Below are 57671 nucleotides of genomic sequence, written 5' to 3'. Positions count from 1 at the left end.
ATTTGATAAAGGGACAGATAAAAAAATACTTATTACAGGCTTTGATCCATTCTTTCTTGATAGAAACATTAATCAAAGTAATCCTTCTGGGGTTGCCGCGTTGGCGTTAGACGATTTGGTGATCAGTCGTGACGGTAAAAGTGCGGAAATTGAAACTTTAATTGTCCCTGTACGTTTTGCCGATTTTGATCAAGGTATGATTGAAACCTTACTTGCTCCTTATTATCGTCAAGTTGATATGATCATCACTATCAGTATGGGACGTGATAACTTTGATTTAGAACGCTTCCCAGGTTTACGCAGAAGTGCTAAAGTGCCAGATAATTTAAATGTATATACGGGTGCCACTGCCCAACAACCTTTGCTTCCTATTTTTAAAGGCAATAATTTGCCGTTGGATGAATTCGTTGAATTTAGCTTACCGGTAAAAGCTATGCAAAAAGCAACAGGCAAATTCAAAATTAATGATAATAGAAAAGTCACAACTTTACGCCAAACCACCTTACAGCAACCAATAATGGCAATGTCATTAAATGATTTAAAAGGATCGGTGTCCGTTCAAGGTAGTGGCGGTGGCTATTTATCTAATGAAGTTTCTTACCGTAGTATTGTTTTACGAAATAAACTCAACCCGGTCTTGCCGGTTGGTCATATTCATACGCCTAGGATCAAAGCTTACCAACCTAAAATGTCTGCTGATATTGTTAAACAAATTAAACAAATGTTAAATCATGCGATAAGCGCCATATAGTCCAAAGAGGAAGTAAGTAGCTTAATGTGATAACAACTCTTGTTGTTATCACACTGATAAAATTATGGTGTAATAATTGCATTTGTCTTCGATTAATAAACCTCGTTATAAAATTGACAGATGAGTGAAAAATATGACCTTAAAAAAACAGTGTTTAATAGTAAAATCTCTACAAGTATTAACGCTTTCTACCTTGATGGCTTTACCGAGCCAAGCGATAGAAACAAATTTTTCATTACATCAGGGCAGTGAATCTAACACTCAAGGTATTTCATTAACGATTTCTGACAGTATTAGTAGAGGCAGTAATTTTTATTGGAATGTCGGATACAGTTATTTAGACGACGTTAAAGTTGAGTGGAACCAAAGTGATTTGTTTTTCAAAGTAGACACTGTTGATGCCATCATTAGTTATCGCTACAAACCTAGATCGTACAACCAAACGATGAAAAATTTTACTTTTGAATATCAACTTGGTGCCACTATGGCACTCACTGAAAATAAATTTATTTGGCCTGAGCTAAATGAAGAAAAATACTTTAGTGAAACAAATGATATCAATGCCATGCTTGGTTTTAATGTTCATTATGATATGAGTAAAAACACCTCTGTAAATGTTGGTTTTAGATATCATCCAAGTTTTAGTGAGTTTGAAGATATCACCAGCCTCTATTTTGGTTTTACCTATAAATTTGGTAATCAATTTGGTTATTAATTTAGCCTGAAAGTTCTAAACTATAATGAAGAAAGTTATTTCAACTATATCGTCAGTGATGCAACTGTAGGAAAGTTTATGCCGTCTAAATCCAAAATTGCTGCTTTTATCTTAATCAACGCTATTTGTTTTCATAGCCATTCTGCTTTTGCTGTTGCTTGTCCTGTTCCTGCACCTGTAAACGATGCCGATGGTGATGGTTATGACGATAGTTTTGATATCTTTCCCAACGATATTACCGAATGGTATGACACTGATTTAGACGGTATCGGCAATAATGCTGATACTGATGATGATGGTGATGGTATAGCCGATAACATTGATGATAACAATGACGGTGATCCTGTTGTCGATTTTCATGATCCTTTTCCTGAGGATGCCACGCGTTGGTTAGATTTTGATGGCGATTGCCTTGATGACAATGAAGACACCGACGATGACAATGACGGAACGTTAGATATCTTTGATGCTTTTCCGCTGAATGCTTCTGAATTTGAAGATACTGACAGTGACGGGATTGGTGATATTGCTGATAATGATGACGATGATGATGGTGTTATCGATATTTATGATGATTTACCAAAAGATCCTCTTGAACAAGTTGATACTGACAGTGATGGAATTGGTAATAATGCCGATCCTGATGATGATAACGACGGCGTTTTAGATGCAAATGATGCATTTCCACTCGATAATTTAGAAAGCGTTGATCTTGACGGCGATGGTTTAGGCGATAACGCAGATAGTGATAATGACGGTGATGGTTTTGCCGATGCCATAGATGTATTTCGGGATAACCCCGATGAATGGTTAGACAGTGACAGTGATGGTGTCGGGAATAATGCTGATTTTGATGATGATAACGATACCGTTTTAGATGCTGATGATGCTTTTCCGTTAGACCCTAATGAGTCTATTGATACAGACGGCGATAGTATTGGTAATAATGCCGACAATGATGATGATAATGACGGTATTGCAGATGGCAACGATGCCTTCCCGTTAGATGCGAATGAATATCTAGATACCGATGCTGATGGTATTGGCAATAATGCCGACACCGACGATGACGGGGATGGATACCTTGATGGTGATGATGCTTTTCCTTTAAGAGCATCTGAATATATTGATACCGACGGTGATGGTCGTGGTAATAACGAAGATGAAGATGATGACGGTGATGGCATTTTAGATGTTAATGATCCTGAGCCATTGGATATGTTAAGAACTACCGATACTGACGGTGATGGTATCGCTAATATAGACGATTTAGATGATGACGGCGATGGTGTTAATGATGCCAATGATCTATTTCCGCTTGATCCCAATGAAACCGATGATTTTGATCGCGATGGTTTAGGAAATAACGCCGACGCAGACGATGATAATGACGGAATTATCGATTCAAATGATGATTTTGTTTTTGATAGTAGCGAGTGGTTAGATACCGATAACGATGGTTTAGGTAATAATGCTGACAATGATGATGACAACGATGGTTATATCGATTCAGATGATATCTTTCCATTAAATAATCTCGAATGGTACGACTTTGATGGTGATGGTGTTGGAGATAATGCCGATGCCGACGATGATAATGATGGTGTGTTAGATTCATCTGATGTGTTTCCCTTTGATAACAGTGAATGGGTTGACACTGATGGCGATGGCCAAGGAAACAATATTGATATCGATGATGATAATGACAGTTACCTAGATAGTGAAGATTTATTCCCGCTAAATAATCTTGAATGGCATGATAATGATATCGATGGGATTGGTAATAATGCCGATAGTGATGACGATAATGATGGCGTTTTAGATGACGAAGATGCGTTTCCGTTTGATGCCACTGAATATTTAGATACTGATGGTGATGGTATCGGCAACGTCAATGATATCGATGATGATAACGATGGCTATCTAGACTTTATTGATGAATTACCATTAAATCCAAACGAAGCCTTTGATGCTGATGATGATGGTTTAGGTGACAATGCCGATCCCGATGATGATAACGATGGCATGAGTGATGAATTTGAAATTTTATACGGACTAAACCCTCGAAATGCAACAGATGCGACGTTAGACTCTGATGGTGATGGTGTGTTAAATCATGAGGAACAGATCAATCATACTAACCCATTAGTTGATGATTATCCGCCAGAATTGACGACACCTGTGGCCATAAATATTAATGCTGAGCATACCTATACGCAATTGACTTTAGATAAATTATTATCTCTTACGCAAATTACGGCTTATGACGGAAAAGACGGCCCTAATTGCTGTGAAATTCTGCCTCTTGGTTTTGAAAACGGTGTAGCCAACTTTCAATCGGGTGAAAACTTGATCACTTGGCGTACTGAAGATCTCGCTGGCAATATAGCTACTGTTGAGCAAGCGGTGAATTTTGCTCCTTTAGTGAGTTTTGCTAAGCAGCAATTTTCTGCCGAAGGGAGTTTGGTAAAAATTCAAGTCGAACTATCCGGTGAATCGCCAAAATATCCATTAGAAATCCCTTTTAGTATTAGTGGTGATGTTGATAGCTTTGATTATCAAGTTGATGAACAAAAAGTCGTGATTGAATCTGGTGTCAGTGGTTATGTTGAGCTTTACCTGAGACAAGATAATCAACAAGAAGGGCAAGAAGAATTAATCGTGACTTTTAGTGCAAGTGTTAATAGTGCTAACAATAAGCAACATACTATTTTCATTTCTGAAGATAATATCGCCCCTCTTTCTACCATTAGTGTTTTCCAACAAGGAGAACAAGTTTCTTCTATTGTTAAAGATTTAGGTGAGGCGCACATACTACTTTCCATTGATGATGCCAATACTACCGATAAACATATTGTGAGTTGGGATATCCCCGATTTTGTCAATGCTGAAATAAGTGCTAATCAATTAAGTGTTTATATTGACCCAGAAGCGGTTGTTTTACCTGAAGATGCTCACCAATTAATCTCGTTTTCTGTCACTATTACCGACAGTGGAACTGGTGAACTTAGTCAACAACAGTTTATTGATTTAGCTTTATTTGAACAAAGAGCAAGATTAGATTCTACTGACATGGATTTAGATGGCATCCCTGATAACATTGAAGGATTTACCGACCATGACGGTGATGGCATTCCAGCTTTTATGGATAATTCTACTATTGCTTACATGCAACCTTTACATGTTAATGCTGCTCAAACTAAAATTATCGAAACCGAGCCAGGCTTGCGTTTAGGGCTTGGAAAATTTGCCAAGTTACAGTTTTCGGATGGGGTACAACTATCAGCCTTAGAAGTTGAAAATACTCAACTGATCTCAGCTGATGACTTGACGCATATCGGTGGCTATTTTGATTTTATCATTGATAAAATCGTGCCTTTTGGTCGTTCAGTATCAGTAACGATTCCTTTAACTGAAGAAATTCCTAGCAATGCCGTGTACCGTAAATATTCGATTGAAAATGGTTGGCAAAACTTTGTTGAGAATAGTGATAACTCTATTTCATCAAGCCCGTTAGTCAATGGCGTGTGTCCTTTTGCTGATAACACTAGTTATCAATCAGGGTTAAATGAAGGTGATGTCTGTATTCGTTTAACCATTGAAGACGGTGGTGTTAATGATGCCGATGGTGTCGCTAACGGTGTTATTGACGATCCAGGTGTCGTTGCTTTAATTCCAAATAGTGAAGTTGCTAAAACTGTTGATCCCGAGAAATCAAGTAGTGGCGGGGTAGTTTATGTGTTGGTGCTTTTATTATTAACTGCGTTCGTGCATAGAGCTAAACACTTGCTTTGCAGTATCAACCGAATTTAATCAAAGAAATATTAACTAACACTTTGTCATAAAAGCTTTCATTGATAAAATGCCGGCTTATATGATCAAAGTGTAGGTTTTATTAAATAATGTTTGAATTGAAGTACAATACGCCATTTGAGTGGACAGAAGCAGTCATGGCAGATTTTGATGAATTTTTAAAAGATCATGCCGCTGCTGAAAAGAAGGCGTCAGGTATGGCAATTACTATGTTGTCGCATTATCCAGATCGTAAAACGCTAGTGAGAGCCATGGCAGATTTAGCGATTGAAGAGTTAATCCATTTCAAGCAAGTACTCAAACTTATGCAAGCGAAAGACATTCAACTGGCTAACGATTCAAAAGACCAGTACATCAAAGAAATTAGATCACTGTTTCGTCATGGCAAAGAAGTGTTTTTCATGGACCGTTTGCTTGTTGCTGGCGTGATAGAAGCGCGAGGGCATGAACGTTTCTCATTGGTAGCCCAAGCTTTACCAGCTGGAAAAGAAAAAGACTTTTATGTGGCGATAGCAAAATCAGAAGAAAAACATAAAAACCTTTTTGTGGAATTAGCTTATGAATATTTTGATAAAACAGAAGTTGATCTTCGTTTGGAAGAAATTTTAGTAGCAGAAGGGGAAATTTGCGCAAAATTACCGTTTCGTGCCGCCTTACATTAATCGTTAAAGGTGTTAAAAATTATCGATTCTGTATTTGGCTTAATACTTCACGTTATAGGATATTAAATGCCATATATTGATGATAAAAATCAATTAAACCATATTTTTTAAAGCAACTTAGATGAATAACTTTGCTAAGTACTTAACAAAATACGCTGAGGATGAAGTGAGCTTACTTGCCACGTTTCCTCAGCACAAAAATTTCTCTCATACGCTGATTATCCCAGCTTATAAAGAAAGCCCAAGTTTTATTGATTCATTTATACGCTCATCTTTAGTTGATCAAAACGTTTTGCTTATTATCGTGATCAACCAACCTGAATATGAAACCGACTCATACCCGCAGTCTGCGCTTGCTCAACATGGCTTAAGTACAGGGAAAGTTACTTGGCAGAGCGACAATTTAACGTTAGTCGACATGGATAATAGTAATTCGGCTATCTTAGTTATTGATCGCTTTACGCAGCCTATAACTAATAAACAAGGCGTTGGATTGGCTAGAAAAATTGGTGCTGATGTTGCCTGTGCTTTGATTGAACAAAAAGTTATTAAGTCAACGTGGTTACATTCTAGTGATGCAGATGCTCAATTGCCTGACAATTATTTTACAAGCTTAATGGATAATCAAAGCCACACCAGTGTCGCGGCTTGTTATAATTTTATCCATAGCTGTGACGATAAAGTCATTGAATCTGCTAATGCTATTTATGAGCAGGCGTTACGCTATTATGTAGCTGGATTAAGTTACGCAAAATCTTCATATAATTATTTTACCATTGGCAGTGTGTTAGTGTTCCGAGCGCAAGCGTATGTTACTGTTCGCGGTTTCCCTAAACGCAGTGCAGGTGAAGATTTTTATTTACTAAATAAGATTGCAAAGCTTGGCGACATACTTTGGTTAAAAAACTCTGTTCTTAGACTAGAAGCTAGAATGTCGGATCGTGTGCCTTTTGGCACTGGGCCTGCTGTTAAGCAAATTGTCGAATTATCGGAAAAAGGTCAAAGTTATCACTATTATCATCCTGTCGTTTTTGAGCGTTTAAAAAGTCTTTTGCATCACTTCTCTAGCTTGCATCAAAATCTTGATAATTTATCAGTTTGGTATAAAACAGGGAGCAATGATATTGAGTTTGCTTTAAAAACCATTGGTTTTGACGCGTTTGTCGATAAACAAAAGGGGATAAACGAAAAACAATTTAATAAACAATTGTTAGTGTGGTTTGATGCTTTTAAAACTTTAAAATTTATCCACGCTTTAAAAGATAATTATTATCCTAACATTCCGATAGAAGAAGCGATAAGCCAAGCTAATTTCGTCATCTAGGCTTTTATTTTTTGCTGGGCTAACGTTATCAAAGCTTAAAATATTAAAACTACTTATGTAAATAAAAAAGCGGAACAAGTTTAATCCTGTTCCGCTTTTATTTTACTTATATATTGTCGAAGACTTAAGGTTTAGTAGGTCCTGCAGCGCTTCTATTTACGACATGTGAAACCATCGCCATACGACCTGAAATAAGTGCCGCTTTGCGATCTTCATTACTATAAAATTCACGTGGAATTTCATTTACGGTATTAATAGTTACAGGTTTAGCCATAGCCGAAGAAGCGCGATGTTGAGTTCTCACTTTCTTGGTTATTTTCTTTAACTTAGCCGGTACTTTTGCAGTCGCTTCTTTACTTTTTACTTTCGTTTCAACTTTTTCAGCTTTTACTGCTTCGTCAGTGTTAACCTCAACTTTTTCGGTCTTGGCAATTTCAACAGGTTCAACGGTAGTTGTTTCAACATTGACTGGCGCTAGTTTTTCTGAATCCGATTTTGCATCTTCAGTATCTGCCTTTGCTTCTACAACTGTTGTTTCGTTAGTTTCAACAATAGCTTCTTTTTCTGAAATTGATTCTTCATTGACTTCAGTTACAGCCTTTTCTTCTTTAGTTTGCTCTTTGCTTTGTGCAACAGCAGCTTCAAAAGGCTTAGCTTCAGATGAAGTCGTTTCTGCTTGCTCTGTTAACAATTCGCCTTGAACACTTGATTTGCCATTTGTTTGATCGGCATTTGTTTCATCGGCTTTGTTGACAGAAGTGGTTTGCTCTGGCTTAGCTTCAGCTTTTTCAATTGCTGGCTCAAACGGTAGATCTTGCTGAATTTCAGTTGAGTTAGTCGCTTGAACAGCTGTTGATTCGTTTTCAGGGTAACGTGTTTCAATTGGATCAACGTTATTATCAAAGCTATTAGTCTCTGTTGCTTCTTTAACATCATTGTTTTGACGACGACGTTGACCATGTGAGCGTAGATGACGAGGAGAACGTCTATTTCTAGGACGTTGTTCATCACGAGCCGGCTTGTCAGTTTTTGCTACGTTTGTAGCATCTTGTTGCTCGTTTGCTTGAACTGCTACGTCTTTTTCAACATCTTTCGCTTTTGGCGCATTACTTTCGTTAGCTTTTACCGGCGCTTTATCTTCAGTTACGCGTACTTTTTTACGATTATTGCGACGTTGACGACGTTCCGCTACTTTCTCTTCTTTAGGCTTTTGATTACGTGCTGCTTGAGGTTTACGATTAGGCTTGTTTTGACCTTCACTCGTTTCTTGTTGCTCTTTCGCTGTACGTTTGTCATTGCGTTTATCGTTTTTATTGTCGTGTCGATTATTGCGACGTTGACTATTACGGTTCCGCTGCGGACGACGTTCTTGATTACGGCCTTTATTCTGACTGTTAGACTTATCCGCTTTTGGTTTTTCTTCTTTAACTTCTTCGGTAAATAATGATTTTAACCATTTAGTGACACCCGCAAATAGACCTTCAGATTGCACCGCTTCTTTTTTAACTTCAACTTTTGGCGTTGAAGGTGCTTGTTTTGGTGCAGACATGCCTTGTAGAAGTGGTTCATCTTTTTTAACTGCCGTGTGATCAAACTTCGGCATTACGGCTTCTTCAGCGGTGGCTTCTTGTATTTTAACAAGATAACTTGCTTCTTCTACCGATTCATCTTTACGAACACGCACCACTTCATATTGTGGTGTATCCATGTTCGGATTAGGAATGATTAAGACACGAACCCCATGATGTTTTTCAACATGAAAAACAGAACGACGTTTTTCATTTAATAAGTAAGTAGCTACAGGTACAGGTACTTGTGCTTGAACTTGTTGGGTGTTGTCTTTAATTGCTTCTTCTTCCATTAAACGAAGTACGGATAACGCAAGAGACTCTACACCACGGACATGGCCCGTACCGTTACAACGAGGACAAACACCTTGGCTTGTTTCACCAATAGAAGGGCGAAGTCGTTGACGAGACATTTCTAAAAGTCCGAATCGTGAGATCCGACCTAATTGGATACGAGCACGATCAGGTTTAACAGCATCGCGCATACGGTTTTCAACTTCACGTTGATGACGCACTGGTGTCATATCGATAAAGTCGATGACCACTAAACCACCTAAGTCACGCAAACGTAATTGGCGGGCAATTTCATCAGCTGCTTCTAAGTTGGTATTAAACGCGGTTTCTTCGATATCACTCCCTTTTGTTGCGCGGGCAGAGTTAATATCTATTGAAGTCATGGCTTCAGTAGGATCAATGACAATTGAACCACCAGAAGGTAAACGTACTTCACGTTGAAATGCTGATTCTATTTGCGACTCGATCTGATAATGCGTGAATAATGGTACGTCATTATCATAAAGTTTTATTTTACTTAAAAAGTCAGGACGCATTACTTCGATACGTTGTTTAACACTTTCATACGTTTTTGGACGATCGATAAGTACTTCACCTATATCACGGCGTAAATAATCACGAATAGCACGAACAATTACATTACTTTCTTGGTGAATTAAAAAAGGAGCAGGGCGACTCTGAGAAGCCGTTTCAATACGCTGCCAGTAATCTAATAAAAGATTTAGATCCCATTCTAATTCATCATAATCTTTACCAACACCTGCGGTGCGAACAATTAAGCCCATGCCTTTGGGGAGTGATAATTTGTTTAACGATGCTTTTAAATCCGTTCGCTCATCGCCTTCAATGCGACGAGATATGCCACCTGCTCGAGGGTTGTTTGGCATCAATACTAAATAGCTACCGGCTAGACTGATAAAGGTGGTTAAGGCTGCGCCTTTTTGACCGCGTTCTTCTTTATCAATTTGAACAATAACTTCTTGGCCTTCTTTTAACACGTCTTTAATGTTAGGGCGGCCTTGAAATGTATAACCTTTGGGGAAGTATTCACGGGCGATTTCTTTCATAGGTAAGAAACCGTGACGCTCAGCACCGTAATCAACAAAAGCCGCTTCTAATGACGGCTCGATACGAGTGATTTTTGCTTTATAGATATTGGCTTTTTTTTGTTCGTGACCTGGACTTTCGATATCTAGATCATAAAGTTGTTGACCATCAACAAGCGCTACACGCAATTCTTCTGATTGTGTAGCATTGATTAACATACGTTTCATAGTTTTTGTGACTCATTTATGTCACAACACACTATTTGCTTAGTGCACAAAGCAATCTGTCGCTAAGGTAACAGCGATTTGTCAACCTCTCGGGTGTCATCTTTATTACGCCATATTACGCAATAAGCTGTTAAAAATTTCTGATTGTCACTCTTACAACAAGGTTTACCTTATTGTTACTGTATTCTTTATGTGCTCAGCAAGCGTGCTGTGCTCTTTTGATAACCGTTTACTTAGTGATAATCCGCTTAAGACTTTTCTTAAGTGTCGCTATCATTTGAAAAAGGTAAAAGTTATCAATTCTTATTTAAAAAGTGCTTTATTCTCGCTGGACTAAATTGTTTATGCGTTCTAATTGACATGATATTTAAGTCATTTTCGCAATTGGCCGTTCTGTTAATAAGTCATTTTTGTCGTAATGCCTATTAATGTGGCCGCAATTTGCCTCTTACGTTTCGCTAAAAGCTTCCATTACTGTGTTGCAAGGTTAATTATAATGCAACTTTACTATTATCCCATTCTTTTTATGAAAAACGCAATAAAATCGTAAGTTTATTTAGCTGAAACCATAAAAAAGTGTGATAAACTCCCGCCTATGACTGAAAGTAATAAACCCCAAGTCAGATTTATCACTGTTGACAGTGAAGATGCTGGCCAAAGAATCGACAATTTTCTCTTAAAAACGCTTAAAGGTGTGCCGAAAAGCATGATCTATAAACTTTTGCGTAAAGGGGAGATCCGTGTCAATAAAAAACGTTGTAAACCGGAATACAAGTTGGTGAATGAAGATATTCTTCGTATTGCGCCTATTCGGGTTTCTGAAAATACTAACACTGTTTCTACGCAGTTGAATGTGGTTGCTAACTTAGAAAAACAAATATTATTTGAAGATGACAGATTAATAGTTATCAATAAACCTTCGGGTATGGCTGTTCACGGTGGTAGTGGCCTTAGTTTTGGTTTAATTGAAGCTTTAAGGGCATTAAGACCAGAAGCGAGAATGTTAGAATTGGTACATCGCCTCGATCGAGATACTTCTGGTTGTTTAGTTGTGGCAAAAAAACGTTCAGCGTTACGAAATCTTCATGAGCAATTAAGGAATAAAAAGGTTCAGAAGTTCTATCATGCGTTAGTGAAAGGCCGTTGGTCGGCTAAATTAACTAAAGTGACTGAATCTTTAAAGAAAAACGATTTAAAATCAGGTGAGCGGGTGGTTATTGTTGATAACATCAATGGTAAAGAATCTGAAACGCGCTATAAAGTATTACAACATTTTCAAGGTGCTACTTTAGTGAGAGCGTTTCCGGTCACCGGTCGTACCCATCAAATTCGTGTTCACTGCCAATGTAAAGGACATCCGATAGCGAGTGACGCTAAATATGGTCATCCTGCTTTTGATGCGGATATGAAAGCAAAAGGCTTAAAACGTTTGTTTCTTCATGCCGCAAGTATTGAGTTTACTCATCCATTGACTGAGCAACGCTTAAAAATTGAAGCCCCACTGGAACCTTCGTTAGAAAAATTATTAAAACAATTAAAGCAAGAGCAATAGGTTTTAAGTTCGATGCATCACTATAAAGTTATTATATTTGATTGGGACGGTACGGTAATGGACTCCGTTGAACGTATTGTTTCTTCCATGCTTTCCGCAGCAAAAGACGTGGCGTTAACTGTCCCAACGGTAGATCAAATTAAACAAATTATCGGTTTAAGCATACCTGAAGCCACGAAAAAATTGTTTCCACAAAGTACTCCAGAACAAGCTGAAGCTTTGCGGTTAAGTTATAAAAAGCATTATGTTGAAATAGATGAAACGCCTACACCGTTATTTTCCCATGCAGAGCAGTTATTTACAGACTTATTAGCTCAAGGTAAATATCTTGCTGTTGCGACAGGTAAAGGGAGAGATGGTTTAGAAAGAGTTTTTGAACTATCTAATACAAAGCATTATTTTCATACTTCTAGGTGTGCAAAAGAGTGTAAGTCAAAGCCCGATCCGGATATGCTCAATCAAATTTTAACCGAATTAAACATTGATGCTAGTGAAGCTGTAATGATCGGTGATACTACACATGATATGTTGATGGCGAAAAATGCCAATGTCGATCGAATTGGCGTAACCTTTGGTGTTCATGATCATCAGGCGTTAAGTGAATATCAACCTAAGGCAATTGTTGACTCTTTATTAGCACTATCAAATTTGCTAGTTAAATCATAAATTAACTGATTTTTGATGAAGAAAAGGCACGCGATGACGTGCCTTTTTTGTCATTGCTAATCTATCTGATTTTATATCGCATTGGTTACATCAACGGATAATTTTAGCATTTGGCCCGGCTGTAGATATTTTTTGCGATTTAATTGGTTCCAACGTTCAATATCTTTAATTGAGACTTTAAATTTGTCTGCAATTCTTGCAAAAGAGTCACCACGTCGAACTTTATAGGTAATGTTTCGCATGATTGCTTGTTCATTAGGAGATACTTGTGTATTTGATAAAGTATTACTCGTTACTTTCGCCTTTTTCCAAATAACAAGTTTTTGGCCAAGCCTTAAAGTATCTCTTGGTGCCATACCATTCCATTTTGCTAATTCACGGTAATTTACGCCATAGCTTCGACTAATATCCCAAAAGTTATCACCTGAAACAACAGTATGAATGATTTTTTCACTGCCTCGTGGGGTATTTTGTTTTTTCGCAAGTCGTTGATCTTGACTTAATATGTAAGCATTTAATGATTTTGCTGCAACAGGAATTAATAAATGTTTACCAGCACGAATATTATTGCCCCGAAGGTTATTTACTTGTTTAATCACTCCAATATCGGTATTAAATTTTTGCGCGATTTTTCCTAAACTATCACCATTTTTAATACGATAACGTTGCCAAGCTAAGCGATCTTTTTTGCTAAGCGTTTTTAAACCCGCTTTAAATTTTTCTACTTTATGATTAGGGATGACTAAATAATGTGGACCTTTTGGATCGGTAGCCCATCGATTATAACCAGGATTTAAATGTTGTAATTCTTTCAACGACAGTTCAGCAAGTTCAGCTGCTTTCGCTAAGTCAATTTGTGAGCCAATATTAACGGGTGTGATCACACTTTTATTTTCGATTTCAAAAAGTTTAATGTTGAAATCAGCTGGCCGCTTTACTAAATCTGCTAACGCTAGCAACTTTGGTACGTATGCCCTTGTTTCTTTTGGTAAATCGAGTGACCAAAAATCAGTTGGCATATTACGGCGAGCATTATTTTTCACGGCTCGTCTCACTCGTCCTTCCCCAGAATTATAGGCGGCGAGTGCTAATAACCAATCACCGTCAAAAAACTTATGTAAGTATTGCAGGTACTTGATAGCCCCTTTGGTTGATGCAATAACATCACGTCGACCGTCATACCACCAGTTTTGCTTCATGCCAAAACGAGTACCTGTACCTGGAACAAATTGCCACATTCCTGAAGCTCGTCCGTGTGAATATGCAAAGGGATCAAATGCACTTTCTACGATAGGTAACAATGCCATTTCAAGGGGCATATTGGCTGCTTCAAGTTCTTCAACTATAAAGTGCATGTAAGGTTTTGCACGTTTTGCTACTCGATCTAAATAATTTTGGTTTTTAGCGTACCAATTTCTTTGCACAACAACACGACGGTTTTGTTCAACAGGGAAAGTGAGTTGCTCTCTAATGCGCTGCCAAATATCGTCACTGGTATTGATATCGTCGGCTAAAGAAATCTCTACATCATTGACGGGGTGTATAACATCTGCTGTTTCATCGGCAAGTAAGGCATGACTGATATCTACAGGAGTTGCGATATTATCGAAAATTTCAATAGAGTTAGCAGAACGGTTAGTCGTTTGTTGTTCATCATTGTAAGTTGTTGATTGGCAACCCACTAAAATAAATGCGGCGGAAAGTGTAAAAGATATATATTTCATAAAAATTTAGTTATTTTTTCTTGATGTTTAGTGTCACTTATTTGGCGATGAGGATCAACAAGGTAAAGCAATTATATATAACGATTAAGGTGTTAAATACTTTACCATTATTTAAAAGTTATCTTTCCAACCACGTAAGTTAGTAAATGTTTCTAGTGTTGAGTGCATTGTCCTCTCAAAATATTCTTCAACGCTTTCTCGTATTTTTTCATCATGACAGCGTAAAAAAGGGTTAATTTGTTTTTCGCGTAAAATAGATGAGGGTAAGGTTATTTTGTCTTCGGCTCTAATTGATTTTACTTGGTTATAATAATGAATTAATTCGATATTTGTTGGATCTACCGTTAAAGCAAAAGTCAGATTGGCTAACGTGTATTCGTGAGTGCAATAAACGCGAGTTCGTTCGGGGAGTTCTGATAAACGATTTAATGACGTGTGCATTTGTTGTGGTGTGCCTTCAAAAATTCGTCCACAACCACCAGAGAATAGGGTGTCACCACAAAATAAAATATCATCTGCATAATACGCAATATGGCCTAAGGTGTGACCAGGCAAATCAATCACGTTAAAGATTAAATCAATATTTGGCAATTCAACGGTATCTCCTTGTTGCAATTTTTGCGTCGCAAATGGGATATTTTCTTGTAATGGGGTATAAATTGCTAACGGCCACTGTTTATTTTGGCAATATTGATGAAGTTCTTCAATGCCGCCTATATGATCTGCATGATGATGGGTAATTAAAATTGCGGTGAGTGTTTTGTTATGTTTTTCTATATATTCGATACAAACTTTGGCATCACCGGGATCAACTAACACCAAATGTTCACTACTCTTTGAAGTAATAGTCCAAATATAATTATCTTTGAATGCTTTTATTGGTGAAATAATATGTTTAGCTTTAGGTAATTGATTATTCATAACAGCCCCCTTACAACTTTATGGTTATTATACTGTCAGTACTTTAATTGTAACGATTTTATTTACCGTTAATAATTGTGCTCATTATTCAATAGTTTTATAGTTAACTGATACTTATTGATTGAATAAAACATGAAACCAGCGCTAGCTTTTAGACAACCTCATTCACCGGCATCTTGGTCTGAATTACCGAACGGTGATTTAATTTTAGCTGAAATTAATCAGCTTTTAGCGCCATGGTGGCCGAAATTTTTTGGTTATCACTTATTAAAATTAGGCGCCTTGAGTAGCTTCGTTGATAGTCAAACGTGTCCTATCAAACACCATGTTGCTTTATTAGAACATCAAAAAACCGTTAACGATAATAATGTTGCCGTTTTTGCAGAGATAGATGATCTGCCATTTTTAGAACATAGTGTGGATGTTTGTTTATTAAGCCATGCGTTAGAATTTTCCTTAGATCCTCATCATGTTATTCGAGAAGCTAACCGTGCTTTAATACCCAACGGTTATTTGGTCATTTCCGGATATAATCCATTTAGTTTAGCGGGACTTAATAGTTTTATTCCCTTTAGACGGCAACATTCTCCGTGGAGCGAACGTTTTTTTTCGGCTATGCGAGTTAAAGATTGGTTACATTTAATGGGTTATGAAATTTTAATGGATGAAAAATGTTTACATTCAACCTTAGCTAATAATATTAGCCAAGGGTTTATTTCAAGGCATTGGCGAAAATTCGCTCAACGATTTTTTCCCAATTTTGGCTCTGTTTATGTGATCGTTGCAAAAAAACGAGTGTTACCATTAACGCCTATTAAACCTAAATGGAAATTACGTACCCAACTCAATCCGGTGAATGTTTCAACATTAAATTCGTCCCGGCAGCAAAAAAAGTGTAAATAAGATGCTTTTATTGATGCAAATTAGCTAACATTGTCACCATGAAATTTTTATAAAGTGCCTACCAATGACAAGAAACGAATTTGAACGTTATTTAAATAACTTATTAAAGCCAGAACAAATCAAAGACTTTTGCCCAAACGGTTTACAAGTACAGGGTAGTGAAACCATTAATAAAGTTATTACCGGTGTCACGGCCACGCAAGCGTTGATTGATCGCGCCATTGAAGAGAATGCCGATGCAATTGTTGTCCATCATGGCTACTTTTGGAAAAATGAGTCGTATGTGATCCGGGGTATGAAGCATCAAAGAATCAAAGCATTATTAACACATGATATTAATCTTTTTGCCTACCATCTGCCGTTAGATATTCATCCTGTACTAGGGAATAACGCACAACTTGCAAAATTATTAGCAATAAACACCACTGGCCCTCTTGAACTTGGCAATCCACTAAGTGTTGCAGTGCAGGGGGAATTTTCACAAGCGATTTCAGCCTTAAATTTAACCGAGCGTATTAATATGCAATTAGGCAGAGAGTGTTTGCATATTGCTCCGCCATCGAATAAACCCATAAAAACTATTGCTTGGTGCAGTGGTGGTGGCCAAAACTATATCGAACTTGCCGCTGAGCAAGGAATAGATGCCTTTTTATCCGGAGAAGTCTCTGAACAAACCACGCATGTAGCGCGCGAAATGGATATCCATTTCTTTGCTGCAGGCCATCATGCCACTGAACGATATGGTGCAAAGGCTTTAGGAGATTACTTACAAAAAGAATTATCGCTAGACGTGCAGTTTATTGATATTGATAATCCTGTATAAATGTGACGTTAACTAAGTTGATGATTAAACTTCATGCTTGTTTTCTATGAAATAAAAAATTTAATCATCAGATTTTAACCATTGCACAAATAGTCCGACACTTTCATACCATGCATTTGTTGACTGGGTTAAATTATGGCTTTTCGGTAAATAGTAAGACCAATTTTTTTCACTATCGATATTTTTAACCCATTGACTGGCGGGTGCAGGTGTTACTGCAACGCCATGTTGTTTAAAATAATTCAAGGCTCGCAGCATATGATCAGCATTTGTCACTAAGACAACATGTTTTCCTTTCACCCTTGGCGCGATTAATTCAGCTTCTTCCTCAGTATCTTTTGGAAAGCTTTCAACAATAATTTTTCTCTCTGGTACCCCAAGTAACATGGCCGCTTGCTTAACATTTACTGCATTTGATTTATTATTGTCAAAAGCAGCGCCTGAGGTTATTAATTGAGCTTCAGGGTGCAATTTTAAAATTCGTAATGCTTCGACTAAACGTTGCAATGAACAAGGAAATAATTGCGAGGTAGCGGGGAGCTCAGGATTAGTGGTGTTACCACAGCCCAAAATAACAATGTAATCGACAGGTTTATCACTGTATTGATAACTTTTAAAATTGTTTTCTATAGGGTGCATCACCCGATCAGAAACATAGCCCGTAGATAATAATATCAATAAGCAGCTGGCGCTTAATAAACATTTAAAACTCAGTGACGGTTTTTTATAAAACAAAATCAAAGCTAGTATTAATAATAATGATATTAGGCTTAAGGGCATGATCAAAAAACTTATGATCTTTTTCAGTAAAAACAAATCCATTTTTATTCAGTAAATAAATTGCAAAAAATAATGGTATCAAGCTTTTTGTATAAATTCAGTAGGTCAATTAATTTTCAAGATATTTTTTATCGATTTTTTTATCTTACGAATATAAATTAGGCAATTAAGTTATTGATTAATCGTATCAGATGGGGTTTAATTGCACCGCTGTTAAATTAGACTAAATACTCAAATATTGAATAGCTTTGAAAAGTATTCACTCAATTAAAGGTATTTAAATTTGATTTAACACTCCAGAAGAGGAGCAATAGCTAGGTAGATAACACGAGGAAACCACATTCCTATGACTGTTATTGAGGGAGACTATTGCCGAGGGTATACAGAAACGTGGGGTCTGTTGCTCGGTCACTAAGGTTGAATCCTTAGGATTGTCACCTCTGTTTGGCAATATTGCCAAGTAGAATAGGGTGGAGAGCTTCTGGCTGAAAAGTTAAGCTTTGTACTTTTAATACATCTCTTCATTCAGTCATGCTCTTCCTTGATGTAAATTTAGCTAAATTGATTTAGCAAAATAGGGAGACCTTATCATGTCAGTCATTTCTAACAATGATGATAATCTGATCACCGTATCAAAGTTTGGTGGCACTAGTGTTGCTGATCATCAAGCCATGCTTCGTTGTGCGCATATTATAAAAAATGATCCGACAAACCGTGTTGTGGTTGTTTCAGCTAGCTCAGGCGTCACTAACTATCTTGTACGATTGAGTCAAGCCAATGTTTCAGTAGATGAGCAAAAGCAATTAATTGATAATATAAAAGAAATTCAATTTAAAATTCTTCAAGAACTAAAAGATAGTAAAGCGTTAGAAACGAAAATATTAACGCTTATTGATGAACTAACCGCGTACGCTCAAGCTCAATCGCTTAACCATAGTGCACGCATTGCAGACGCCATTTTATCTTTTGGTGAGCAAATGAGTTCAGTAATTTTTGCGCAAGTTTTACAATCTATTGGTGTTAATGGACATGCGTTTGATGTTCGCCAAATGATGAAAACTAATAGTTTATATGGTCAAGCGGTTGTTGATATCGAACAATTGGCAGACTGTGCTGAAAAAATTCTAAAGAAAAAATTAACGGATCAGGTGATCGTCACGCAAGGTTTTATCGGACAAAACGAAGCAGGTTATACAACCACGCTAGGTCGTGGTGGCTCAGATTATAGTGCTGCGTTAATCGCTGAAGCCCTCAATTCTTCAAGTTTAGCGATTTGGACTGATGTGGTTGGAATCTTTACAACAGACCCGCGAATTACCGATCAAGCACGTGCGATCAAAGAAATTAGTTTTGGTGAAGCTGCTGAAATGGCTACTTTTGGGGCGAAAATTTTACATCCTGCCACTTTAATTCCGGCCATGCGTAAAAATATCCCTGTGTTTGTTGGCTCCAGTAAAGAGCCAGAAAAAGGTGGAACTCGTATTCAGAAAACGGTGGAATCAAAACCCACTTATCGTTCTATATCATTGCGTAAAGAACAAACTTTGGTGACGGTAAAAAGCCCTGCAATGCTCCATGCTAGTGGTTTTCTTGCCAAAGTTTTTGCGGTACTTGCTAAGCATGAATTAAGTGTCGACTTGATCACAACCTCAGAAATTAGTGTCGCGATGACATTTGATAACCCAACGGGCTCAACACAAGCGTTATTAAATTCTACTGTTGTTGACGAATTAGAACAACTTTGTGAAGTGTCTGTTGAAAATGGATTGTCGTTAGTTGCTGTTGTCGGTAATAGTATTCATAAAACAAACGGGGTTGGTACGAGTATTTTTGATGCGTTATCGGGCATTAATGTTCGAATGATTTGCCAAGGTGCCAGTGAACATAATTTATGTTTCTTGGTGAATGAAGCGCAAGCGAATGAAACTGTGGAAAAACTGCATAACACTTTGTTTGCGTAATTAGTTTACGCGGGTTAGGTTAATTTAGTTAGTTTCAGATAAAAAGGTGTTGATATTACAACACCTTTTTATTTTTTATGGCAATTTAAATTTCATACGCTAGTGGATCTTCAACGTTGTTATCGCGAAATGCTTCTAGCCTTTCTTGGCAAGCACCACATTTACCACAAGCTTTTTCACGGCCATTGTAGCATGTCCATGTTTGGCTATAATCTAATGCCATTTTTATTCCATCCGTTAAAATATCAGATTTTGTAACGGTTAAATACGGACTGAAAATTTCCACAGCCTCATAATTAGCAATTTGACAAACATCATTCATTTTCTCGACGAATTCAGGACGACAATCTGGATAGATTGCATGATCACCAGAATGCGCTCCGTAATAAACTTGTGCTGCACCAACAGAGACAGCATAACCAACGGCTAATGAAAGTAAAATCATGTTTCGATTAGGAACAACCGTTGATTTCATCGTTTCAGCTTCGTAATGACCTTCTGGAATATCAATTTTATCGGTTAAAGAAGAACCAGCTAATAACTGATTAATCGTCGTAATATCAATGACTTTATGTGGAATGTTTAACTTTTCACACACGTCACTCGCACATTGCAATTCTTTAACGTGTCGTTGTCCATAATCAAACGATAATGCATACACCTCTTTACCGTCTTTTATCGCACGATTAAGCACGGTGAATGAATCCATGCCCCCAGAATAAATAACAATGACTTTTTTATTAATATTACGATTGATTTTGCTGCTCATGTTTGGACTCTCTGGGGTATAATAGAAAACTTGCGCATTTTACTTGAAATTTCTTCGGCAATAAAGAACGCTATTATGACGACAAAATACAAAATAAACGAATTATTTGAAACAATTCAAGGTGAGGGGGCTTTTACTGGTCAACCCTCTATTTTCTTACGTTTACAAGGTTGTCCTGTTGGCTGCTCTTGGTGTGATACCAAACATACTTGGGAAATTAATTTATCAGATGAAGTAGATCAACAAGTGATGATCAATAAAACGGCGGAGTCTGATAATTGGGCGGCATTAACAAGCGAAGATATCTTGGCAATTTTTAATCGTCAAGGTTTTCAAGCAAAACATATTGTCATTACCGGCGGTGAGCCATGTATGGTGGATTTAACACCACTGTGCACTGTCTTTGAAGCGCAAGGTTACAGTTGCCAAATTGAAACCTCAGGTACCTTTGAAATACAAACCACAGAAAATTGTTGGGTGACGGTGTCGCCAAAAGTCAATATGAAAGGCGGTTATAAAATATTGACTTCGGCGATGCAAAGAGCCAATGAGATCAAACACCCTGTCGCTACCGAGCAGCATGTTGATGATTTAAAGGCATTATTAGTTGAACATGCGGTGACCGCAAAGCCAATATATTTACAACCTATTAGTCAAAAAGAACGAGCAACACAATTAGCCATTAAAACTTGCATTGAAAATAATTGGCGGTTATCTATTCAAATACATAAATACATTGGTATTGAGTAAATTTTTTAACGATCACAATAATGGTTATTGAATCGAATTAATGGTTTAAGTTTTCACTAATGGTAAAGTGATCGTTATCGTGACACCTTTTGGGTTGTGATGATTATTAGCCTTTATTTCACCTTGATGAAACTGACAAATCAACCTTGCGATATAAAGTCCTAAACCTAAGTGTGGTCTTTTATTTTCTTCACTTAATCCATCAAGATCTTGATGGTTGTCCCTGATTGATATCATCGAGTCAAATAACCTTTCTGTCATTTCTTCAGGCAAGTAACGGCCATTATTACTAATATGTAAAATTAAAACATTCGATTTATCTTCTACCGCTAAGGTTATTTTTTTATCTTCACTAAATTCAACGGCATTACCAATTACTTTATCAAGTAGCTGAGCAATGTGCTCTGGAGAGCCCACCATCATAACGTTTTGATCGGGGAAGTTAGCTAGAAATTGATAGTTTTCATAAATTTGACGATAACCTTGTAAACAGCCGTTTAAAACCTGATAAAAATTAAACTTAGTTTTGTCGGTATTTTTTAACATTTGTTCTAATCGGGTTGCTTCACTCATATTGGTTAAAATTAAATTGAGTCGATTTAGTCCTTGTTGTGCTCGCTCAATATAAGCATTTGAATGAGAAGATTGTTGTTTTTGCAAGGTTAAATTTTCTAATGATGTTCTAACCACAGCAATCGGTGTTCTTAACTCATGAGAAAGCCGAGAAGACATGTTCTCCAGATAATGGTTATATTGACTTAATCGACTTACCGCGGTGGCAAAACTTCGTGATAGATCACCAATTTCATCGTTATTCGTTGATGCGATCATCACTTCATTAATTCTGCCGTGTTCATCAATGGCTTGCTCAGCTTGATTACGTAGGGCTCTGATCCTATTCGAGATCCTAGTTGCGAAAAAAAAGAATGCCATAATACCAAAAAGTATGATGGCTAATATGCTGGTAAATAATTTTTCCAGTGCTTGGTTTCTGACCGTGCGAATACCATTATTGGTTTCTTCAACAATAACAGCACCATGGACTTTATTACCAAAATAAATTGGATACGCTGCGGTTAAAATAACGGCTTTATTATCGCTGGAAAGTCGCCATTGAGACTGCGGAATACCTTGTAAGGCGGATTCAATATGTTTACCTGTCAGGTTTTGGGCATCATAAAGTTGATCAATAAATGCTTTCGGTGGTTGGGTTAATAATCGGTTAAATAATGGTTTCAATAAAGATTGTAACTCGGTACGCCAATCTTCTTGATTTTGATTAATTTTATTTTTTTGCCAAAGGCCATTGGCCTGTTGAATATCGCCTGCTTTGGCGAGTACGCGATGATGTTGGTCGACAACCCATACACTTGAATTGGTGTAACTCATGCCTTTAACAATACGTTCTATTTCTGGAGAGGGCACGAGTATTGTGCCTAACGAATCTTTATTGGCTGTATTCGCGCTGGCTATAATACTGTTTGTTTGTCCAAACCTCTCATCAACATCGTGAATAGCAAAGGCTAAATTATCACTAATATTTTTTAACGGGATCCGAAACTCAATATTATAACCTTGGGTCGTTTCAAGCCATTTTCCTTGGATAAACAGAGCCGGGGTTGGAGGAGTAAGATCGTCATTTTGTATTTGAAAGATATCTAACCATCCAGCTTGCTTATTTGCGACAAGATAGCGTTGAAATTTACCTTCAGGAGTTGTGAAAGCCAGCTCTAAACGGTCATTCAGATTAATACTGCGGGCGTTTTTATCACGGTAAATGACTTTATCATCGACAACGCTGACGAAAAAATACAAATACTTATCATATTTGCCAACGGCTGCTGTGTAATTATTTGAGAGCTTTTCAAGCGGTAAAGTTGCTTTGGAATCGCTATTGGTCACTTGGTTATTAACACCGTAATAATGCGATTTAGCGAGATAGTTTGGCCAATCTTGGTGACTGCCATCTAAATTTATTGGATGGTTCAGTTGATAACCATATAAATCTTTCCCTTTTTCGACACTTGGTAAAAAGCTCGCTTGGTTATTAAACAGATTGGGGCGCTCATGCAATGCCGTGGCAAGGGCGCGTGCAGTGCCAATAATGGTTTGCTCTTGACCAAACCTTAAATATTTTTCCATCTCCCACACATATTGATAGCCAAACCAAGGAATAACGACTAAAAAGGATGAAAGTAATAATAACTTACTGCGTAAACCAAACCTAAACTTCATACTTGAGAAGTTACCTTGTTATTGACACTTGTTGTGTTTCCTTGCTCCCATCGATAACCCATGCCATAAACCGTTTCAATACAGTCAAAATCTTTGTCACGAAGATTAAATTTTTTCCTGATCCGTTTAATATGTGAGGTGATTGTACTGTCATCAACATAAATTTTAGAATCTTGCATCAGTTGTTGGCGGTTTTTAACATGACCAGGAGTTTTGGCTAAGGCATAAACCATCCAAAATTCTGTTATTGTTAAATCAATTAGCTTATCTTGCCATTTTACCGTCATTCTTTGACTATCGATGGTTAAATCATTGACGGTGAGTAAATGATCTTGTTCAGTGGGTTTATTTAAAGCGTCTTCACGTCTAAATAACGCTGAAATTCTTGCGGTTAAATGAGGTAAGCTAATATCTTTGGTTAAGTAGTCATCTGCGCCAATGCGCAAACCCGACACAGTATCGACATCATTGTCACGGGCGGTTAAAAAAATAATCGGTAAAGTCACCGATAAATTTCTTAACCATTGGCATAAAGTGAAGCCGCCATCATATTCTTGTTCTAGGCCAATATCTAAAATAACTAAATGAGGTAACTTAATACTAAAGGCTTGTGTCGCTGAAGCTCTATTGGCATAAGTTTGAACTTGATAACCTTGTGCTCTAAGTACATCAGCATAGTTTTCTCTAATCGCGGCTTCATCTTCGACGATAGCAATTCTTTTTGACATTTATATATCTTTACCTAAATCGACTTGACTCAAGTTATTTGAGACGTATCTGTTTTATTGACAACGTCACTATATAAAAATTTATCAATAAATTCCTGAATTTCGTCACATTGCCATATTGTTGCCACATTTGTTTATTGCATTGCCATTATTGTGACCTTTTAATGGCATTTTTACTTGGTTTAATAAAGTCATCACAAAGAAGCGAAGACAACGCTTAAATTTTAACTTTAACTAACTATCAATAATGGTGGCATTATGAAAAATTCAACTTTAAATCAAGTGACGATAAAAAAAACTTGCTTAGCATGCTTTGTAGCAACCTCATTAATTTCAACACCCTTAATGGCAAATGATGATGTAAAAACGAGTGAATTGACTAAAGCAGAGCAACATAAACAAAACGAAAATATTGGCTTTGGAAGTGGTCTTGTATTAGGGGCTGTAGTAGCAGGGCCAGTAGGGGCTTTTGTTTCAGGGATCCTAGGTGTGTTTACAGCAAAACATATCAATGTCAGTAATGATAAAGATGAGTTAGTAGTGCAACTTTCAAAAGAACAGAATAACCATCAACTTGCCCTAGCAAATTATCAGCGAAAAATGGAGCAAATTGAACAAGAATACCAAAATGAATTACTCGCATTACAAAACAGTCAACACAATACAACACAATTACAAGCTGAAAACTTATTAATGAGTTTACAATTTTCAACTGGGTCAAGTGATATTCAACCGCATTATCAAGGTCAAATTGATTCGTTAGCGAGTTTACTCAAGCAAGCGCCTGAATTGATGATTGATTTATCAGGTTATACCGATTTACAAGGTAACGAAGCGCTTAACCATGCCTTATCAATTGCTCGAGTCAATGCGGTTAAACATGCTTTAATAGATAAAGGAATAACAGCTGAACGCATCAACTTATTTGCTTATGGAGAAGAGTCTCCGGTTGTCGCTAATAATCAGCAAGAAGTTAGTTTTTATGATCGACGCGTTGTTATCAAACTTAAAACTAGTCATGATTCAACAGGAGAGTCTTTAAAGCAACAACAAATGGTGGGAAATTATTAACGCTAATTCGAAGAATCATGGTACTAGATAGCGGTAAAGTCACAAAGAAAACCAAGACGTTATTTTAATAGCCTATTACGTCAATATAGAGCGACTATTTTTCAATAGTGGCTCTTTTTCTATGGTAAATAAATTATCTTGTATTCGACAAATTCTTTTTCATTTTGACAGTCATAACATGATTATTAACGTGTATAAAACAGCCATTAACGCTAAAAATCATTTCTGAAAATTGAATGGACGTGCTGTCGGGAAATTTTACATAAGTAAAAGCATAATAATTCCACCTTCTGTAACTTTATGATTCTTAGTGAATTACTGGGATGGCATCTTTTATGCTTTCTAATATTTTTAACGTACTTTTAGCCATACATAAATACCTTTCATTTTTGATGAGAAGGGATTAAAAGGAAAACTCAAATGAAATACAAATTTCTGAAAGGCTTAGTTACTAGCTTTGCATTGGCCATTAGTTGTACATCAAATGCAGCATTAATCTATGGTTCAGATCCCATAAGTGCAGGTACACCATTAACCGTGTTTGATACTAATACAGGCACAACTACCGTTTTAGGTTCGAGTCTTTGGAATTTAGGCTTAGCCTTTGATAATAGTAACTCACTTTTTGGGATAAATGGTACTTCTGTCTATTCAGTTGACATTAATAATGGCTCAACCTCACTTATCGGCAGTGGACTTTGGCAAGGGAGTTCAGAGTCAGCAACCTTTGATTTAAATAACAACTTGTTAAGCGCTACCAGTACTGGTTTATATAGTATCAATACCTCTAATGCGGCGACAACTTATTTAGGAGCATTTGTAGGGCATAGCTCATACGATGGAATATCAGTTGCAACAACCAATGTAGAAACTATTTTAGGAACCTTTCTTGCAGGTTCTATCTTTGCTGTTGACTCTGGTCAATTGTATGTTATTGATCCTAATACACTAGTTTCTACTTTTTTAATGTCTGCACCAGCAAGTGAAACGATCGCTTTTGATGCCAATGGGAATTTATATGCTAATGACTATACTAATGGTTATTATCTTTTAGATCTCGTCAATCAAAATCATACATTTCTAGGGGGAAGTGGACATTTTGGCTCTGCTGTATATGGCGCATACTCTCCTCAAACAGACGTTCCTGAACCTTCAACACTAGCTATTTTTGCTTTGGGCTTAATAGGGTTGGCTTTCCGTAAATTTAACCAAAAAGGTTAAATATTTACGTGGTAATGTAAAACACTGATCAATTAGATCAGTGTTTTTATTTTTAAAGACAAACAACACCATATCTAACGTTGATGTTGAGCCGTTTTGGGCTGTTATTTTAAATTGTCTCCATCAGAATCAATCAACATTAGTCTGTTAAAGTTCTTTCATCACTTTTGTTAATTAATTTTCTTGATAAATATAAAAATAAAAATAAATATTTTTACTGAAAAAATAAGCCGCTTTGCTATTTCAGCAAAACGGCCCTAGTAGATAAAACAAGCAATGTGTTACCTTGTTTGCGTATTAAACTTATTATTTAATACATTGATAAAATGGTCTTTAACATAAGCGTTAATTTGCAAGTGGTGAAACATATCCATCCGGTTTTAAGGCTAAAACATCACAGTTTAAATTATCAATTAAATGTTCAGCAGTATTCCCGATCAGGGCAGCGGATAATCCTGTTCGGCCAATAGTACCTAAGATCACTAATTCTGCATCTAATTCGTCTGCCAGCCTGACAATGATATCTTCTGGTAAACCTTCTTCCACATGGGTGTGCTCTTTACTGATTGCAAACTGTTGAGCATGCTCATCCATCGCTTCTATATGATGACTTAACATGGATTCGTTGTATTCGTTTGCATTAAATTCAGGGATCTCAATTGCGATATTAACGGGAGTGCCAGGGAAAGAGTTGACCAAATGAACATTTGCCTTGATCAATTTTGATAGATTGATCGCTTCTTCTGTGATTTTTACATTTAAAGATTGATGCTCTGCTTCAGCACTGCCTACATTGAGTGCCGCGACAATATTGCCATTCATTGGCCATAAATGATCTTTCACTAATAAAACAGGACAGGGACATTTTCTTAATATATGCCAATCAGTTGGCGTGAATATGACTGATTTTAATTTATCGTGCTGATGTGTTCCTTTAATGACTATGTCATAGCCATTATTTAATACTTCTTCAATAATGGGTTCAAAAGGTCTATTGTGCCAAATTACTTTAGTATCTATTGCAATATTATCGTGCGGTAAAACGTTAATTAACTCATTCAACCATTGAATACGATCATTAATTAATGAGTTGCGCATAGCTTCACGCTCATCGTTTGACAGCATGGTAGTCATCTCATAAGAAAAATCATATATCGAAAGGAAAGCTGTGATGGTGGCCTGAGTTTGTTTGGCTAATTCAATTGCTCTTTTTAAGGCTTTTTGATCTTCAGTGGTTGGATCTATGATTGCTAATATTTGATGATACTTTTCCATATTCGCTCCAGAATAACTCATGTTAATGATTTACTATCAGTATAGTTATATTCTTATATAACACATAGTTGAAGATTGTTTTAAATCAATAAATTGGTCGTTTTGAAGGAAAAGTTAAGCAAGCAAATACTTTGCAGATGTTTGAGATATATTTACGCAAGGCAAAAGTATGTGGGAGAGTGATGTGCTGCTATAGCGCAGCACAATCTTCAAGCTTATCGCTGTCTAAAATTGTAATAAGCTTGCCATCAACTTTAATTAAGTCATTTTTATTGAATCGATTTAATAACCGACTAATTGTTTCAACCGTTAAGCCGATATAATTGCCAATATCACTGCGAGTCATCGTCAACCTGAACTCAGTGGCTGATAATCCCCTAGCGTGATAACGGGCGCTTAAGGCACATAAAAATGTAGCAAGACGCTGCTCAGCATTCTTACGGTTCAATAAAGTTAACATTTCTTGATCATTTTTAATTTCAGAGCTCATCATACGAAGGATTTGCTTTTTAAGCTTTGGCATATGATTAGATAAATTATCTAAGGTATTATAGGGGATTTCACAAACCATTGAAGTTTCTAATGCTTTTGCAAAACTCGGATGTTCAGACTCTGCTATGGCATCAAACCCTAATAAATCTCCTGCTAAATGGAAGCCGGTAATTTGTTCTTCACCACTTTCGTTTACCGTAAACGTTTTGAAAGTGCCAGAGCGTATAGCGTATAAGGACTGCATAGTTTGACCATCTTGAAAAAGCTGCTCACCTTTATGGATAGGGCGTTTCCGGTCAATGATTTCATCAAGGGTTTCTAACTCTTTTTCATCAAGAGAATACGGTAGACAAAGTTCACTGATGCTACAATTTTGGCAATGAATATGTTGTTGTGATGCGCTTTGATTCTTGTACATATTTTCCTTAACATCTAAGTTAATTATCCACTTCGAGTATGGTATTAGAACATTTGTGTATATGCAAATTTTAGCGTCAAGATACCATAACTTATTAGTAATAACGCCATAGTTTTTCTAAAATAATTATTTTGCATTAATAGCTTTATAAAAGTAAAACCAAATGAAACCGTCAATAACGCAGGTAAAGTACCAAGCCCAAAAAACATCATGATCAAACCTCCTTTTATTGCGTTGCCGCTGGCTAAAGACCAGGTTAATGTTGAATAAACTAAACCACATGGTAACCAACCCCATAAGGTACCTAAAAGGAAAGATTTCTTTACACTCTTTATCGGAATTATCTTTTTACTTAAAGGCGATAAGTGTTGCCAAAGGTGTTTACCAATTACTTCAACTTTTGATATCCATAATAACCATTGACCAATGTATAATCCGAGCAAGATTAAAAAAATACCGGCAATAATTTTTAAAGTGACAATAGGAAATCCTAAGTGTTTAATTGCGAGTGAGCCGGTTAAACCTGCGATAGCACCTATCAAAGAATAAGAAAATATTCGCCCTACGTTATAGCTTAATATAAAGGGGGTTTTGTTTATTTGTTGCGGTAGTGCAGACGTAAGCATGGTGGTAATGCCTCCACACATCGCAATACAATGTCCACCACCTAATAAACCGATGACGAAGGCTGATAGAAAATCTAATTCCATACAAAGACAATATCTTTTACTGACAATCTTGGCAGGAGGTTAACATTATTCATCACAGGTAAAAAACAATTTATCACTTTTCAAAGGTTCCTAAAGAATGTTTAACGACATAAAATAAACAATCATTTTTGGCGATAAACTCGTTTGTTGTAGCTTTAAATATTCTCAAATGAGTTGCACAGACTAATTGATTGTCTCGTAAAGTGAAAAATTCGTCGATAACGTTTTCTTGATCTTCATTTAATAATTGTAAATTTTTTAACCCTTTTGAATCTAACCAACCTAGCATTTGACCTTGATGAGCGCCACCATAATTAAATTGCTCAATATTATCTAATAACGTCACACCAGATTCACCTTCATAGTGATGGCTATAGGTTAGTTCTACATTGTTTTTTAACGTTAACCGTAAAGGTTTACAGATTATCTCAACGGATTTTTTTTGTGGGAAATTAACGTTAGGCGGACATTCAGCGATGTTTTGTATTCCTTCAAAAGCGACTTCATGCGCTTGTTCGTCATTACTGCCTCCACACTCAATTGTTATGGTTGGACAACTAAAAGCTTGTTCAGTTAATGCGCCTATTTGTAAGCCTGATAAAATTACCGCATCGCAAAAAAATGAAGTTAACGCGATTTCTTTCATTGATAATATCGGCGATACAGCAAATGCAGGACTTGAACCCGAACAGTTATGTAAGTCAACGACGAATTCAGGGGTTACTTCTCTAATGGCTTCTTCAATGAGTCGAGCTCGAGCATAGTAACCATCATTTCGTGAAATACCAAAACAGCGATTTAGATCATTTCCATGCGCTAAAAAACGATGACTTAGTAACGGGCTGGCATTCGCGGCCTCTACTGAACAAATAATAAACCTAATATTCGTTTGCGGTTTCGGTAATTCCCCTAAGGAAGTCAACCAACGGTGAATGGCAATTAATCCTGATGGTTCATTGCCATGCAATAAAGTGACAATAACACGACATTTATCAACATGTTTACCGGCTACATCAATCACGGTTGGTACATCTAATGATAATAAAAACTGTTTAAAGTCGGCTTTAAGCGTAATTGGGTCTGGGTTATTTAAATATTCAATGTCATAAAAATCTATATTCATATGTTTTTTATTATCACTAAGTAATATCATTAACGGATTGTTTTTATTGATTAAAAGTTAATATTGTAGTTATCAACGGACACTTTGACGTGTAAAAACAATTCATTATTATGTAGAAATAACAGGCACTATTTAAGTTTCTATCATCTGCTTTGTTAACGAGCAGATAGCATGTCATACTCAAAGGTAGAACTTGTTGATTAAGGTCAATAAATTTTTATTAAACCATTTTAGTAAAAGGATATTCATGCAAGAACTCGTCATTCAAGCGTTATCACAGATTGAACGATTTGTGATCGGTAAACCTGAACAAGTCAAATTAGCACTAGCCTGTTTACTAGCAAAAGGGCATTTATTGATTGAAGATTTACCCGGTATGGGAAAAACGACTTTAGCCCATGTATTAGCGTCTTCAGTAGGGTTAAATTATCAACGAGTTCAATTTACCAGCGATTTGTTGCCTGCTGATGTTATAGGCGTGTCAATTTTCGATACAGAAAAACATACGTTTACCTTGCACAAAGGGCCTATTTTTAACCAAGTCGTTTTAGCCGATGAAATCAATCGAGCCAGCCCTAAGACACAAAGTGCGTTATTAGAAGCGATGGAAGAAAATAGTGTTAGTCTTGATGGCTGCACGCATTCTTTACCCAGACCTTTTTTTGTCATTGCAACACAAAACCCATTATTTCATGCAGGAACTTATCCCTTGCCAGAATCTCAACTAGATCGTTTTATGATGAGAATTTCATTAGGCTTCCCAGATAAAAAGGCGGAACAACAAATATTAAAATCTGCCAATATTTCGTTAAATTATGAGGAAATACATTCGATTATTTCCCTAGAAAAATTACAAACAATACAAAAACAAATCAGTAATCTTTATGTTTCAGATCCGGTTATCGATTATGTTATTGCGTTATTTGAACATTCTCGCAGTGGCCAATTAGCCGTAAATCCGTTATCACCTAGAGCAGGCAAAGCGCTGATCGCTGCAGCGAAGGCTTGGGCATTTATTGATAATCGAGATCATGTCCTTCCTGACGATATTAAATCAGTGTTTAGTGCCGTCTGTGAACATAGAATGGTTGGGCGTCAAATGACCAGTCACGAATCATTCTCAACACAAATACTGAGTACAGTTGATAGCGCATCATTTTTCAGTGATTAAAACGTTTAACTCATCATGGATGCTCATAAGCTATGTTACGTAAGTTAAGTCGATTAATTGACCAATTTCTCACTAAAAAGTTTGATACTTGGTTGAATCAACGTATGCCAAGTCAGCCTAATCATAAGCTTGCACAAAGAAATATCTTTATTTTGCCTAGCCGATTTGGTCTTGCCTTCATCTTTTTTATCGTTTTGCTTTTTATTTTAGGAACCAATTATCAAAATAACCTCATCATCCTTTTGAGTTATTTATTTACGAGTTTATTTATCACAACCATGTTTTATAGTTTTTTTAATATGGCGGGTTTACAAGTGGACGGTAATGGTATTTATTTTGGGTTTGTTGATGAAGAAATTATCATTCCTATTAATATTTCAGCTCAGCAATATAAACAATCTTTTACTTTCTCCTTTTCAGAACAAAAACCTATCTCAGTGGCTTCAATCAAAGATAAAAAAACCGTAACCATCCCTGTAAAATATAAAACTCGAGGGGAAAAACACCTTGGTCGTTTAATTATTGTTAGTGAATATCCTTTAGGTCTATTCAAATGTTGGACAAAATTAAAGTTTGATATTAGCGTGATCTGCTTTCCCAAAGTGCTTGAGTGCCAATCCTATTCTAACAACCATGTCAGCGCTCCGCTTGAAGATAATTTAGCGGTTGAAAGTAGTGTATTAACAAAAGGTGACGACTTTTATGATTTAAAGCGTTATCAACGCGGGGAGCCTTTAAGTCAAGTTGCTTGGAAACAAGTGGCTAAAAGGAATATTTGGCATACCAAGCAACATAGTGATCCTCATAGTCATGCTTTGATTTTAGATTTTAATGACATGCCAAGTTCAACAGTAGAAAATAAACTCAGTAATCTGTGCTATTTAGTGCTTCAATATCATCAAAGTGGGGTTGAATTTGGTTTATCGTTACCCGGTCAAAGTCAAGAAGCATTTATTGAAGCGGGTAGTGGACAAGCGCATGTTAATCAATGTTTAAAAGCGCTGGCAATCTATCATGCTTAATATATTTTACGACTTTAAAATGGTAAATAGTATGTTTGATCAAAAGGATACTTAGCATGTTTTCTTTTCGAAGCAATAAAAAAGCTAAAGCTAGCAACCATGCTGAAATTACTTTATCTAATGCCCTGAAGTTGCAATTGATCTTTATTCAACTACTTAATTTATCGGCATTAATGACCGAGCTGGCTTTATGGTTTATTTCATTAAGTTTATTATGTTTGCTCTGGCAACTTGCTATATCTTTGCAATATATGGCAAAACCTGCAAATTGGGTAAAAATTTTAGTCTCAATTGTTGGCTGTCTTTTATTAGTTATCTCTGCTAAACATTTAGGGCTTTTATTAGGAATGGTCCATTTATTGTGTTTGGCTTATTTACTTAAACCATTTGAACTACGCTACCGAAAGGATTTTTATCAGCTCGTTGTCCAAGGCCTTTTTATACTAGCGACGGCGTTTATATTTACACAATCAATTTACTTTACCGTGGTGATATTTTGTTTACTAATATTAAACCTAGCATGGTTATTGAATTATTTTTCTAAAGATAATCATTTAACTACTCACATCAAGCAAACAGCAAAATTGTTATTGCAAAGTTTACCTCTTGCCATCGTATTATTTATATTTATGCCAAAGCTCTCTCCTTTATGGCATGTTCCGCTGGCCAATTCTGCCAAAACCGGCTTAAGTGACGAAGTCACCATAGGTGATATTTCTCGTTTAGCTTTATCAAATGAATTAGCATTTCGAGTAGAATTTACCGAGACCACGCCAAGTTATCGACAAATGTATTGGCGGGCCATTGTCTTAGATCAATTTGACGGTACGACGTGGCGAAGGAGTAAAAAAAGTAAACAAGATCTGATTGAACCTGAACAGTCGGTTCAAAATATCGATATAAGTACACCTCAATTATCCTATCAAGTGATAGCTGAGCCTAGTTTTCAACGTTGGTTGTATGCGTTAGATGTAGCAAAATTAGAAGACGTTAAACAGAACAAAGTCGTCTTCCAATTGAAAGATCGTACGATTTTAAGTCGGGAAAAAATTGCCCAGCCTTTATCATACTCAGTGACGAGTTTGATTGGTAATCCGCCAGCATTATTATCGACCAAAGAAATTCACAATAAATATTTAGCGATTAATCCAAATACGAATCCATTACTCGTTGAGTTTGGCAAGCAGCTTAAAAGTAAATACGCTGATAACAAACAGCTGATAGAACAGGTGTTAACGACATTTCGACAAGAAAATTATCGCTATACACTTAACCCGCCGATATTAACTAATAATAGTTTGGATGAGTTTTATTTCGATACAAAAGCAGGTTTTTGTGAACATTATGCCAGTAGTTTTACCTTTCTGATGCGAGCCGCCGGCATTCCATCAAGAATGGTATTGGGGTATTTAGGCGGCCAATATAATAGCCAAGGTAATTATTTTAGTGTTTTACAAAGGGATGCGCATGCGTGGAGTGAGGTTTGGTTAGAAAACGAAGGTTGGGTTAGGGTAGATCCTACGGCTTCGGTTGAGCCAAGTCGTGTAGAACAAGGGTTTTCACAGCAACTTCTTTTAGAAAAACAATCATTATCAAATAATTTTGACGTTTATAACTACTTTTCAGGTTTTTGGTTGAGTCAATTATTACTACAATTTGAAGCGCTTGATTACCTATGGACTAAACTGGTTATAAACTTTACGCAAGAAAAACAAAGTCAGTTGTTCACTAGTTGGTTTGGAGAAAATTTTGATCTTGCTACTGTCTTGGTTATATCAGCTACATTATTCATGGTTGCTATAACTTTTTGGCTCAGGCAGTGGTGGGGTAGAATCAACACACGGGCACCACGTTGGATTTACTATTATCAACAAATTCACAAAAAATTAACTCAAATTGGATTAAAGAAAGGTCATGAACAAATAGAAAATAACTTTGTTAAACAAATTGCTGATTTTGACGTTCATCTTGCAAAAGATTATCAACAACTTATGTCAAGCTTTCAGTCAATTGCATATCAAAGAAATTCTCCTGAGAAACAAGCAAGATTAATCACACAAATGAAAACACAATTTCAGCGATTCAATAAACGCATTCACTCATCCATGATTAAAAATAAAAAAAATAGTTAAAAGGTTAAACTCAATATTTTTAATAAATGGTGTTATTAATTATGTCCAAAATGTCATTGTAAATAGAAAACATCGACCATTGTGCTAAACAACCTGTTTCTACTTCAGATTTTAATTTTCAATCAATTTTATAGATTGAATTGTTGGTAATTTATTGTTTTTATAACAAATAAATATTAATAGGATATTCTTCTTTAAAATAAATACCTTATAAATAACCTCACTTACTTTTCACAAAACCATCACATTTGTGGTCTTGCTTAGATATCTGATCGCAGCTAGATTTATAGTTAATGGAATTAATGAAGGTTGAGTTTATGTTTTCTCATTCTGATAGTCGTTTACAATATGACATGGTGAAAATCGTCTCTGTTCTTTCTTATCTGACCGTCATCGGATGGTTAATCGCGTTATGTTTATATGGCGATCATAAATCCTCTTTTGCGCGTTTTCACCTTCGACAATCGCTTGGTTTAATTCTTACAGGCGCTATGTTGGCTTTTATCCCATTAATTGGTTGGTTGCTTTGTCTTGGTGTCATAATGGCCTGGTTTTTAGGTTTATTTCATGCGATTAACGGTCAGCGCAGGTATCTACCTATTGTGGGCAAGTTTTATCAAACTCATTTTGATTTTATTCAATAAATCCAACTACTTTCTTAACGACTACTGTTATTTGAAAGTTTGAGTTTAACGCCAATTCTACTAGTGATCTGTGCCTCAATATGATTAAATTCATTTAATACTTATTTGATAATTAGGTTGTCTGTTGATCTACCTTTATCCCGCCAATAAAATGGAAAATTTATTAGCGCTTGTTGAAAAAATTCAACAAATTTCTCCTTTACCTGTTTTCTCCAAAGAAGTCTTTATTGTCCAAAATGCGGGCATGCAACACTGGCTGAATATGTCTTTAGCTAATAAACGAGGGATCAGCTTTAATATTGATTACGCGTTACCAGCGCAATTCTTGTGGGGATTGGTGAGAGCCCTTGTCGATAAAGGCGATGGGGTTGAACAGTCACCATTTTCTCGAGAAGCTATGTCATGGCGTATCTATGTACTTTTAGGCGAAAATATTGTACTTGAAGATGAAGAATTTTCAGCCGTAACGGGTTATTGGTTAAAGCATGATCAAGCTTCGTCACATCATTTAAATAAAAATTTTACTAAGCAAGAAAATTTAAAGCGTTATCAATTAGCCTGTCAACTCGCCGATTTATTTGAGCAATACCTTGTGTTTCGACCTGATTGGATTGATGCTTGGCAAGCAGGTAAATTTTCTCAATCAGTTTTGGCCGAATTAAATGAATCTTGCTTTAAAGATAATTTTCACACATTAGAAAAATGGCAAGCTAAATTATGGCAATTTTTGGTCGCAGAGCAAGATTACAACCCACTTAACTTACTAGAAAAAGCTCAAGATAACTTAGCAAATCATGCTCATTTAATTCCAAAGCGTATTTGTTTATTTGGCATTAACGCCATGGCTCCTATGTGGTTATCTTTTATTAATGCTTTAAGCGATGTGACAGAGGTTCATTTTTTTCATTTGAATCCTTGTGTCGATTATTGGGGGGATATTTTAAGTGAAAAGCAAGCCATAAAAAATAGTGAGCGATGGACCGCTGACCATCAATTAAATAATGACTCAGTTGGTAATCCATTATTAGCGAACCTAGGTCAACAAGGCCGTGAATTTCTTGTGCTATTACAACAATATTCTACAGTAAATATTGATGCGTTTGAAAAAACAGCTCAACAACGAAATTCAACACCACCATCGGTACTTGCCCATATTCAAGACGATATTTTAACACTTTTTGATAGACGGTCATCTCCTACTCATTTACAAGATGATTCTATAGTCATCACCAGTGCCCATAGTGCCTTACGTGAAGTGCAAGGGTTACATGATTGGTTATTACATCAATTTAATGAGGACGATGAGTTAACCCCAAAAGACGTATTAGTTATGTGTCCGCAAGTAGAAACATACGCGCCATATGTCAATGCCGTGTTTGCTAGGGGATGGCAAGAATTAGACAATGATATTCCACCATTGCCATGTTCTATTTCAGATCGAACGGCAAAAGATTCTGAGCCACTGGTAGCTGCCTTTTCAGAGCTGTTAACGTTACCTGACAGTCGTTTTCAAGTAAGTCAAATACTTGCTTGGTTAAGACTACCGGCTATGCAAACTAAGTTTGGTATACAAGTTGAAGAAATTGAAAAATATAGTTTATGGATTGAACATGCTTGTATCCATTGGGGATTAAACGTTGCACATAAGCAGAGTATTTTAGGTGTTGAATCTATCGGGGAGCAATTTACTTGGCAATATGGTTTACGGCGTTTATTAACTGGTTTTGCTTTTTCAGATCAAGACACCATCTATGAAAATCAATTGGTTTTAGCAGACGTTGAAGGAAGTGATGCAATAGCATTGGGTAAATTAATGCTCATTATTGAACAATTACAATACTTTACACATACGTTAAATACTCCTAGAACCCCACAAGATTGGCATCAATTTTTACTCACTTTCATTGAACAGATTTTTGAAACCAACCAAGACGATAACTTTAATACTATTTTTTCCGCAATTGAATTATTTGTTGAATATTGTCAACACGCTAATTTTGATCAAAAAATTGAATTAACGATTTTACGAGAATTTTTAGATGCTCATTTTAGCCAACCAGAGCCAGGCCGACAGTTTATGGTTGGGCAGGTGACGTTCTGCTCAATGTTACCCATGAGAAGTATCCCTTTTAAAGTTGTAGCTATTTTAGGGCTAAATGATGGTGAATACCCTCGTCAAAGACCACCATTGGGCTTTGACCTTATGTCACTCTCTTCAAGCCGAGTTGGTGACCGTTCCCGACGGGGCGATGATCGTTATTTATTTCTTGAAGCTATTATATCGGCAAGACAAGCGTTATATCTTAGTTATCAAGGTCGTAGCATTAAAAATAACAACCCGAAACAACCTTCGCTCGTGCTAAAAGAATTAATGGATTATCTTGAACATGCTTTCGGCTGGTCATTATTAACCGATAATACAGACAATCTCCGTCAATTAGCCATGCAGCCTTATAGTGAAAAAAACTATCTCGGTAAATACGCAGGATTTGATGAAAAGTGGTTAACGTTATCACCCCTGCGACAGTTAAATAAGCAAGCGACATCAGATAGTTTGCTGATAAAAGATGTGTCTGATAAAGAAGACAGTTTGGCTGTTAATGGATTGAACCTAACGGTTAGCGTTCATGAGCTTACACGGTTTTTTATTCATCCTTCTCGATTTTTTGCTCAAAGTAAGTTATCGCTTTATCTCGATAACCAAACAGAAACACTGCAAGATACAGAGCCTTTTGATAGTGATCATTTATCCCGATACCTGTTTAAAGAGAAAATATTAAATGGTTTAATCAGTCCTACGACTGAAGATTCCCACTTACAAGACATAGCGTTAAGTGAAGATGGGCAAACTAGCATCAACTTTTTAGAAAATATTAAGCAGGAGGCGAGTTTATCGGGTAAGTTTCCACAATTACCACATCAAGATGTTCAGCTAGAAAAGTTAATTGGTGATAGCATTTATTTTGTTGATTATGTTAAAGCGCATTGTTTAGCTGATATCACCACAATGAATCTTACTTTGACTCTACCTATTCTTGTTAATAATGAACAGGGCACTCAAGAAAAGATTGTTGAGATTGAGACAAAAATACAGATATGTGACGATAAACTTGTGCAGTTTCGTAGTAGTTCACCAAAAATTAAAGACTTTTTAGGTTTATATTTTAATTTATTGATTGTTGAGGTGTGGCTGGAAAATAATGATATTGACCAAGCGCTTGATGAAGAAACACAGGTATTAAACCGTATACTCAGAAATATAAAATCTAGTCATGGTTTTTATTTTAAAAGCAACGATAAAAAAACTCTCCAATATTATTACCCGGTAATTGATAACCCTCGACAACAACTCAGTCAATTATTATTGATTTTTATTCAAGGTCAGTCACAAGCCCTGTTACTAAATAGTGATATAGCGCATATCTTTTATAAAACAAACGATTTTAACCAGCAACAATTTGAACAATTTTGGAATGACGATTACAACAAACAAGCATTTGGTCAAGACCCATATATTGAATTTTTCTGGCCCCAATGCCCAGATTTTTCTGAAATCCAAGCACAATTAATGATGGTATATGACGTAATAATAAATCAATTGCAGCAGGTGAAATAATGAGCACATTAACGAAAGTACCTGAGACAAAAAATCTCGTCGCCCATGAAATTCCTTTAACTGGCATCCACTTAATTGAAGCAAGTGCGGGTACTGGCAAAACTCATAATATCACGCGAATATATTTGCGATTGCTCCTTGAAAAAAAATTGACCGTCAAGCAAATTCTCGTTATGACTTTTTCAAAAGACGCAACTGAAGAGCTTCGTGGTCGTATTGACCAATTAATTCGTTCTACTTTACAACATTGGCAATCACTCTGTTTAAAAGAAGAGTTCTTTATAAACATTGCTGAAAAAGTTTCTTTTCAAGAAGCAACACACATATTAAAAGAAGCGTTATTGTTTTTAGATGAAGCATCAATTTTTACCATTCATGGATTTTGTAAACGGGTATTGACCGAGCATGCATTTGCGAGCCAAATTTCATTTAATGCCACCATGGAAGTGGAACAACAAACCGTTGTACTTCAAGCGGTACAAGACTGGTATCGTCAGTTAGGCAGTGAAGATGAAACAGCTTTTAATCAAGTCATTGCTTTTTGGCCCGTTCCAGAAAGTTTGGTTCGTCACTTTTCAAAAGCCATCAATAAAAACTGTGAACTTGAGCTAATTGATAGTGAATGGTTAATAGATGAATTTTCTTTAAAAGTTAAAGATGCTTTAACTGATTTGCAAACACACAAAGCATATCTTTTTCAATATCTTGTTGATGATAAAAAACCAGAAGTTCAAACTATACGTACTGATGAATATCACCAGTTAATCACCTGGTTAGAAAATGTGATAGCCGATCATCAAAACATTGAACAGGCCATGCCTGTGGCTTTCTTTGACGGTCGTCGATTTTCTCGTTCAAAAGTAAAAGCGCAACTTGTTGAAATATTTTCTCGCGTTAACCTTGTAAAGGAACAAAGTAAAACGCTGTTAGATGATATCGCTAGATTAAAAGCATTATCTATTGTACGAGAAGGTATTTATCGTATTAGGCAGTCGGTCAAAGAGCAGAAACAACATCTTAATGTGCTCAGTTTTGATGATTTGATCACTTCATTAGCACAAAGGTTGAAACAGAGTAGTCACATTAACAATGAACTCGCAGATACTTTACTAAAACAATATCCATTTGCCCTTGTCGATGAATTTCAAGATACCGATCCTGAACAATTGTCTATTTTAAAATCATTATATTATCACCGACAAACTGACAATTTGACCAGTGGATTAATGATGATCGGGGATCCAAAACAAGCAATTTATGGATTTAGAGGGGGCGATGTATTTGCTTATATGTCAGCACGACAAGATTGTGATTATCAATGGATTATGGATACCAATTGGCGATCAAGTTGTCAAATGATCACGGGTTACAATCGATTATTTTATGGCGATGAGTTATCGACTAAAGGTCAAGACGTTTTTGGTTTTAATATTCCTTATCATCCGGTAAAGCCTTCTCCTAGGGCTTTAAAACAAGCAAAAGCAAATGAAGCCAATTTCACTATCTCTGACTCTAATGCAAATGCAGCCTTGCAACTAGTACATTTTGAAAAGCCTGATCAAAAACGTCCAACAACACAGGTGTTTAGAGCTGAAATGGCAAAATGGTGCGCGAATGAAATTATTCATTTATTAACTGATGAAAAACAATCAGTTGTAGCAAAAGATATCGCCTTATTAGTGCGTGATGCAGCTGAAGCAAAAGATATTAAATTGGCATTATTTAATGCGGGTTTACCGTCAGTTTATTTAAGTAATCGGACTAATTTATTTCATAGCGTACAAACAAAACAGCTATTACAAATTTTAAAGGGGGTGTTATTTTTAGAGAATGAACGTTACTTTGCGGCGGCTTTGACTTGTCCATTATTACCCTTTAGCCCTTACGAATTTTATCAATTACAACAAGATGATCTTGCTTGGCAAGAGATGAAAGTGACTTTTAGTCAATTACGTGAAGAATGGCTCAAGAAGAGCTTTATCACTATGGCATTAAAAATGATGCACGATTTGATGGATTTTTCTGGTGAAGATAGTGAACGTAGCATAACGAATTTATTACATCTTTTTGAGATAATTCAAAGTGCCAGCCAACGGCATAAACAACCACAAGAATTACTGTATTGGTTTGAACAACAAAGTATTGCAGAATTTCCAGAAGGTGAGAGTGAATTACGATTAGAAAGTGAAGAGAACCTCATTCGTATCATGACTCAACATAGTTCTAAAGGGTTAGAATACCCTATAGTGTTTATTCCATTTGCAACTCGACACAACAACCCATTAACCTTTGGGAAACAAGCGGTACAATTGATTGAATCCCATGACGAAAATGGCAACTTATCTGTCAGTTTGTCTGGCTCTGCCCAAGCTAAAAAATCGATGGCAGATGAAGCTTATGCAGAAAGCATTCGTTTATTATACGTGGCGATCACTCGCGCAGAGAAACGTTGTTATGTATTGTCTACACCATTTGAAAATAGTCATCTTTCGCCATTAGGTTTATGTTGTAAATGGCAAAAAGAAACCAATATTCCACAAGCATTAAAAACATTATCACAAGAGCCTTCGCAAAGTATTGGTTTGACTTTGGTCGATACTGATATTGAAACTTTGGTTTATCAAGCAAAACAAAGTTCTGATACATTAGGTCAAGTCAGTCAGTTCAAAGGACGAATCGAACGAAATTGGTGGTTAAGTTCATTTACCGGGTTAAGTCGTAACATCCGAGATATAGGAGTTTCACTCCCCGACAGAGACAATGATGGTTTAACAACTGATCAGCCGTTAGAGAGCTCACCTTATCAAGATTTACTTAGATTTACTTTAGCTAAAGGCGCTCAAACGGGTAATTTATTGCATGATATCTTTGAACATTTATCTTTTTCACACCCTGATTGGTCTAAAAGTATCAAATGGCCAATGGTTAAATATGGCGATTTACCATCCGGTTTTTCCACAGACGATCTGACTTTTTGGTTACAACAAACCTTACATTCGCCGTTAAGTGAAAGTTTAACTTTATCTGATATTTCTAATGATCATTGTTTAAAAGAGGTTGAGTTTTATTTTCCATTAAAACAATCATCAACAAGACAATTAGCGCAAATTTTAAAGAATCATCGCCAAACTTCACCGTATGGTGTCTTAGAAAACACCTTGATAAATTTGCCAAACTTTACTCAGCTAAAAGGCATGATGCATGGTTTTATCGATTTGATTTTTGAGCACCAAGGCAAATATTATCTAGGTGATTACAAATCAAATTACTTAGGGGATAACTACCTAGATTATCAAAGTGAAGCTCTACAAAATGATATTGTCAAACATCATTATGATTTACAGTATTTAATCTATTCGCTCGCCTTACATCGTTATTTACGTGTCACCCTGACAGATTACCAGCCGAAACGTGATTTTGGTGGTGTTTATTATTTGTATTTACGAGGCATGACTAATGAAGAACAACATAAAAACTGCGGAGTTTATTACCGTCAAATCTCAGCGCAGGAATTAGAAAGTTTAGATAACTTATTTGCCGGCGTTCAATCAACGCATGAGCCATTAGTCAATAAACGTGATTTGTCTTTAGAAAAAAACGAGCAACTCCATGAAAATGAATAATCCTGAGACAACAGTGTACCTTCCTTATTGCCGCTTTATCGATTTACAAAAGCAAATTTATGATGTTGAAGCCATAGATTACTTTTTAGCCAAACAATTTACCGAACTCCTGATCAGCCGATTGGTTAAAACTCAGACTACTGTAGAGAATAAAACGGACAAGCAGTGTTGTGATGTGTTATTTCACTTATTGCTCGCTTTAAGTGTTAGCCTTAGACAAGGGCACAGTTGCTTGCCTATAAATAAAATAGCACAGCAACGTTTAGGTTATCATTGTGATAATACAGGTGTCGTGAGTCATCAAGGTTTCCAGTTTCCTGAGCTTGCTTACCTTAATGAACTCCTGGTAGGTTTAAACATAGGTGAACAACAAGAACAAGGTATAGTTTTTCATCATAACAACCTTTACTTACGCCGTTATTTTCTTTTTGAACAACAAATTATTGCCTTTTTAGCTCAGCATCAATCATTATCTGATCAAGAGCATTTACCACAATCAACCGATATAATCGCGTGTTTAGATTTACTTTTTCCGGATGAAAATAACGAGCCAGCCAATCAGATAGATTGGCAAAAAGTTGCCGTCGCGAATGCCTTAAATAAATCATTTTCAATCATTGCAGGTGGCCCTGGTACAGGTAAAACCTATACGGTAACAAAATTATTAGCGGCGATAATACTTTTAAAAACACCGCAATCGCTCAATATATCGCTGGTCGCGCCAACGGGAAAAGCGGCACAACGATTAAGTGAATCTATTAATCAAGCAAAAGCTGGCTTCAGCGCTTTATTACCCGAACATGTTTTAGCGAGTATTCCAACGGAAACAAAAACTATCCACCGTTTATTAGGTGTAATTCCCAACAGCCCAAATTTTAGACATCACCAAGACAATCTATTAAATATAGATGTGCTATTAATCGATGAAGTTTCTATGGTCGATTTGCCACTAATGGCGAGAATTTTTAGAGCACTGCCCAAACACTGTCAGGTTATTTTATTAGGTGATGCTCAACAGTTACCATCGGTTGCTGCTGGTAGCGTTTTATCCGATCTAACACCAAATAAACAGGCGCAATTTAGTGCAAGTAATCGCCAATACTTAGAAAAAGTTACCGGCATTGCAAATTTACCGGTAAGTAAAAGGTATCCAGCTGATCATTTAACCTATTTAACACATAGTCGACGTTTTGATGGTAAAGGTGGTATCGGCGTGTTAGCTCAATTAGTAATCTCTGGTGATAGTGAACAAAGTTGGCAATTGTTACAAGCAGCGAAAAAAGGCAGTCAATCTCAGCTTATGTTTGTTGATGAATGTAATTTTTCGACATTAAAAGATAACTGGTTTAATGACATGGTAGAGCAATACTACCGCCCCTTAAGCCAAGCCACATCAATTGAACAAGCATTTCATCTTTTATCAACATTTCGTTTTTTAGCCGCCACGCGTCAAGGTGATACGGGTGTTGAAACGATAAACTTGTTGATTGAGTCAACATTATTTCCGTCATTATTTTCATTTTCGTCTGTGAGTCGTAGCAATACGAGACATTACGTTAAACCCCAAAATACCCTTTATCATGCTAAACCCATTATGATCAATGAAAATGATTATAGCTTGGGTTTGTACAATGGCGATATTGGCATGATATGGAAAAACGAAAAAGGCCACTTGATGGCTTATTTTGAACAACAAAATGGCCAATATAAACAAATATTACCTAGTCGTTTACCTCAATTTGAGACGGTTTATGCCATGACAATTCACAAAACTCAAGGCAGCGAATTTGAACATGTTGCTTTATTATTACCCACTAATACAGATAATCAATTATTAACCCGCGAACTTTTATATACTGGCATTACACGAGCGAAAGCTAAAATCACCATACAGAGTAATAAAGCTGTTTGGTATCAAGGTGTTGAAAGTCAAGTTTCTCGTTATTCCGGTATTCAACTTCACGTAAATAATTAACGGTAAATTAGTATAAAAATGAAATTAGAATCGATAGATAAAAACACGTACAGACAACGACTTAATCGAATTATTATTGGCTTTATCGTTACCTTAACAATATTGTCCGTTGCTTATGGCGCTGCCTTAATAATAATTTTTACGGAAATCTTGTCACAACCTGAAATGAATGAAGGTATGACTAATGCTACCAGTAATTTTAAATACAATTTAGCCGGTGTTATTTTAGCCTTATTAAGTTGTGCGGCCTTGCTTAATTTTTTAAAAACCACCACATTTTTCAAAGAAATTTATTATGTGTGGCAATTAAAGCAAATCCACAACTTAATTTATCGTAAACTTAAAAAAATTAAAGCCGCGGCTTTTGACAAAAATGATGAAAAAGCTATGGTTATTTTATATTTCTATTACACCAGTTTACTTCAAGTGTATGTACTTGATGATAATACTCTGACACTATCATCAGTAAAACTTGAACAACAAAAATTAAATGAGTTACTGTTAGAAAAAGACAAATCAATAAATGTAGCGGAGTTTGATAAACAACTAATTGCTATGTTTTAACGCTAATGAACAATAAATAAACTGAGGGAACTATCATGATAGGTTACGTGACATTAGGTACAAATGACCTGAAAAGAGCTGTCGACTTTTATGATCAACTTTTTGCCACCATTGGTGCAGGACGTTTTATGGAAACCGATCAATTTGTTGCTTGGACCACGGCTCCCGATCAACCGGGAATTTCAGTAACTTTACCTTTTGATGGCCAACCTGCCACCGTTGGGAACGGTAATATGGTTGCTATTGCCATGGATTCACCTGAAAAAGTTGATGCTTTTTATAAAAAAGCAATTGAACTTGGTGCTACCTGTGAAGGTGAACCAGGACCAAGGGGGGAGATGACTGGCTTTTATGCGGGGTATTTTCGTGATTTAGATGGTAATAAACTTAACGCGTTCCATTTTGTTATGCCTAGTCAATGATCATCAAACGACATTAAAAAGCGTTAAAATATAAATATTATCAAGGAATTTTATGAAGAAATTGAAAAATGAAGCGGCCTTATTAAAAAAAGCCATTGAGATAGGCGAAAAGTATGCCATCAACCGTGGTTATAAAGGCTTCTCAGCGACAAATGCCGCTAAAGATAAAGTAGAAAGTCTATATCGTTTATTAGTCAATGATAAAATGGTTCATCCACTGCCCACTGACAATGAAGATCTGCAAAACATGAAGCATAAGCTTGCGATTTGGATCTCAAAACAATTACCTGAAGGTCATGAGTTACTTAAATAACTGTTGTTAAGTTTTCACATAAAACATGACTTAATGTTAAGGCATGTTTTAGCCGTGATCGCATATTTTCGTTGCGTTTAAGTTATAGTGTTACCACTTCATTCTTGCTTTAAAGGGTTTTTGCTTGGTTTTATCGTGTGTCTGGTTATAAGATTTTATTTTATAGTTTTTGCCAAAAAGTACTTTAATTTGATATAAGGTTTCCCGAGCAAGCGCCGATCTAGCAGAACCCCACCAACTCTTGTTATAGAGTTTTTTACAAGCTGACACGGAATCTGGTGAAAATTGAGAAATATCGTTAGCGAGTTTAGTCGCGGCTTGTAGCGGATCAGGAGACACTTTTGTTAATAATCCTAAATTTAATGCTTCTTCACCAGAAATAATTTTAGCCGTCATAGCTAATTCTTTGGCGATATCTAATCGTACTAACTCCCTTAATGCTAATGTGCCTCCCATATCAGGTATTAATCCCCATTTTGCTTCCATAATTGACATAGAAGCATCAGGGGTGGCAATGCGAAAATCACCACCAAAAGCAATTTGCATTCCTGCTCCCCAACATCGCCCATGTAAAGCAAAAATGACTGGTACGGCTAATTTACGCCAGCCGGTCGATACTTTCTGTGCGCTATTCGAACTTCCAGGTAACCACTTCAATAATAATCTTATCGCTTTCTGCGGTGATTTAAATAAAGATTTCACGTCAATGCCAGAACAAAAGTCTTCTCCTTTACCTGAAACAATTACGGCTCTGATACTTGTGTCTTTATCGATACGTTTAATGACATGATTTAATTCATTAAACGTCGTCATATCAATAGCGTTGTGTTTTTCAGGGCGCGATAAAGTAACAAAAGCAATGTTATTGTTAACTTGAAAATCAATATTTATATAATTCATTTTGACTCTTTAATTGTCGTTGCAATAATTCATAACTGGTTTGACCAGAGTGTTCACTGTATCAAATATTATTCAACAGTCTAGGTTTTAATCAACAAATGTTAAAAGAAGAAATAGAGTTACTCTTGCATTGCGTTGACATTTCTTGCACATTGTATTGATGCGAAATAATCCAGAATTAAAATTATGATAAAAACAAAAATCAACAAAATAGTACTAGTCAGTCTGTCTTTTATTTTCTCATCACAAGTTAGTTTATTACACGCTGAAGAAGCGCCTTTTGCTATCGCAATACACGGGGGAGCTGGGGCAATACAGCAAAGTAAAATGACCCCTTCGTTACGCAAAGCCTATGAATCTAAATTAAACGAAGCGGTTTCAGCAGGATACCAATTATTAGCCCAAGGAAAATCAAGCCAACAAGCTATCATCGCGGCCATTCAAATTATGGAAGCTTCACCTCTTTTTAACGCTGGAAAAGGAGCGGTCTATACGTTTGATGGCAAGCATGAGTTAGACGCCTCAATTATGAATGGTAAAACACTTAATGCTGGTGCCGTATCAGGGGTGACAACGGTTAAAAGTCCGATTGCGTTAGCGGAAAAAATCATGGAAGAATCTGTTCATGTCATGCTAAGTGGCGAAGGTGCAGAGCAGTTTGCAAAAAATAAAGGCTTACCGCTAGTGGATAATAGTTATTTTAATACTGAGCATCGTTATAAAGCGTTATTAAAAGCAAAGAAAAAATTAATCGAAAAAGAACAAGAGTTAAAAGACTTCCAAGCTGCACATCAATCATTACCTATACAATATAAGGTTGGCACTGTTGGTGCTGTGGCACTTGATAAAGCAGGGAACCTTACAGCAGGAACCTCAACAGGTGGTATGACGGCAAAACGATTTGGCAGAATTGGTGATGCTCCAATCATTGGCGCTGGAACTTATGCAAATAATGACAGTTGTGCTGTTTCTGCTACGGGTCATGGTGAATATTTTATTCGATATCATGTTGCGGCTGATATCTGCGCTCGTGTTCAGTACCAAAAGATCCCACTAGCTAAAGCGGCTGATATTGTCGTTAATCAAGTGTTAGTTGAAGCAGGTGGCTCAGGTGGGGTAATTGCTATCGACGCAAAAGGAAACATTACTATGCCGTTCAATAGTGAGGGTATGTACCGTGCGAGTATGTCTTCTATTGGCCCATCATTTGTTGGAATATTTCATCATGAATAAATTTTTAATCTCTTCAGTGCTATTGCTATTATCTGGCTGCTCAGACAATGTCGGCGATGTTAGTTTAGGTTGGTTTACTACAAAAGATGTAAAAATTGAAGCCGTTAAAGATCCTAAACTCAATGGCGTGACCTGTCATATCAGTCATATTGAAGGTAATTTAGATTTGGCTGACCCGTCTGATATGAGTATAGCTTGTCGGCAAACTGGAGCAATTACCGGTCAAGAAATTAGCTCAATCGATAAATCAAAAAATGGTGAGATCGTTTTTAAAGAGTCTAAAAGTATCCTTTTCAAAAGTTTAAAAATTAGGCGGATTTATGATGTTGAAAATCAAACGTTAATTTATTTATCGTATTCAACAAAAGAATCAAGCGGTAGTCACCACCATTCTTTATCTACGGTTCCGTTATATCAAACAGCCGCTTGGCAAGAACTACAGCTTGCCAATAAATCAACGCCGGTTAAAAATTAATATCGTCAATTACTTTTATGTTTAAACACTTATTTTCAGCTAAGCCAGTTATCGACGACAATTCACGCCTTTGGATTTTCGATACTTTTGAATGGGCGATTAAATATTTTAATCGCGAAGTTTTTCTCACAGAAACTGAATTAGTTTTACCGACGAATGCTTTTTATCCTGGACGCGTTGGCAGCGTTGAAGAAATGGCTCATCAGGTTTTTACTTATACGGTGCAATACGCAGGCATGCAAAATTGGCCATTAACGCTAGTAGCACCACAACACCTTCATTCAATTGATTTTCCCCGTTTAAACATTGAACACGGTTTACGTGGCAAGTTATCAGTAATTGAATTAGCTGAAAATTCAGATCAAACCATTAAATTTACTTTTAATCCAAGTCAAATCAATCAACCCCAAGATTTAATCGCTTCCTACGTTCAACAATTAGCGACCATATTAGTCATGCAGCAAAAAATTCTACCTCCGGGTGGCAAAGACTTTTTGCCTCAAGCGATTGATATATTATCTTGTGTGATGGGCTTTGGTGTTATTTTTACCAATACTGCCTATCAGTTCAAAGGTGGCTGTGGTTCTTGTTATAACCCTAGAGCAAACAGACAGGCGGCTTTATCTGAGCAAGACACTGTGTATGCGTTAGCACTTTTTTGTTTACTTAAATCGAAAAAAGCACATGAAGTTAAACCCCATTTAAAAAGCCATTTAAGAAAACCTTTTACTAAAGCTTATCAAGAAATTAGTTCATATCAGGTTAAAAATAATCATTCCTTATTCCTCGAAGTAAAACCCTAAAGTGATAAGAAAATTTACAGGCAGACTAATAAATATTAATAATGAAAAATTATTTTGATAGATACATGATTTATTTAATAAATGCGTCTAAAGTATTTATATAAACCTTTGAATAATTTTTACAAAAAAATAAGGAATACAGCGATGCTTACATCAGTCAACCTTCGCGATTACATGTTAACTAATCCCGCAAAAGTAAATGAAAATGTTCATTTATCCGAAGCGATGAAGTCCATCATTGATAATAAAGTATCAGGCTTATGTATTGTTGACGATGCCGGTAATTTTGTCGGCATTTTATCTGAAATGGATTGCTTAAATGCTATTTTAAATGCCACTTATAATAATATTGGCGTCGGCAAGGTGAGTGAATATATGATCAAAGACAATATCTTAACGGCCAGTCCCAATGACGATATAGTGGATATAGCACAAGACATGTTATTGAAAAAACATCGTCGTCGTCCGGTTATTGAAGAAGGGAAATTAGTTGGTCAGGTAACTTGTCGTCAATTACTCGCCGCCGTTAATAAATTTATTTCCTAAGATAATCAGTCATCCTTTATTAAGGCAATGTCATCATTTAATTATTGGTATTAAACACCAGAATTGATAAAATACGCTTTTATATGTTTTTCTTGAGTTTATTTTGTCTTCTGAAGTTTCCCCTGATACTTGCCTTACACTTGATGCACTTTTTGCATTATTAAATAAAACGCGACTTGCCGATAAGTCGCGTTTTAAAAAGCGTCTTCATCAATTAAAAAAATTTAAAACGTCTAATCCTAAACAGCAAGACAATAAACAACGTCAAATTCACCAGCTTGCTGAGCAAATTAATCAATCAATCTTACATAAAGAAAAGAAACTTCAGCAAACCCTACATATACATTACCCCGAGACATTACCTGTCTCTCAAAATGTCGAAAAAATATCGCAATTAATTCAAGACAACCAAGTTGTTATTATTGCAGGGGAAACTGGCTCAGGAAAAACGACACAAATACCTAAAATATGTTTGGCATTAGGCAGAGGGGTAGATGGCTTAATAGGTCATACACAACCCCGACGAATAGCTGCGCGTACTGTCGCGACGAGGTTGGCTGAAGAACTCAATAGCACAGTAGGGGATATAGTCGGTTATAAAGTTCGTTTTACCGATCAAGTCAGTGATAAGAGTTATATCAAATTGATGACCGACGGTATATTGCTTGCAGAGATGCAAAATGACCGTTTATTAAGGCAATACGATACTTTAATTATTGATGAAGCACATGAACGCAGTTTAAACATCGATTTTATTTTAGGGTATTTAAAACAAATACTGCCGAAACGTCCTGATCTTAAAGTTATTATCACGTCAGCGACTATAGATCCTGAACGTTTTGCTAAACACTTTGCCATGAATGAGCAAAAACAAGCACCAATTATCGAAGTGTCTGGCAGAACCTTTCCGGTTGAAATGTTATATCGACCACTAAATGAAATGACAGAAAATGACCAAAGCGAGCACGATGAAGGTGTCGATGTCATTACCGGTATCTTACATGCTGTTGAAGAACTTTCTACTTATGGACAAGGTGACATATTAGTTTTTTTAAATGGTGAACGAGAGATCCGTGATACGGCTTTTGCACTTGAAAAAGCCAATTTACGTCATACACACATTTTACCGCTATTTTCTCGTTTAACCGTTCAAGAACAAAACCGTATTTTTCAACCTCATTCCGGTCGAAATATCGTGTTAGCCACCAATGTTGCCGAAACTAGTTTAACGGTACCAGGGATAAAGTATGTAATTGATCCTGGAACGGCTCGAATTTCCCGTTATAGTTATCGAACTAAAGTACAACGGCTTCCCATTGAAGCGATATCACAAGCGAGCGCAAATCAACGTGCAGGGCGATGTGGTCGAGTTTCAGAAGGGGTTTGTATACGTTTATATTCACAAGATGATTATTTAAGCAGACCTGAATTTACCGATCCTGAAATTTTACGCACAAATTTAGCCACCGTCATTTTACAAATGTTAGCGCTAGATTTAGGTGACATTACTAACTTTCCTTTTGTTCAGCCACCAGATAGTCGCAATATAAACGATGGTGTTCGATTACTCGAAGAACTCAATGCGGTAGATAAATTACCATCACATCAAAACAATAGACTTACAAAAAGCGGACGATTATTAGCCAAATTTCCCGTAGATCCGCGTTTAGCGAAAATGATTTTAACCGCGATAGAATTGGGCTGTATCGAACAAATTTTTATCATTGTCGCGGCGTTAAGCATTCAAGACCCACGAGAGCGTCCATTTGAAAAACAGCAAGCATCTGATGAAAAACACAGCCGTTTTAAAGACAAACAGTCTGATTTTATAAGTTTCTTAAATCTATGGAGCTATGTTACCGAAAACCAAAAAGCATTAACAAATAACCAATTTAGAAAATTATGCCAAAAAGAATATCTTTCTTATGTTCGTATACGCGAATGGCAAGATATCTATAGTCAATTAAAGCTCGCGCTTAAAGATATTAATATGACTATGTCATCAGTGACGTTAGAGGAAGACAATAGCCAAGGGCAAGATATTATTCATCAAGCGATTTTAAGTGGTCTATTAAGTCATATTGGTCAACAAGATGAAAATAGAGAATTTAAAGGTGCAAGAGGTTCAAAGTTTTTTATCTTCCCTGGATCTGCCGTTGCTAAAAAGCCCCCTAAATGGTTGATGGCAGCTGAGCTGGTTGAAACAAGTCGATTATTTGGCCGCATGGTAGCCAAGATAGATCCATTATGGATCGAGCCAATGGCAAGCCATTTATTAAAACGAAATTATAGCGAACCTCATTGGGAGAAAAAGCAAGGCTCCGTCATGGGTTTTGAACAAGTTTCTTTGTATGGCATGGTTATTGTCTCGAAAAGAAAAGTACAATTTAATACCGTTGAACCAGAAACTTGCCGTGATATTTTCATCCGTGAAGCACTTGTTAATGGTGATGCAAATATTAGGGAATCATTTTACCAACGCAACCTGGATCTAGTAAAAGAAGTTGAAAAGTTAGAACAAAAAGCGCGCCGTAAAGATTTTCTGATCGATGAAGAACAACTTTATCGTTTTTATAGCGATAAATTACCCGAAGATATTATTTGCCAGCGAAGCTTTTTAGCTTGGTGGAAAAAAACGAAACTCACGCAACCTAAGCTCCTTAATTTCACCCGTGAGTTTTTATTAAACGAAGAAAGTGAAAAAATTACCAAAGCTGAATATCCTGATGTATGGCAACAAGGAAACTTAACCTTTGCCCTTAGTTATCACTTTACTCCCGGAGACATCGACGATGGTGTGAGTGTTAATATCCCTTTAGGTATTTTGAATCAAGTACAAGATCAAGGGTTTGATTGGCAAATTCCTGCCTTACGCTATGAATTAATTATTGCTTTGATCAAAGGGTTGCCAAAAGCCTTAAGACGTAATTTTGTCCCTGCACCAAACTATGCTGAGGCTTGTCTTGCCGCCATAGTGCCAGATAATAGTACATTACAACAAGCGGTTGCTAAACAATTACTTAGAATGACAGGTGTTCGGTTAGATGATGAAAGTTGGCAAGGTTTAACTCTGCCGCTTCATTTACAAATGAACTTTAAGATCCTTAATGAAAAAGGAAAGGTTGTTGAACAAGGCCGCAATTTAACTGAGTTACAGGAAAAATTACAAGGCAAGGTTAAAGCATCGATAAAAAAAGTAGCAGATAAAGGCATTGAACGTTCTGATATAAAACATTGGGACTTTGAAAACTTACCCAATCATTATCAAAAGAAAGTCAGTAATTTAACCATTAAAGCTTACCCTGCATTGGTAGATCATAAACAAACTGTTGCGATAGAATTATTTGAACATGAATTATTAGCCGAACAAGCGATGCTGTCGGGGGTAGCTCGACTAATTCTGTTAAATATACCTTCACCAATAAAATATTTACAACAGAAACTCCCTAATAAAGCAAAATTGGGGCTGTATTTTAATCCCTTTGGCTCTATTCACGATTTGTTAAATGATTGTATTTTAGCGTCATGCCAATTCTTGGTCGGACAAGAAAAAACGCCGCCTAGGGATGAACGACATTTCAAAGCTTGCTTAGATCATGTCAGGGCTGAAATTGCTGATACCGTCTTAAGTTTAGCGATAAAAGTAGAAAACGTTTTACAGTTGTCACATGGGATCAATAAAAAGTTAAAAGGTAATGTCCCTTTAAACGTTATTCAATCACACGGCGATGTGAAACAACATTTAACCAAACTTGTATATAAAGGATTTATCACTGAATCTGGTTATCAACGAATGGAAGATATTGAGCGCTATTTAAAAGCTATACAACGTCGCTTAGAAAAACTACCGATTGATCCCAACCAAGATCGTTTAAAAATGCTAGAAGTACAAAAAATAGAAAGCGAATATCAACAAACCAAAGCAAAAGTAAAACATGATCTCGTGATGCTGGCTGAAGTTGAACAAGTTTATTGGATGATTGAAGAGTTAAAAGTGTCTTTATTTGCTCAAAATTTAAAAACCCCTTATCCAATTTCAGTTAAACGGATTAAAAATCATTTAAAAAATTATAGTTAAATTAATGTAAGCATCACCATATTTTTAACGAGCTGATATTTGACATGCTTAAACGCAATGCGTATAAAAGAGGCAAGTTAACGATAAGCCAATGGAGTAGTTATGGTCAATTATGATGATAAACGTGATTTTTATCGTATGATGTTAAACAGCGATGTATCAGTAACTATTATCGATGATGAAGCAAATAGTACTATATTTGCCACATGTCGAGATTTAAGTGCAACGGGCATGGCGATTGAAATGTCTCACCCGTTAGAATTAAATACAAATGTTCGAGTGAATATTGAATCTTCAAGTGCCACAGTGCAACCATTAGATGTACAAGGTAAAGTAGTTAGGGTTACGGAAGAAAGTACAGATACTTACCTTATTGGTATAAATATCGCAGAAATTGATTAAAGCACTCAATTAACTTTTGAAATGTTCATCCATTTTCTTCCATAACACCTTGCGTTTTAGCGATGCTATTCAACTTGGCAAACTAAGCCTTTTAAATAATATCCTTCAGGGTAATTTGAAGAAACAGGATGATCTCCCGCTTGGTGTAACCTTTCAACAATATAAGCATTACGTTTCGCATCTAATGCAGCATCTGCCACAATTTTTTGAAATAAGTTACTTTCCATCAAGCCTGAGCATGAAAAAGTTAATAATATCCCATTAGGCTTTAACAGCTGCATTGCCAACATATTAATATCTTTGTAACCACGACATGCCCCGGTTAACTGCGCTTTCGACTCAACGAATTTTGGCGGGTCTAAAATTATCATATCGAAAGTTCGTTTTTCTGTTCGAAAACGTCTAAGTAATTTAAAGACATCTTCTTTAATGAACGAAACATTCCTATCGGTTAAATTATTTAATTGAAGGTTATGCTCTGCAGTATCTAATGCTGGCTGGGAAACATCTACATTGATCACTTCTTTAGCACCATTTGCTGCACAATGCAGTGAAAAAGTACCTGTATAAGAAAAACAATTTAATACGCTTTTATCTTTGGCATATCGGCCCGCTGCAACTCGTGAATCCCTTTGATCTAAATAAAATCCGGTTTTGTGGCCAGTCGCAATATCAACATGAATATTAATGCCATGCTCTTGAATCACTGTCGTGGTAGTATCTTGAGGCTCAGTTAACCAACCAGTAACAGGTTCTAAACCTTCTTTTTTACGAACATCTACATCAGATCGTTCATAAATATGGCAAGACGGGTAGAGTTCTTTTAGACAATCAACAAGTGTATAACGATGAAAGTCAGCACCAGCGCTGAGTAATTGACAAACAATAAATTCATTGTATTTATCTATCGTGATCCCAGGTAAACCATCTGATTCACCCGCAATAAGGCGATAACCGGTTAATTGTCCTTGGTTGATGAACCATTCGCGTCGTTGTTGAGCATTTAATATTTTCTTACGAAAAAATTCACGATCAATTTCCTCATTTTCATCAAAACTCCAAACACGTATTCTTATTTGTGATTCTGGAGAGTAGGCCCCTTTAGCTAACCAGTTTCCCTTGTTATCTAGTATGTCTACGCTATCACCAAGCATAGGATTACCTTTAATTTTATTGACAGCTTTAGAGAAAACCCATGGATGTTTTCTTAATAAAGATTTCTCTCGTGAAACTTTTAAATAAATTCTTGCTGACATTTGCCTATACTTAATATTACAAGGTTAATTTGCGCCGAGTTTAGTCAATGCTTTGCGCAGACGCAATCATCTAATGGATTTATTTATCATAAAAATAAGAGAGAAGAAGTGATGAATGTAAGTTATTTAGCTCATATCAGTGGGAAAGTGCAGGGTGTTTATTTTAGAGCATCCAGTCAACAAATGGCGATAGAATGCAATATCAGTGGGTATGCACGTAATTTAGCTGATGGGGACGTTGAAGTATTACTATGTGGTGAAGAGAAAAATGTCGATAAAATGCTGCAATGGTTAAACCATGGGCCAAAGTCTGCAAAAGTATCTCAGGTTAAAAGTAAACAAGTTCCATGGCAGGACCATAATCATTTTTCTATTGGCTAAATAGTAAAGAGTTAATCTTCAACAAAGGTAAAACGTTTGAACGTTTTACCTTCTCTTTCAATGATTTCATCAAACATTGAAAGTGGTCTGATCCAAATTTCTCTGTCACCATATTCAGGTTGATAAACAACGTGTTCTTCTTCGGTTTCACTGTGTTTAGCTACGTGCAGAACTTGATAAAAGTTACCTTTAAAATGTTGATATCTACCTAATTTTAACATCTGTTCTCTCAAATATAATTATGAAAATAGTTTATAAAAGGTTGGTTAGGGCTATCCCTAAACCAAATCGTTGTTGACTATGATTATAATCAATTAAACTTTCACCATATCCTGCTGTATATTGGGCATAGCCTCTTAACTTACCCCATAATGGAAAGGTAAAACTTAACTCCATGCCACCTTTATGGTGAGCAAAATTATGGCGTCCTTCAAACGATAAAACATACTTTGACCACTTATGGGCAATCCCTAATTCAAAGTGCCCCATATATTCACTGATATCGGGGTTATCATCACCGTCTGAAGCTAACACAGTTTCTTTTTCTTTTTCTTTTAGCCTGATCCAAGGTTTAAAAGATAGGGCGAAATTGTCTTTCTCTAATAAAAAATTTACATACACACGATTCCAACTTCGTGATAATGGTTGAGAGCGGCCATTAGATTGATGCTCAGCGCCGATTGAAAAACCTGTATTACTGCCTAAAGGATGCCAATTTAACGGTGCAACATAGAACATTTCAGGTTGATAATTGGTTTCTCTAAAAGGTTTAGAGATATTGTTTGAGTATAATTGCCACCACGATTGTAGGGTGAAACCAAAGTGCAAACTATCACCTTCAATAAAAATATCATTTTTATTGAGTGGCACTTTAATACTGAGTTGAAATTTTGCCTCAAAATCTTCTAGATTATCTTCCCAATTATCAAAATTATCGTAAGCATACGCTTTTTTATTGATCTTATTCGACATAGAAAACGGCAATATATAGTTCATTTTATGTGGTGTGATCACATAGGGGTCGAACGCAGCGATCCTTTCTGAAATCAATCGATTAGAAATAGCGCCTGGTTTAATTTTTCTTTCTTTTAACCGATCACATTTTTCTTTTATTTGTGTCGTTGTTAGTTCTTCTTCTGCATTTTTTATTGCCTCTAATAAACAGGCATCTCGTAAGTTTTGAGCGTACACATCATTGTTTATTACAAAAAAGAAACAAACAGATATCAATAAAGTCATTGATATATCTATTTTTAAAGGATTCATTTAAATAAAGTTAATTAGCAGAGAATTAATAAGGCAAGGATATAACTTGCTGGAGTGGCGATCAATGTTTACTTAGTAAAGCGACTATTTTTACGGGTTATTACTATTAAAAATTTAACGCTTAAAAAAGTGTTGGTTTTGGCAGCCACTTTCTATGAAGAGAGTGAACTGACGACGTTATGTCATAAATTAATAATGAATATTTAAATGAATTTAAACATTGGTAAGAATTGGTTTCGGGAGCCACTTTCTATGAAGAGAGCGAACTGACGACCTAAGGTCGTAAATTAAAAATGAATATTTGAATGAATTTTTAACATTAGTAA

General features: G+C 36.3%; 45 protein-coding genes and 1 riboswitch (1 of these 46 running past the window's edge). Of the genes, 30 read left to right on the top strand and 15 right to left on the bottom strand.

Features of this window, described 5'->3' with window-relative positions; all coding sequences use genetic code 11:
* The 5 genes from ABXH06_RS16830 to ABXH06_RS16810 form a co-directional block, all read left to right on the top strand.
* Nucleotides 1–751, top strand: the 3' portion of a protein-coding gene (locus ABXH06_RS16830; RefSeq protein ID WP_353518958.1) for a pyroglutamyl-peptidase I. 446 nt of this gene lie to the left of the window's left edge; 751 of the gene's 1197 nt are visible here — the last part of the coding sequence; its start codon lies off the left edge, out of view; it ends in the stop codon at nucleotides 749–751.
* Between the two features lie 133 nt (nucleotides 752–884).
* Nucleotides 885–1466: a hypothetical protein gene (locus ABXH06_RS16825; protein ID WP_353518957.1), complete on the top strand. Its 582-nt coding sequence runs from the start codon at nucleotides 885–887 to the stop codon at nucleotides 1464–1466.
* A 78-nt stretch (nucleotides 1467–1544) separates the two neighbouring features.
* Entirely contained in the window at nucleotides 1545–5279 is a 3735-nt protein-coding gene (locus ABXH06_RS16820) for a choice-of-anchor U domain-containing protein (protein WP_353518956.1), read from the top strand.
* An 89-nt stretch (nucleotides 5280–5368) separates the two neighbouring features.
* Nucleotides 5369–5941: a MiaE family protein gene (locus ABXH06_RS16815; protein ID WP_311584788.1), complete on the top strand. Its 573-nt coding sequence runs from the start codon at nucleotides 5369–5371 to the stop codon at nucleotides 5939–5941.
* A gap of 121 nt (nucleotides 5942–6062) precedes the next feature.
* Entirely contained in the window at nucleotides 6063–7265 is a 1203-nt protein-coding gene (locus ABXH06_RS16810; RefSeq protein WP_353518955.1) for a glycosyltransferase family 2 protein, read from the top strand.
* Nucleotides 7266–7389: 124 nt separating this feature from the next.
* Here the strand turns inward: ABXH06_RS16810 and rne are convergent, their stop codons facing one another.
* The gene (gene rne, locus ABXH06_RS16805) at nucleotides 7390–10401 is read right to left on the bottom strand and encodes a ribonuclease E (protein WP_353518954.1); all 3012 of its coding nucleotides are present in this window, start codon (nucleotides 10399–10401) and stop codon (nucleotides 7390–7392) included.
* Nucleotides 10402–10996: 595 nt separating this feature from the next.
* Between rne and rluC the strand changes: the two genes are divergently transcribed.
* Entirely contained in the window at nucleotides 10997–11953 is a 957-nt protein-coding gene (rluC, locus tag ABXH06_RS16800) for a 23S rRNA pseudouridine(955/2504/2580) synthase RluC (RefSeq protein ID WP_353518953.1), read from the top strand.
* A 12-nt stretch (nucleotides 11954–11965) separates the two neighbouring features.
* A complete protein-coding gene (locus ABXH06_RS16795) occupies nucleotides 11966–12619 on the top strand; it encodes an HAD family hydrolase (protein ID WP_353518952.1) in 654 nt (217 codons plus the stop codon).
* A 71-nt stretch (nucleotides 12620–12690) separates the two neighbouring features.
* Here the strand turns inward: ABXH06_RS16795 and ABXH06_RS16790 are convergent, their stop codons facing one another.
* Both ABXH06_RS16790 and gloB read right to left on the bottom strand, forming a co-directional pair.
* Nucleotides 12691–14343 carry a LysM peptidoglycan-binding domain-containing protein gene (locus ABXH06_RS16790; RefSeq protein ID WP_353518951.1) on the bottom strand — a complete coding sequence of 551 codons (1653 nt, stop codon included), beginning with the start codon at nucleotides 14341–14343 and terminating at the stop codon, nucleotides 12691–12693.
* Nucleotides 14344–14454: 111 nt separating this feature from the next.
* Nucleotides 14455–15264 carry a hydroxyacylglutathione hydrolase gene (gloB, locus tag ABXH06_RS16785; protein WP_353518950.1) on the bottom strand — a complete coding sequence of 270 codons (810 nt, stop codon included), beginning with the start codon at nucleotides 15262–15264 and terminating at the stop codon, nucleotides 14455–14457.
* Nucleotides 15265–15396: 132 nt separating this feature from the next.
* Here gloB and ABXH06_RS16780 point away from each other — a divergent pair, with 132 nt between their 5' ends.
* Both ABXH06_RS16780 and ABXH06_RS16775 read left to right on the top strand, forming a co-directional pair.
* Complete coding sequence (locus tag ABXH06_RS16780) at nucleotides 15397–16167, top strand: class I SAM-dependent methyltransferase (RefSeq protein ID WP_311584806.1); 771 nt, start codon at nucleotides 15397–15399, stop codon at nucleotides 16165–16167.
* Between the two features lie 64 nt (nucleotides 16168–16231).
* Entirely contained in the window at nucleotides 16232–16990 is a 759-nt protein-coding gene (locus ABXH06_RS16775; protein ID WP_353518949.1) for a Nif3-like dinuclear metal center hexameric protein, read from the top strand.
* 60 nt (nucleotides 16991–17050) lie between these two features.
* Here ABXH06_RS16775 and ABXH06_RS16770 read toward each other — a convergent pair whose 3' ends face one another.
* Nucleotides 17051–17668, bottom strand: coding sequence for an ElyC/SanA/YdcF family protein (locus tag ABXH06_RS16770; protein ID WP_353518948.1), 618 nt, complete (start codon nucleotides 17666–17668; stop codon nucleotides 17051–17053).
* Between the two features lie 394 nt (nucleotides 17669–18062).
* A riboswitch (Lysine riboswitch) is annotated at nucleotides 18063–18259 on the top strand.
* Between the two features lie 101 nt (nucleotides 18260–18360).
* Here ABXH06_RS16770 and lysC point away from each other — a divergent pair.
* The gene (lysC, locus tag ABXH06_RS16765; RefSeq protein ID WP_353518947.1) at nucleotides 18361–19731 is read left to right on the top strand and encodes a lysine-sensitive aspartokinase 3; all 1371 of its coding nucleotides are present in this window, start codon (nucleotides 18361–18363) and stop codon (nucleotides 19729–19731) included.
* Nucleotides 19732–19816: 85 nt separating this feature from the next.
* On the opposite strand, the gene queC is transcribed toward lysC, so the two are convergent.
* On the bottom strand, nucleotides 19817–20500 hold the full coding sequence (gene queC, locus ABXH06_RS16760) for a 7-cyano-7-deazaguanine synthase QueC (protein WP_353518946.1): 684 nt from the start codon (nucleotides 20498–20500) through the stop codon (nucleotides 19817–19819).
* Between the two features lie 75 nt (nucleotides 20501–20575).
* Here queC and queE point away from each other — a divergent pair, with 75 nt between their 5' ends.
* Nucleotides 20576–21250, top strand: coding sequence for a 7-carboxy-7-deazaguanine synthase QueE (queE, locus tag ABXH06_RS16755; RefSeq protein WP_353518945.1), 675 nt, complete (start codon nucleotides 20576–20578; stop codon nucleotides 21248–21250).
* Nucleotides 21251–21295: 45 nt separating this feature from the next.
* On the opposite strand, the gene pdsS is transcribed toward queE, so the two are convergent.
* Nucleotides 21296–23485, bottom strand: coding sequence for a proteobacterial dedicated sortase system histidine kinase (pdsS, locus tag ABXH06_RS16750; protein WP_353518944.1), 2190 nt, complete (start codon nucleotides 23483–23485; stop codon nucleotides 21296–21298).
* Nucleotides 23482–24213: a proteobacterial dedicated sortase system response regulator gene (pdsR, locus tag ABXH06_RS16745; RefSeq protein WP_311584827.1), complete on the bottom strand. Its 732-nt coding sequence runs from the start codon at nucleotides 24211–24213 to the stop codon at nucleotides 23482–23484. Before pdsR ends, pdsS begins: the two co-directional genes overlap by 4 nt.
* A 258-nt stretch (nucleotides 24214–24471) precedes the next feature.
* On the opposite strand from pdsR, the gene pdsO reads away from it, so the two are divergent.
* On the top strand, nucleotides 24472–25284 hold the full coding sequence (gene pdsO / locus ABXH06_RS16740) for a sortase-associated OmpA-like protein PdsO (RefSeq protein WP_353518943.1): 813 nt from the start codon (nucleotides 24472–24474) through the stop codon (nucleotides 25282–25284).
* Between the two features lie 420 nt (nucleotides 25285–25704).
* Nucleotides 25705–26505 carry a PEP-CTERM sorting domain-containing protein gene (locus ABXH06_RS16735; RefSeq protein WP_353518942.1) on the top strand — a complete coding sequence of 267 codons (801 nt, stop codon included), beginning with the start codon at nucleotides 25705–25707 and terminating at the stop codon, nucleotides 26503–26505.
* A gap of 345 nt (nucleotides 26506–26850) precedes the next feature.
* On the opposite strand, the gene uspE is transcribed toward ABXH06_RS16735, so the two are convergent.
* The 4 genes from uspE to ABXH06_RS16715 form a co-directional block, all read right to left on the bottom strand.
* The gene (uspE, locus tag ABXH06_RS16730; RefSeq protein WP_311584836.1) at nucleotides 26851–27780 is read right to left on the bottom strand and encodes a universal stress protein UspE; all 930 of its coding nucleotides are present in this window, start codon (nucleotides 27778–27780) and stop codon (nucleotides 26851–26853) included.
* Nucleotides 27781–27970: 190 nt separating this feature from the next.
* The gene (fnr, locus tag ABXH06_RS16725; RefSeq protein ID WP_311584839.1) at nucleotides 27971–28690 is read right to left on the bottom strand and encodes a fumarate/nitrate reduction transcriptional regulator Fnr; all 720 of its coding nucleotides are present in this window, start codon (nucleotides 28688–28690) and stop codon (nucleotides 27971–27973) included.
* Nucleotides 28691–28734: 44 nt separating this feature from the next.
* Nucleotides 28735–29400 carry a sulfite exporter TauE/SafE family protein gene (locus ABXH06_RS16720; protein ID WP_311584843.1) on the bottom strand — a complete coding sequence of 222 codons (666 nt, stop codon included), beginning with the start codon at nucleotides 29398–29400 and terminating at the stop codon, nucleotides 28735–28737.
* Nucleotides 29401–29473: 73 nt separating this feature from the next.
* Nucleotides 29474–30523 (bottom strand): M14 family metallopeptidase, encoded by a 1050-nt coding sequence (locus tag ABXH06_RS16715; RefSeq protein WP_353518941.1) that lies wholly within the window; start codon nucleotides 30521–30523, stop codon nucleotides 29474–29476.
* Nucleotides 30524–30770: 247 nt separating this feature from the next.
* On the opposite strand from ABXH06_RS16715, the gene ABXH06_RS16710 reads away from it, so the two are divergent.
* The 10 genes from ABXH06_RS16710 (at nucleotide 30771) to ABXH06_RS16665 (ending at nucleotide 46005) form a co-directional block, all read left to right on the top strand.
* Entirely contained in the window at nucleotides 30771–31694 is a 924-nt protein-coding gene (locus ABXH06_RS16710; RefSeq protein WP_353518940.1) for an AAA family ATPase, read from the top strand.
* Nucleotides 31695–31726: 32 nt separating this feature from the next.
* On the top strand, nucleotides 31727–32716 hold the full coding sequence (locus ABXH06_RS16705; protein ID WP_353518939.1) for a DUF58 domain-containing protein: 990 nt from the start codon (nucleotides 31727–31729) through the stop codon (nucleotides 32714–32716).
* A gap of 56 nt (nucleotides 32717–32772) precedes the next feature.
* Nucleotides 32773–34848 (top strand): transglutaminase TgpA family protein, encoded by a 2076-nt coding sequence (locus ABXH06_RS16700; RefSeq protein WP_353518938.1) that lies wholly within the window; start codon nucleotides 32773–32775, stop codon nucleotides 34846–34848.
* 317 nt (nucleotides 34849–35165) lie between these two features.
* Nucleotides 35166–35492 carry a DUF4870 domain-containing protein gene (locus tag ABXH06_RS16695; RefSeq protein WP_311584858.1) on the top strand — a complete coding sequence of 109 codons (327 nt, stop codon included), beginning with the start codon at nucleotides 35166–35168 and terminating at the stop codon, nucleotides 35490–35492.
* Between the two features lie 124 nt (nucleotides 35493–35616).
* Nucleotides 35617–39108 (top strand): exodeoxyribonuclease V subunit gamma, encoded by a 3492-nt coding sequence (gene recC, locus ABXH06_RS16690; RefSeq protein ID WP_353518937.1) that lies wholly within the window; start codon nucleotides 35617–35619, stop codon nucleotides 39106–39108.
* The gene (recB, locus tag ABXH06_RS16685) at nucleotides 39108–42731 is read left to right on the top strand and encodes an exodeoxyribonuclease V subunit beta (RefSeq protein WP_353518936.1); all 3624 of its coding nucleotides are present in this window, start codon (nucleotides 39108–39110) and stop codon (nucleotides 42729–42731) included. Before recC ends, recB begins: the two co-directional genes overlap by 1 nt.
* On the top strand, nucleotides 42718–44706 hold the full coding sequence (gene recD / locus ABXH06_RS16680; protein ID WP_353518935.1) for an exodeoxyribonuclease V subunit alpha: 1989 nt from the start codon (nucleotides 42718–42720) through the stop codon (nucleotides 44704–44706). Before recB ends, recD begins: the two co-directional genes overlap by 14 nt.
* A gap of 18 nt (nucleotides 44707–44724) precedes the next feature.
* Entirely contained in the window at nucleotides 44725–45270 is a 546-nt protein-coding gene (locus ABXH06_RS16675; protein WP_311584870.1) for a DUF3087 family protein, read from the top strand.
* Nucleotides 45271–45305: 35 nt separating this feature from the next.
* Nucleotides 45306–45692 carry a VOC family protein gene (locus tag ABXH06_RS16670; protein WP_311584873.1) on the top strand — a complete coding sequence of 129 codons (387 nt, stop codon included), beginning with the start codon at nucleotides 45306–45308 and terminating at the stop codon, nucleotides 45690–45692.
* A gap of 52 nt (nucleotides 45693–45744) precedes the next feature.
* The gene (locus tag ABXH06_RS16665; protein ID WP_353518934.1) at nucleotides 45745–46005 is read left to right on the top strand and encodes a DUF5062 family protein; all 261 of its coding nucleotides are present in this window, start codon (nucleotides 45745–45747) and stop codon (nucleotides 46003–46005) included.
* Nucleotides 46006–46095: 90 nt separating this feature from the next.
* Here the strand turns inward: ABXH06_RS16665 and ABXH06_RS16660 are convergent, their stop codons facing one another.
* Nucleotides 46096–46905 (bottom strand): crotonase/enoyl-CoA hydratase family protein, encoded by an 810-nt coding sequence (locus tag ABXH06_RS16660; protein ID WP_353518933.1) that lies wholly within the window; start codon nucleotides 46903–46905, stop codon nucleotides 46096–46098.
* 186 nt (nucleotides 46906–47091) lie between these two features.
* Between ABXH06_RS16660 and ABXH06_RS16655 the strand changes: the two genes are divergently transcribed.
* The 6 genes from ABXH06_RS16655 to ABXH06_RS16630 all read left to right on the top strand — a co-directional run bounded on the left by ABXH06_RS16655 (nucleotide 47092) and on the right by ABXH06_RS16630 (nucleotide 54442).
* Nucleotides 47092–48138: an isoaspartyl peptidase/L-asparaginase family protein gene (locus tag ABXH06_RS16655; RefSeq protein WP_353518932.1), complete on the top strand. Its 1047-nt coding sequence runs from the start codon at nucleotides 47092–47094 to the stop codon at nucleotides 48136–48138.
* On the top strand, nucleotides 48131–48613 hold the full coding sequence (locus ABXH06_RS16650; protein WP_353518931.1) for a CreA family protein: 483 nt from the start codon (nucleotides 48131–48133) through the stop codon (nucleotides 48611–48613). The genes ABXH06_RS16655 and ABXH06_RS16650 overlap by 8 nt, the downstream gene beginning before the upstream one ends.
* Nucleotides 48614–48630: 17 nt before the next feature.
* Complete coding sequence (locus ABXH06_RS16645; RefSeq protein WP_353518930.1) at nucleotides 48631–49416, top strand: hypothetical protein; 786 nt, start codon at nucleotides 48631–48633, stop codon at nucleotides 49414–49416.
* Nucleotides 49417–49560: 144 nt separating this feature from the next.
* Nucleotides 49561–49962: a CBS domain-containing protein gene (locus ABXH06_RS16640; protein ID WP_311584892.1), complete on the top strand. Its 402-nt coding sequence runs from the start codon at nucleotides 49561–49563 to the stop codon at nucleotides 49960–49962.
* 103 nt (nucleotides 49963–50065) lie between these two features.
* Complete coding sequence (gene hrpA, locus ABXH06_RS16635) at nucleotides 50066–54040, top strand: ATP-dependent RNA helicase HrpA (protein ID WP_353518929.1); 3975 nt, start codon at nucleotides 50066–50068, stop codon at nucleotides 54038–54040.
* Between the two features lie 102 nt (nucleotides 54041–54142).
* Nucleotides 54143–54442, top strand: a complete 300-nt coding sequence (locus ABXH06_RS16630) for a PilZ domain-containing protein (RefSeq protein WP_311584895.1) — start codon at nucleotides 54143–54145, stop codon at nucleotides 54440–54442.
* 65 nt (nucleotides 54443–54507) lie between these two features.
* Here the strand turns inward: ABXH06_RS16630 and ABXH06_RS16625 are convergent, their stop codons facing one another.
* A complete protein-coding gene (locus ABXH06_RS16625; RefSeq protein ID WP_311584898.1) occupies nucleotides 54508–55698 on the bottom strand; it encodes a class I SAM-dependent methyltransferase in 1191 nt (396 codons plus the stop codon).
* A 111-nt stretch (nucleotides 55699–55809) separates the two neighbouring features.
* Between ABXH06_RS16625 and ABXH06_RS16620 the strand changes: the two genes are divergently transcribed.
* Nucleotides 55810–56079: an acylphosphatase gene (locus tag ABXH06_RS16620; protein WP_311584914.1), complete on the top strand. Its 270-nt coding sequence runs from the start codon at nucleotides 55810–55812 to the stop codon at nucleotides 56077–56079.
* Between the two features lie 11 nt (nucleotides 56080–56090).
* On the opposite strand, the gene ABXH06_RS16615 is transcribed toward ABXH06_RS16620, so the two are convergent.
* On the bottom strand, nucleotides 56091–56300 hold the full coding sequence (locus ABXH06_RS16615) for a DUF1653 domain-containing protein (protein ID WP_311584901.1): 210 nt from the start codon (nucleotides 56298–56300) through the stop codon (nucleotides 56091–56093).
* A gap of 31 nt (nucleotides 56301–56331) precedes the next feature.
* Nucleotides 56332–57318, bottom strand: coding sequence for a phospholipase A (locus ABXH06_RS16610; RefSeq protein WP_353518928.1), 987 nt, complete (start codon nucleotides 57316–57318; stop codon nucleotides 56332–56334).
* Nucleotides 57319–57671: the final 353 nt, after the last annotated feature.

Source organism: Thalassotalea sp. SU-HH00458 (assembly GCF_040362795.1).
GTDB classification, from domain to species: Bacteria; Pseudomonadota; Gammaproteobacteria; order Enterobacterales; family Alteromonadaceae; genus Thalassotalea_H; species Thalassotalea_H castellviae.
The sequence above is the reverse complement of the archived record's forward strand: the minus strand, read 5'-3'. Positions and strand labels throughout refer to the sequence as shown.

Excerpts from the sequence above, each read along its gene's own strand:
- ABXH06_RS16625 (WP_311584898.1), bottom strand. The coding sequence starts at position 55,698 with ATGTCAGCAAGAATTTATTTAAAAGTTTCACGAGAGAAATCTTTATTA.
- pdsR (WP_311584827.1), bottom strand. The coding sequence starts at position 24,213 with ATGTCAAAAAGAATTGCTATCGTCGAAGATGAAGCCGCGATTAGAGAA.
- ABXH06_RS16810 (WP_353518955.1), top strand. The coding sequence starts at position 6,063 with ATGAATAACTTTGCTAAGTACTTAACAAAATACGCTGAGGATGAAGTG.
- queC (WP_353518946.1), bottom strand. The coding sequence starts at position 20,500 with ATGAGCAGCAAAATCAATCGTAATATTAATAAAAAAGTCATTGTTATT.
- ABXH06_RS16630 (WP_311584895.1), top strand. The coding sequence starts at position 54,143 with ATGGTCAATTATGATGATAAACGTGATTTTTATCGTATGATGTTAAAC.
- ABXH06_RS16790 (WP_353518951.1), bottom strand. The coding sequence starts at position 14,343 with ATGAAATATATATCTTTTACACTTTCCGCCGCATTTATTTTAGTGGGT.
- ABXH06_RS16675 (WP_311584870.1), top strand. The coding sequence starts at position 44,725 with ATGAAATTAGAATCGATAGATAAAAACACGTACAGACAACGACTTAAT.
- recD (WP_353518935.1), top strand. The coding sequence starts at position 42,718 with ATGAAAATGAATAATCCTGAGACAACAGTGTACCTTCCTTATTGCCGC.
- ABXH06_RS16665 (WP_353518934.1), top strand. The coding sequence starts at position 45,745 with ATGAAGAAATTGAAAAATGAAGCGGCCTTATTAAAAAAAGCCATTGAG.
- pdsS (WP_353518944.1), bottom strand. The coding sequence starts at position 23,485 with ATGAAGTTTAGGTTTGGTTTACGCAGTAAGTTATTATTACTTTCATCC.
- fnr (WP_311584839.1), bottom strand. The coding sequence starts at position 28,690 with ATGTACAAGAATCAAAGCGCATCACAACAACATATTCATTGCCAAAAT.
- ABXH06_RS16775 (WP_353518949.1), top strand. The coding sequence starts at position 16,232 with ATGACAAGAAACGAATTTGAACGTTATTTAAATAACTTATTAAAGCCA.
- ABXH06_RS16720 (WP_311584843.1), bottom strand. The coding sequence starts at position 29,400 with ATGGAATTAGATTTTCTATCAGCCTTCGTCATCGGTTTATTAGGTGGT.
- ABXH06_RS16655 (WP_353518932.1), top strand. The coding sequence starts at position 47,092 with ATGATAAAAACAAAAATCAACAAAATAGTACTAGTCAGTCTGTCTTTT.
- uspE (WP_311584836.1), bottom strand. The coding sequence starts at position 27,780 with ATGGAAAAGTATCATCAAATATTAGCAATCATAGATCCAACCACTGAA.
- ABXH06_RS16640 (WP_311584892.1), top strand. The coding sequence starts at position 49,561 with ATGCTTACATCAGTCAACCTTCGCGATTACATGTTAACTAATCCCGCA.
- queE (WP_353518945.1), top strand. The coding sequence starts at position 20,576 with ATGACGACAAAATACAAAATAAACGAATTATTTGAAACAATTCAAGGT.
- rluC (WP_353518953.1), top strand. The coding sequence starts at position 10,997 with ATGACTGAAAGTAATAAACCCCAAGTCAGATTTATCACTGTTGACAGT.
- ABXH06_RS16670 (WP_311584873.1), top strand. The coding sequence starts at position 45,306 with ATGATAGGTTACGTGACATTAGGTACAAATGACCTGAAAAGAGCTGTC.
- ABXH06_RS16620 (WP_311584914.1), top strand. The coding sequence starts at position 55,810 with ATGAATGTAAGTTATTTAGCTCATATCAGTGGGAAAGTGCAGGGTGTT.
- gloB (WP_353518950.1), bottom strand. The coding sequence starts at position 15,264 with ATGAATAATCAATTACCTAAAGCTAAACATATTATTTCACCAATAAAA.
- ABXH06_RS16700 (WP_353518938.1), top strand. The coding sequence starts at position 32,773 with ATGTTTTCTTTTCGAAGCAATAAAAAAGCTAAAGCTAGCAACCATGCT.
- ABXH06_RS16710 (WP_353518940.1), top strand. The coding sequence starts at position 30,771 with ATGCAAGAACTCGTCATTCAAGCGTTATCACAGATTGAACGATTTGTG.
- ABXH06_RS16650 (WP_353518931.1), top strand. The coding sequence starts at position 48,131 with ATGAATAAATTTTTAATCTCTTCAGTGCTATTGCTATTATCTGGCTGC.
- recB (WP_353518936.1), top strand. The coding sequence starts at position 39,108 with ATGAGCACATTAACGAAAGTACCTGAGACAAAAAATCTCGTCGCCCAT.
- ABXH06_RS16695 (WP_311584858.1), top strand. The coding sequence starts at position 35,166 with ATGTTTTCTCATTCTGATAGTCGTTTACAATATGACATGGTGAAAATC.
- ABXH06_RS16615 (WP_311584901.1), bottom strand. The coding sequence starts at position 56,300 with ATGTTAAAATTAGGTAGATATCAACATTTTAAAGGTAACTTTTATCAA.
- pdsO (WP_353518943.1), top strand. The coding sequence starts at position 24,472 with ATGAAAAATTCAACTTTAAATCAAGTGACGATAAAAAAAACTTGCTTA.
- ABXH06_RS16825 (WP_353518957.1), top strand. The coding sequence starts at position 885 with ATGACCTTAAAAAAACAGTGTTTAATAGTAAAATCTCTACAAGTATTA.
- ABXH06_RS16645 (WP_353518930.1), top strand. The coding sequence starts at position 48,631 with ATGTTTAAACACTTATTTTCAGCTAAGCCAGTTATCGACGACAATTCA.
- ABXH06_RS16705 (WP_353518939.1), top strand. The coding sequence starts at position 31,727 with ATGTTACGTAAGTTAAGTCGATTAATTGACCAATTTCTCACTAAAAAG.
- ABXH06_RS16780 (WP_311584806.1), top strand. The coding sequence starts at position 15,397 with ATGAAACCAGCGCTAGCTTTTAGACAACCTCATTCACCGGCATCTTGG.
- ABXH06_RS16815 (WP_311584788.1), top strand. The coding sequence starts at position 5,369 with ATGTTTGAATTGAAGTACAATACGCCATTTGAGTGGACAGAAGCAGTC.
- ABXH06_RS16610 (WP_353518928.1), bottom strand. The coding sequence starts at position 57,318 with ATGACTTTATTGATATCTGTTTGTTTCTTTTTTGTAATAAACAATGAT.
- rne (WP_353518954.1), bottom strand. The coding sequence starts at position 10,401 with ATGAAACGTATGTTAATCAATGCTACACAATCAGAAGAATTGCGTGTA.
- ABXH06_RS16715 (WP_353518941.1), bottom strand. The coding sequence starts at position 30,523 with ATGAATATAGATTTTTATGACATTGAATATTTAAATAACCCAGACCCA.
- ABXH06_RS16795 (WP_353518952.1), top strand. The coding sequence starts at position 11,966 with ATGCATCACTATAAAGTTATTATATTTGATTGGGACGGTACGGTAATG.
- lysC (WP_353518947.1), top strand. The coding sequence starts at position 18,361 with ATGTCAGTCATTTCTAACAATGATGATAATCTGATCACCGTATCAAAG.
- ABXH06_RS16820 (WP_353518956.1), top strand. The coding sequence starts at position 1,545 with ATGCCGTCTAAATCCAAAATTGCTGCTTTTATCTTAATCAACGCTATT.
- ABXH06_RS16735 (WP_353518942.1), top strand. The coding sequence starts at position 25,705 with ATGAAATACAAATTTCTGAAAGGCTTAGTTACTAGCTTTGCATTGGCC.
- ABXH06_RS16660 (WP_353518933.1), bottom strand. The coding sequence starts at position 46,905 with ATGAATTATATAAATATTGATTTTCAAGTTAACAATAACATTGCTTTT.